The organism is Methylobacterium haplocladii (genome assembly GCF_007992175.1).
GTDB classification, from domain to species: domain Bacteria; phylum Pseudomonadota; class Alphaproteobacteria; order Rhizobiales; family Beijerinckiaceae; genus Methylobacterium; species Methylobacterium haplocladii.
This window is the reverse complement of the sequence record NZ_BJZT01000033.1, coordinates 1-47,521: the sequence shown is the minus strand read 5'-3', so window position 1 is coordinate 47,521 and position 47,521 is coordinate 1. Positions and strand designations below refer to the sequence as shown.

Annotated in this window: 32 protein-coding genes and 3 tRNA genes; 20 read left to right on the top strand and 15 right to left on the bottom strand. The window is 68.6% G+C overall.

The genetic code is table 11. The features are described 5' to 3' along the window. Positions 1 to 330: AlkA N-terminal domain-containing protein (locus tag MHA02_RS15420; RefSeq protein ID WP_280177998.1), on the bottom strand; the 330-nt coding region annotated here is incomplete at its 3' end. Positions 331 to 524: 194 nt separating this feature from the next. On the opposite strand from MHA02_RS15420, the gene MHA02_RS15415 reads away from it, so the two are divergent. Next, the gene (locus MHA02_RS15415; RefSeq protein WP_147080188.1) at positions 525 to 1,202 is read left to right on the top strand and encodes a xanthine dehydrogenase family protein molybdopterin-binding subunit; all 678 of its coding nucleotides are present in this window, start codon (positions 525 to 527) and stop codon (positions 1,200 to 1,202) included. A 144-nt stretch (positions 1,203 to 1,346) separates the two neighbouring features. Next, entirely contained in the window at positions 1,347 to 1,802 is a 456-nt protein-coding gene (locus MHA02_RS15410) for a DUF3617 domain-containing protein (RefSeq protein ID WP_238180120.1), read from the top strand. Positions 1,803 to 1,808: 6 nt separating this feature from the next. Here MHA02_RS15410 and MHA02_RS15405 read toward each other — a convergent pair whose 3' ends face one another. From MHA02_RS15405 to MHA02_RS15390, 4 genes are all read right to left on the bottom strand, one after another. Next, positions 1,809 to 2,759 (bottom strand): histone deacetylase family protein, encoded by a 951-nt coding sequence (locus MHA02_RS15405; protein ID WP_147080186.1) that lies wholly within the window; start codon positions 2,757 to 2,759, stop codon positions 1,809 to 1,811. Positions 2,760 to 2,823: 64 nt separating this feature from the next. Continuing rightward, entirely contained in the window at positions 2,824 to 4,014 is a 1,191-nt protein-coding gene (locus tag MHA02_RS15400; protein WP_147080184.1) for an FAD-dependent monooxygenase, read from the bottom strand. 13 nt (positions 4,015 to 4,027) lie between these two features. Next, a complete protein-coding gene (locus MHA02_RS15395; protein ID WP_147080181.1) occupies positions 4,028 to 4,294 on the bottom strand; it encodes a zinc-finger domain-containing protein in 267 nt (88 codons plus the stop codon). Positions 4,295 to 4,492: 198 nt separating this feature from the next. Further along, a complete protein-coding gene (locus tag MHA02_RS15390; protein ID WP_147080179.1) occupies positions 4,493 to 8,350 on the bottom strand; it encodes an autotransporter domain-containing protein in 3,858 nt (1,285 codons plus the stop codon). A gap of 651 nt (positions 8,351 to 9,001) precedes the next feature. On the opposite strand from MHA02_RS15390, the gene MHA02_RS15385 reads away from it, so the two are divergent. Both MHA02_RS15385 and MHA02_RS15380 read left to right on the top strand, forming a co-directional pair. Next, on the top strand, positions 9,002 to 9,229 hold the full coding sequence (locus tag MHA02_RS15385) for a hypothetical protein (RefSeq protein WP_147080198.1): 228 nt from the start codon (positions 9,002 to 9,004) through the stop codon (positions 9,227 to 9,229). A 172-nt stretch (positions 9,230 to 9,401) separates the two neighbouring features. Beyond that, positions 9,402 to 9,647, top strand: a complete 246-nt coding sequence (locus tag MHA02_RS15380; protein WP_147080177.1) for a hypothetical protein — start codon at positions 9,402 to 9,404, stop codon at positions 9,645 to 9,647. A 198-nt stretch (positions 9,648 to 9,845) separates the two neighbouring features. On the opposite strand, the gene MHA02_RS15375 is transcribed toward MHA02_RS15380, so the two are convergent. The 3 genes from MHA02_RS15375 to MHA02_RS15365 all read right to left on the bottom strand — a co-directional run bounded on the left by MHA02_RS15375 (position 9,846) and on the right by MHA02_RS15365 (position 10,913). Beyond that, positions 9,846 to 9,921, bottom strand: a tRNA-Phe gene (locus MHA02_RS15375). Between the two features lie 81 nt (positions 9,922 to 10,002). Further along, on the bottom strand, positions 10,003 to 10,206 hold the full coding sequence (locus tag MHA02_RS15370) for a DNA gyrase inhibitor YacG (RefSeq protein ID WP_147080175.1): 204 nt from the start codon (positions 10,204 to 10,206) through the stop codon (positions 10,003 to 10,005). Then, positions 10,203 to 10,913 carry a Maf-like protein gene (locus MHA02_RS15365; protein WP_147080173.1) on the bottom strand — a complete coding sequence of 237 codons (711 nt, stop codon included), beginning with the start codon at positions 10,911 to 10,913 and terminating at the stop codon, positions 10,203 to 10,205. Before MHA02_RS15365 ends, MHA02_RS15370 begins: the two co-directional genes overlap by 4 nt. A gap of 199 nt (positions 10,914 to 11,112) precedes the next feature. On the opposite strand from MHA02_RS15365, the gene MHA02_RS15360 reads away from it, so the two are divergent. From MHA02_RS15360 to MHA02_RS15305, 12 genes are all read left to right on the top strand, one after another. Further along, a tRNA-Gly gene (locus MHA02_RS15360) sits at positions 11,113 to 11,186 on the top strand. A 252-nt stretch (positions 11,187 to 11,438) separates the two neighbouring features. After that, positions 11,439 to 14,099 carry a pyruvate dehydrogenase (acetyl-transferring), homodimeric type gene (aceE, locus tag MHA02_RS15355; protein ID WP_147080171.1) on the top strand — a complete coding sequence of 887 codons (2,661 nt, stop codon included), beginning with the start codon at positions 11,439 to 11,441 and terminating at the stop codon, positions 14,097 to 14,099. Between the two features lie 36 nt (positions 14,100 to 14,135). Then, entirely contained in the window at positions 14,136 to 15,512 is a 1,377-nt protein-coding gene (gene aceF / locus MHA02_RS15350; RefSeq protein WP_147080169.1) for a dihydrolipoyllysine-residue acetyltransferase, read from the top strand. A gap of 53 nt (positions 15,513 to 15,565) precedes the next feature. Further along, the gene (gene lpdA / locus MHA02_RS15345) at positions 15,566 to 17,392 is read left to right on the top strand and encodes a dihydrolipoyl dehydrogenase (RefSeq protein WP_147080167.1); all 1,827 of its coding nucleotides are present in this window, start codon (positions 15,566 to 15,568) and stop codon (positions 17,390 to 17,392) included. 116 nt (positions 17,393 to 17,508) lie between these two features. Further along, positions 17,509 to 19,800 carry an NADP-dependent malic enzyme gene (locus MHA02_RS15340; RefSeq protein ID WP_147080165.1) on the top strand — a complete coding sequence of 764 codons (2,292 nt, stop codon included), beginning with the start codon at positions 17,509 to 17,511 and terminating at the stop codon, positions 19,798 to 19,800. A gap of 217 nt (positions 19,801 to 20,017) precedes the next feature. Next, complete coding sequence (locus MHA02_RS15335; protein ID WP_373318330.1) at positions 20,018 to 21,337, top strand: MFS transporter; 1,320 nt, start codon at positions 20,018 to 20,020, stop codon at positions 21,335 to 21,337. Positions 21,338 to 21,545: 208 nt separating this feature from the next. Next, complete coding sequence (gene cyoA, locus MHA02_RS15330; RefSeq protein ID WP_147080196.1) at positions 21,546 to 22,613, top strand: ubiquinol oxidase subunit II; 1,068 nt, start codon at positions 21,546 to 21,548, stop codon at positions 22,611 to 22,613. A gap of 55 nt (positions 22,614 to 22,668) precedes the next feature. Further along, positions 22,669 to 24,672: a cytochrome o ubiquinol oxidase subunit I gene (gene cyoB, locus MHA02_RS15325; RefSeq protein ID WP_147080162.1), complete on the top strand. Its 2,004-nt coding sequence runs from the start codon at positions 22,669 to 22,671 to the stop codon at positions 24,670 to 24,672. A gap of 5 nt (positions 24,673 to 24,677) precedes the next feature. Next, positions 24,678 to 25,304, top strand: coding sequence for a cytochrome o ubiquinol oxidase subunit III (gene cyoC, locus MHA02_RS15320; RefSeq protein WP_210245076.1), 627 nt, complete (start codon positions 24,678 to 24,680; stop codon positions 25,302 to 25,304). After that, on the top strand, positions 25,301 to 25,702 hold the full coding sequence (gene cyoD / locus MHA02_RS15315; protein WP_147080160.1) for a cytochrome o ubiquinol oxidase subunit IV: 402 nt from the start codon (positions 25,301 to 25,303) through the stop codon (positions 25,700 to 25,702). The genes cyoC and cyoD overlap by 4 nt, the downstream gene beginning before the upstream one ends. A gap of 13 nt (positions 25,703 to 25,715) precedes the next feature. After that, positions 25,716 to 26,474, top strand: coding sequence for an SURF1 family protein (locus tag MHA02_RS15310; protein ID WP_147080158.1), 759 nt, complete (start codon positions 25,716 to 25,718; stop codon positions 26,472 to 26,474). 470 nt (positions 26,475 to 26,944) lie between these two features. Then, entirely contained in the window at positions 26,945 to 27,700 is a 756-nt protein-coding gene (locus tag MHA02_RS15305; RefSeq protein WP_147080192.1) for an SGNH/GDSL hydrolase family protein, read from the top strand. 85 nt (positions 27,701 to 27,785) lie between these two features. Here MHA02_RS15305 and MHA02_RS15300 read toward each other — a convergent pair. Then, positions 27,786 to 27,860: transfer RNA gene (locus MHA02_RS15300), tRNA-Val, on the bottom strand. 308 nt (positions 27,861 to 28,168) lie between these two features. On the opposite strand from MHA02_RS15300, the gene MHA02_RS15295 reads away from it, so the two are divergent. From MHA02_RS15295 to MHA02_RS15280, 4 genes are all read left to right on the top strand, one after another. After that, positions 28,169 to 30,379: a glycosyltransferase family 2 protein gene (locus MHA02_RS15295; protein ID WP_147080156.1), complete on the top strand. Its 2,211-nt coding sequence runs from the start codon at positions 28,169 to 28,171 to the stop codon at positions 30,377 to 30,379. A gap of 115 nt (positions 30,380 to 30,494) precedes the next feature. Then, positions 30,495 to 31,799: a UDP-glucose dehydrogenase family protein gene (locus MHA02_RS15290; protein WP_147080154.1), complete on the top strand. Its 1,305-nt coding sequence runs from the start codon at positions 30,495 to 30,497 to the stop codon at positions 31,797 to 31,799. Between the two features lie 376 nt (positions 31,800 to 32,175). After that, on the top strand, positions 32,176 to 39,588 hold the full coding sequence (locus MHA02_RS15285; RefSeq protein ID WP_147080152.1) for a type I polyketide synthase: 7,413 nt from the start codon (positions 32,176 to 32,178) through the stop codon (positions 39,586 to 39,588). Further along, complete coding sequence (locus MHA02_RS15280; RefSeq protein ID WP_147080150.1) at positions 39,585 to 40,958, top strand: aminotransferase class I/II-fold pyridoxal phosphate-dependent enzyme; 1,374 nt, start codon at positions 39,585 to 39,587, stop codon at positions 40,956 to 40,958. Before MHA02_RS15285 ends, MHA02_RS15280 begins: the two co-directional genes overlap by 4 nt. 75 nt (positions 40,959 to 41,033) lie before the next feature. On the opposite strand, the gene shc is transcribed toward MHA02_RS15280, so the two are convergent. The 6 genes from shc to MHA02_RS15250 all read right to left on the bottom strand — a co-directional run. Next, complete coding sequence (gene shc, locus MHA02_RS15275) at positions 41,034 to 43,049, bottom strand: squalene--hopene cyclase (RefSeq protein ID WP_147080190.1); 2,016 nt, start codon at positions 43,047 to 43,049, stop codon at positions 41,034 to 41,036. 39 nt (positions 43,050 to 43,088) lie between these two features. Then, positions 43,089 to 44,408, bottom strand: coding sequence for a hydroxysqualene dehydroxylase HpnE (gene hpnE, locus MHA02_RS15270; RefSeq protein WP_147080148.1), 1,320 nt, complete (start codon positions 44,406 to 44,408; stop codon positions 43,089 to 43,091). Next, positions 44,408 to 45,247, bottom strand: a complete 840-nt coding sequence (hpnD, locus tag MHA02_RS15265; RefSeq protein WP_147080146.1) for a presqualene diphosphate synthase HpnD — start codon at positions 45,245 to 45,247, stop codon at positions 44,408 to 44,410. Before hpnD ends, hpnE begins: the two co-directional genes overlap by 1 nt. After that, positions 45,244 to 46,143 carry a squalene synthase HpnC gene (gene hpnC, locus MHA02_RS15260; protein WP_147080143.1) on the bottom strand — a complete coding sequence of 300 codons (900 nt, stop codon included), beginning with the start codon at positions 46,141 to 46,143 and terminating at the stop codon, positions 45,244 to 45,246. The genes hpnD and hpnC overlap by 4 nt, the downstream gene beginning before the upstream one ends. Then, positions 46,140 to 47,165, bottom strand: a complete 1,026-nt coding sequence (gene hpnA / locus MHA02_RS15255; RefSeq protein ID WP_147080141.1) for a hopanoid-associated sugar epimerase — start codon at positions 47,163 to 47,165, stop codon at positions 46,140 to 46,142. Before hpnA ends, hpnC begins: the two co-directional genes overlap by 4 nt. Positions 47,166 to 47,265: 100 nt before the next feature. After that, on the bottom strand, positions 47,266 to 47,521 hold a 256-nt coding region (locus MHA02_RS15250), incomplete at its 5' end, for a transketolase C-terminal domain-containing protein (RefSeq protein WP_280177994.1).

The window sequence follows — 47,521 nt, the reverse complement described above, 5'->3', positions numbered from 1 at the left end:
GGCTCGGAGTCGCCCGCCGATGCCCTGGGGATCGGCATCGCAATCGAACAGGCGCCTCAGCCGTTCGGCAATGCCGGGGATGGCGCGGGAATCCTCGATGCGGATCGTCGCCGTCAGTGCCCAGCCCTCCTCCGAGGCCCGCACGTCGAACGAGCCATGCCGTCCGTCGATCGCGATCGTGCGGGCATAGACGCCCGGCTCCGCCGTTTCGATGCCGGGAATCGCACGGGCGGCGAGGAAGCCGTGAAGAGCGGCCCAGTCATAGGGCGCCCGGTACGGGAGTGCGATGTCGGCACCCGTCGTGGTGCCGTCTGCGCGATGGCTGCTCATCGCCACGATTGTCCTGCCGCAAGGTTGCCCTGCGCAACCCGCCCGAAACGCGGCCAAGATCGCTGGGGGACGACAGGTCGACTCGGGTCGCACGCCGCGCGAGGATCGCCTCCGTCTGATGTGTGAGACGGATCCCGATGCCCGACGGCGATCGAAGCTTGAGGCGGCGCAGCGTTCTCGGGGGAGGCGCAGCCGTGCTGGTGTCGGGAGCCCTGCCCCTCGGGGCTGGCATGGGTGCGGTTAAGAGCACGCTGCCGACGTCCAGGACTGCCGCGTTCGTCACCGACATCCGATTGCCCGATCTACTCCACGCCGTCATCGCCCGGCCGCCCCTGCCCGGCTGGCGGCTCACCGGCCTCGACGATGCTGCGGCCCTACGCATGGGTCGCGTCGCAGGCGTGATCCGGCTGGAGCCCGCGAACGCGGCCGGCATCGCCCGGCTCGGCGGCGTGGCGGTGCTCGCCCGCGACACCTGGACGGCGCTTCGCGGTCGCGACGCGCTGCGGCCGATCTGGAAGGAGACAGTGGAAATCGGTGACGAGCCTGCGCGATCCTTCTTCATCCCCGAGACGGCCGAGCCGCTGATGGAGCCGCCCTCTGCGACCGTGCAAGCCGGCGCCGGACGCTGCGCGGCCTGGACCCATACGCACGAACCGGAGGCGCTCCGAAAGGCGCTTGCCGCGTGCCTCGATCTGGCGCCGGACGCCGTCACGCTTCACCCGCCGCCCTCGGTCTGCGGACAAGGGGCCTCGAACCCGGCCTATGCTGTCGAAGCGGCCCTGCTTTCGCGCGCGATGGCCGGGGCGCCGGTCTCGCTGACCTGGACGGTCGCGGACGATCTTCCGTTTCGCCGAGGCTCGCCTTGGGCCTGAGCCAATCGTCGCGACGGTGCGGGCGCTTGGTGGCCACCGGGCGCAAGAAACGGGACGCCGCCCGCCGCCGCTCATGCTGTCTTCGCACAAGCCGGCAGCCGGACAGGAGCGTCGGATAGCGATGAAGTCCGGGAGATTATTGCGATGGTCCGGGTCGCCGTGATGGCAGGTCTCACCCTCGTCCCGCTCTTCGCCGGGCCGGTTCCGGCCGATCCGGTCACGCTGCGCGACGGCGCCTATGCCGTCGAGGTGAAGCTCGAACTGCCGCATCTCGAAGACATGACGCAAAAGGCGGTGAGGCAGGTCTGCCTCAGGGCGGAGCCGGGAGCGAACACCCACGGGCTCGCGGTGCTGAGCGACAACAATCCGCTGGCCAGGTGTCCCCTCTCGGATATCCGCGAGGAAGCCGGGGTGCTCACCTTCGCCATCGCCTGCGACGGCAAGAACGCGGCGCGGGCCACGGCCCGCTACGTGCTGGCACCGGAGCGCTTCCAGGGCCGCATCACCATGCAGATGGGCGGCAAGAACATGACCATGACGGAGGTCCAGACCGGCCGCCGTATCGGCGTCTGCGAGGGGGCGAAGGCGCCGGGGCCGTAGCCCGATCTACTGCGCGCCTTCTATCAGACCCGACACATGCACCGCCGTGCAGGCGGCGAGGGAATCGAGCTTGTAGCCGCCCTCCAGCACCGAGACGACGCGGCCGCCGCAATGCGTGTGGGCGGCGTCGTTGATCACGCGCGTCGCCCAGGCGAAATCCGCCGCCTCAAGGCGCAGCCGGCCGAGAGGATCGTCGGCATGGGCGTCGAACCCGGCCGAGACCAGGATCAGCTCCGGCCGGAACGCATGCAGCGCCGGCAGGATGTTTTCGCCGAGCGCCGCACGAAACGCCGCACCGCCATCGCCGGCCTTGAGCGGTGCGTTGTGGATGTTGCCGACCCCGCGTTCCGAGACGGCCCCGGTTCCGGGAAACCACGGCATCTGATGGGTCGAGCCGTAGAACAGATTCTTGTCGGGCCAAAAGATCTGCTGCGTGCCGTTGCCGTGGTGAACGTCGAAATCGACCACCGCGATGCGCTCCAATCCATGGCGCTTGCGCGCATAGAGCGCCGCGATGGCGACGTTCGAGAAGAGACAGAACCCCATGGCGCGGTCATGCTCGGCATGGTGCCCGCATGGCCGCACCTGACAGAACGCGTTGCGCAGGCCGGAGCCCGGATCGAGCACGGCATCGACGGCGCGCAGTCCCGCTCCGACCCCTCGGAGCGCGGCCTCCCAGGTGCCGGCCGACATCACCGTGTCGGGGTTGAGATGCGTCGGCAGCGCAGCCGGGTCGGTGGCGAGCGCCTTGAGGCGATCGAGATAGGCGGGATCATGCGCGAGCCGGATCTGCGCCTCGACATCCTCCCGCAGCGGCGCTTCCTCCCGCCGCAGGTCCGAGAAGGCGGGGCCGGCCAGCGCCCGGCCGATCGCCTCCATCCGCGCCGGCCGCTCGGGATGGCCGAACCCGGTATCGTGCCGGGCGAAGGCGGGATGGGCGAGAAGCAGCGTCTGCATGGCAACCGTCGTGCTCCCTCCGGCCGCGCCGCTTTCGGCGCGGTGGCGTCCGAACGGCCCCGGCTCAGGCCCCGTCCGGGGTCCAGCCGTAGAGCCAGGCGTAGCGCCGGCTCATACCGGCCGGACCGAGGCGGCCGATCACCGCGTTGCGGGCGAAGCCGACGAGCGGGCCGGCGTGATAGGTGCGGCCGTTCGACTGTGCCGCCTTCCAGACCCGGCGCACGCGGGCCGAACGTGCCGTGCCGTAGGCGCGCAACGCCTCGGGCACGTCGCCGGCGGCGCCGAGGCAGCGTGTGAGCACGGCCGCATCCTCGATCGCCATGGCGGCGCCCTGCGCCAGGAACGGCAGCACCGGATGGGCGGCGTCGCCGAGCAGCGCAAGCCGGCCCAGGGCCATCGGGCGCGCCGCCGGACGGTCGACGAGGGACCAGACCATCCAGGTATCCGGCACGGTCAGCAACGCCAGGAGCGGCCCGGCCGCATCGCGAAAATGATCGCGCAGGACGGCGGGGTCGCCGAGGCGTCCCCAATCGTCGTCGCCCTCGCGCTCGGGCACGATCGCGACGACGTTGAGCCGCTGCCCCGCCCCGATCGGGTAGTGCACGACATGGCGCCCAGCCCCGAGCCAGAGCCCGGTCTCGTCGCCCTGAAATTCCGGGGGAGCCGTTTCGCGCAGGATCGTGGCGCGCCAGGCGGCTTGCCGGTGGGTCTGGAGCGGACGGGCGTCGAAGCGCTCGCGCAAGGTCGAGCGGACGCCGTCGGCACCGACGGCGAGATCCGCTTCGAGCGTATCGCTGCGTCCGCCGGCGACGCTCTCCAGGCTCAAGGTCAGGCCGCCGGCCGTCTCCGTCACCGCGACGACCTCCCGGCCGACGACGAGGCGGATGCCGGGGCGTCCGCGCACGGCGTCGAGCAGCAGCGTCTGCAGGTCGGCCCGATGGATAACGTAGTAGGGCGCGCCGTGGCGCTCGCGGATGGCCGCGCCGAGCTGGATGCCGCCGATCGCGCGCCCGCTGGCCAGCGCCCGGATCGCCACCCCCGGCGGCTCGTTGGCGGCCCGGCGCAGGGCGGCGCCGAGGCCGAGTTCGATCAGGATCCGGCTGGCGTTCGGCGAGATCTGCAGGCCGGCCCCGACCTCGGAAAAGCCGGTACGCCGTTCGACGAGGGTGACGGCGTGCCCCGCCCCGCTCAGCGCCAGGGCGGCGGTCAGGCCGCCGATGCCGGCTCCGACGATGGCGATCGAGAGAGGTTTCACGACGGAGACTAGCTCACTCGGCCGCGACCCTCGGCTGCGGGGCATCGTCGTGCCAGACGCAGGCAACCGGTTCGGCGCCGTCCGGCTTCAGCCGCGGATCATGGACGTAGAGCGTCGAGCAATACTGGCAGATGATCTCGTCGCCGCCGCCCATGTCGAGGAAGACATGCGGGTGATCGAAGGGCGGCAGCGCCCCGATGCACATGAACTCCCGCGCCCCGACCCGGACCCGCGCCATGCCGGCCTGGTTGTGGAAATGAGGGACCGCCTTGTCCGCCATCGCGTCGTCCTGCTCTTGGGGCGCGGGACCTCACGCGAACCGCGAGCCCCCCCGCGAACCGTCGGGATGAAGGTGCATGGGTCTAGCCCGTCGCCGGGCGCGCGCCTAGGGGCGGCGGACGCGCGCCCCGCATGAGAAAGCCCTCGGGTCGGCGAGCGACCCGGGGGCTTCCGGCAGAGATTTCGAGGGGGTCGGGGCTCAGAAGCTGTAGCGCAGTCCGGCCCGGCCCCCCTGGATCGTGTCGCTGGAAGCGAGTTCGGCGTCGTAGTTCACGAAACCGGTCCAGCCCGGAGCGAGCTGCGTACCGATACCGACGCCGACCAGCGCCCGGTCGCGGCTCAGGGCCCGTCCGCTGACGAGGAATGGAACCACCGGCGCGAGCGTGAAGCTCGACTGGATGGTCCGGCTCACGTCGGCGAAGTCGTGGACGTAGGCTGCCCGGATCGCCAGCGTCACCGCCCGTCCGCCGAGGTCCACCGTGGATTCAAGGCGACCCCCGACCAGGGTGCGAGCCGAGAGGAAGTCCTTGGCTGCGACGTTCAGGTTGAACAATCCGCCATTGCCCTCGGTCACCCGGTCCTGGCTGAAGGTCGAGACCTGGGCACCGACGAACGGCGTGAGGATCACGCTCGGGGTGTAGGCGTAGCGGTAGCCGGCCTCTGCGGAGGACAGGAACTGGTCGCCGCCGATGGAGCCGCTGGCTCCGCCCGGCTGCAGGACCTGCAATCCGGCGAGCGAGCGGTTGAGACGGCCGTCGGCATGGGCGTAGCCGACGGTAGCGATGGCGTAGGCCGGGCCGTTCGTGATGCCGCCGTAGACGGCGACCTGGGCGTTGTCGGTATGTGCCCGCTCACCGGTCCGGTTCACCGACACGTCGACCGAACCGTAGCCCGCCGAGATGCCGAGTACGGTGCCGGCGCCGGGGTGGAAGTCGATGCCGCCCGCGAAGCCGGCGATCGTCTCGTGGCGCCCGGCCGCGTTGGCGGTGGAGTCCACGCTGCCGACCTGGCCGTAGCCCGTTGCCCAGATCCCGTAGCCGCGGGTCGCCTCGATGAAGCGCGGCTCAGGCACCGGCCCGCGAGTCGGCAGGTCGGCGGCGTAGACCGCCGGCGGCAGGGTGAAGCCGGTCGGGCCGGCCTCGAAGATCGCCGCATAGGCCCGGCCCATCACCGCGTCGGTGAAGGCGCGGCCGGCCCGCAGTTGCGGATCGGCGACGGAGGCGTACCCCTGGCCAGCGACTCGGTCGAGGATACCCGCCAATGCCTGGTTGCTCTGGTTGTCGAGGAAGGTCAGCGCAGCCGGGTTGTTGGCGAGCAGCGCATCGACGCCGGAGGCCGCGTTCCGCTGGTTCTGGGTCTGTGCCACCCCGGTGAAGCTCTGCTGGGCGAGCGTCACGTAGGCATTGTTGGCGTCCGTCGAGGCGACCGGCCGCAGCAGGAACGGCAGGTTGGTGGCCGAAGCCGAGGTGAAGTTCCCGACCACGCCGGAATTGGCGGTCAGCACCGTATAGCGGCTGTTGGCCGTGTAGGTGCCGGGCGCGGCCGAGAGGCTGACCGCACCGGAGAGGTTGGCGAAACCGGTCACCTGCAGCTTCGAGGATGCGCCGGCCGGGTCCACGTTGACCGCGAGCGTCCCGGTCGACGATTGCGCGTAGTTCCCGGCGACAGTCAGCACGCCGTAGGGCGACGCCGTGCTGCCGGGGGCGACGATGCCGGCATTGCCGAGGTTGCCGTTGATGCGGCCGACACCGGCAAGCGTACCGGCGGCGCCGATGCCGGTTTTGGCGTTGAGCGTCGAATCCACTTCCAGCCGGCCACCGGTGATGTTCGCACCGCCCGAGAAGGTCTGTGTCGAGCCCGAAGCCAGCGTCCAGGAGCCGTCCGCCTGGGCCAAGGTCGCGAAGCCGACCACGTTGCTCGTCAGCGTGCCGGTGCCGGTCAGGACGAGCGCGTTGGCGCCGAGGCCGCGCGCGGCGATGTTGCCGCCGATCGACGAGCCGGTGCCGAGCGTCACCCGGTTCACGCTGCCCGCGACAGTGCCGACCGTGGCAATGTCGAGGAAGTTGAGGTCGCCTGAGATCCGCCCGGTATTGACGATGGTCTGGTTGCCGCCGCCGAAGAACAGGCTGCCGTTGATCGTTCCGGCATTGGTGAGCGAGCCTGAGCGTCGGTTCACCACCGTGCTCGCAGCCGTCTGGTTGTCGACGTCGGTATTGCGGACGTTGCCGTTGATGACGCCCGTCGCCGCATTCACGAGGACGGTGTTGTAGCTCCGTGTGCCGCCGGCGGCGAAGGTCGAGATGGCATCGCCCCCGGTCGGGCCGCTGATCGTGCCGGCGTTCGTGATCGTGTAGTTCTGGGCGCGGCCCTGGATGGCGCGCACGCCCGTGCCGGTACCGGTGATACGAGCGCCGGCCTGGTTCGTGACCGTGAGCGCGGCCACGTCGTCGTCCGAGTCGATGCCGGCGACGGCAGCGGCGCCGGTGCCGCTGCGGGTCGCCGAGATCGTGCCGGCATTGGTGACGAACATCGAGTTGATGTTCTCGCCCGCATAGATGCCGCGCGAGATGCCGATGCCGTTCTCGGTCACGGCGATGGTGCCGTTGTTGACGACGCGGATGTTGTCGAACTCGGCGGTCGTGTTCGAGTTGGCGAGGACGCCGTAGACGCGGGTCGCGGCGCTGTTCGCGCGGCCCGCGACGCCGGTGCCGCTGAGCGTGCCGTTGTTCACCAGCGTCGTGTTCGAGCCCGACAGGTTCACCGCCTTGTCGGTGATCGTGTTGTTGACGGTGAGCTGAGCGCCGGAACCCGTCACCTGGATCAGGCCGCCGACGTTCTGCGTCGTGCCGGCGGCGAGGGTCAGGTTGCCGCCTGCGACGGTGAGGTTGCCGGAGATCGTCTGGGTCGAATTGTTGCCGATCGTCCAGGCACCAGCGGTCTGGGTGAGGCTGGTGAAGCCGGTGACGTTGCTGGTGAGCGTGCCGGTGCCGCTCAGGTTCAGGTTGTTGGTGCCGAGGCCGCGCGCGGTGATGTTGCCGCCGATGCTGGAGCCGGTGCCGAGGTTCACCGTGTTCACGGTTCCCGCCACGGCGCCCGCGGTCGCAACGTCGAGGAAGGTGACGTTGCCGCTGATCCGGCCGGTATTGTTGACGACCTGATTGCCGTTGCCGAACTGCAGGTTGCCGTTGATCGTGCCGGCGTTGGTCACGGTACCCGAGCGGCGCAGGTTGACCACGGTGGTGGCCGTCTGCAGGTCCTGGTCGAAGTTGCGCACGTCGCCGTTGATGACGCCGGTGGCGGTGTTGGTGATCACCGTGTTGTAGGCGCGCACCGTCGTGGCATCGCCGGCATTGCCCGCGTTCAGCGCGAAGGTCGCGATGGCGGCTTCGCCGGCCGTCGTGTTGCTGATCGTGCCGCTGTTGTTGATCTCGTACTGCGCCGCGCGGCCGCTGAGGGCGCGGGTGTTGGCACCGGTGCCGGTGATGCGCCCGGCGGCCGCATTGTTGACCACGAGCCGGTCGGTGTCGTCGTCGGCATCGACGCCTGCGACGGCGCTGGTGGTCGCCGTGGCGGTCGTCCCGCGCGTCGCCGAGATCAGTCCGGTGTTGTTGATGGTGAACAGCGTCGTGTTCTCACCCGTATAGATGGCCTGGCCCCTGCCGTTGCCGTTCTGGATGACGCTGATCGTGCCGCTGTTGCTGACGGTGGTGCTGGCGTATTGCGATCCTCCCGGCGCGCTGGAATAGGCGCCGTAGACCCGCGTCGCCGTGTTGCCGGCCGGCGCCGTCAGGATAATCGTGCCGGTGTTGTTGAGCGTCGACAGGTCGCCAGCGAGATTGACACCGAAGTTGTCACGGTTCTGTGCCGCTGCGCTGCTGATCGTACCGGCGTTGTTGACGGTGCTCGTGCCGTTGACCCGCACATTGGTGAAGCTCGGGTTGGCGCCGGCGCTGGTCTGCTGCGATCCGACGGTCGCACCGGTCTGGATGTTGACGGTCAGCCCGGTGACACCCGCAGGCGCGACGAAGCCGGTCGGCGCCGTGTCCGTGCAGGTCACGGTCTGGCCATTCGTCGGAACGGCTGGTGCGCATGCGGCGTGAGCGCCCGCGACGGCAACGGCCCAGACGGGCACACTCAACAAGAGGGATCTGCGCAGAGATACTGCAAATCTCGGCTGGTTCACGACACTTCCCCCGACATCCTTTGATTATTCGAGTTGCACCCTGCGGCAATGCATACACGGGCGCCTCTCGCTGTCTGAACCTTAAGCATGCAGCCCGGCTTTATTCCAGATTTCCATTGAAACTTGCACAAGAAGAGTCATCGCGGTTGCAAAAATGAAACAAAATAAGTAGCAACTGCAAGCAAAACGCAAGTAAATAGGGTCTATAGGCAATCCATAAATTCAAATAGGCATTTCTATACGGGACGATTTGGCAATCCGAGGCCCCGGAGGCCGTGGGATACATCACAGCCGAGACGAGCTCGGACAGCGGCCGCGTCACCGCGTCGTCGAATCTGCGACGACAGACATCGGGCCGCCCGATTCTCGCCGCGACAAACCGCGGTTTCGCTCAGGATTCGTCAACCAAATGCCTTCTATGGATCGGCATAGTTGAGCGACTGCACAAACCACGTGGAGACGGCAACGCTTCCCGAACGGATCGGCCGATCGATCCCACGCCACTTCGTCGCTCAAGGTGTCTTCGTGAGTTTCATCATTACCGCGCGCCAGGCCGCCCGCGACGTCAGCTTCCAGCGCGGCTCGATGCTCGCGGCCCTCGAGCAGGCCCTGACCCTCGTCAGTTCCGGCATGGAGAGCGTCCTGATCCGCGACAGCCGCGGCCGCAGCCATACCCCGGCCGAGCTCAGCCGCGCCCTTCTCGACACCCGCACGGACATGGATGCGGTCAAGCCGGCGGCGCGCGCGGCCTGAGCCCGCAAGGGCCACGCCTATCGAAGGGCCGCTCGCCGGCGATCGATGCCGCAACGTCGGCACCCCGCCGAACCATGCGGGCGAAAGGTCTTGCCCGAAGATCTTGCCCTCAGATGAATGGCTTGTAGTCGGCCCGACCACGCACGGGGTCGGCATGCCTGAAGCAATCATCATGACTCGCGAGTACGACGGCACCTGTACCGTCCGCATCGGTCGAAGCCTGATCCTCTCGAGCCTGCGCCGCGCCGCCGCCGACCAGTTCGTCGCGACCTACCGGCGGCTGACGGTCCCGTCGCTTCAATCCGAGCCGGAATTCCCCGAAGCGAGCCCGTCGATCGGCTCTCGCCAGGGGCGGCCCTCAAATCGCTACCGGTCCTCGCCGAGGGACGTGACGGCGACCGGGAGAAAGCGCGCGTAGCGACGGAGTGCCCCCGGATCGGCCTCGCCATCCGCTGCGACGCCTTTCGTGACGGCCCACACCGGCACGCGATCGCAGTCAGGCAAAGCGGACGCCTGCTTACAATAGCCGAATAGGCTCGCTTCAGCGGCCACTCGGTCTGCAAATCGAACCAATCCGTCCGATAGATCTCTGAAAGTATTGGTCAGAAAAAGCGTATGGTGCCCAGGGACGGAATCGAACCGCCGACACTGCGATTTTCAGTCGCATGCTCTACCAACTGAGCTACCTGGGCGAGCGGCGGAGCGGCTAGGACCCCGCGGCTGGAGCGGCGGTATAGTCAAGCGTCGGAGCGGTGTCCAGCGCTCTCGGAGGCTCAATGTGCGCCGTCGTCGTCGTGCTCCTCGCCCGGCTCCGCTTCGGGGCCGGGAATGACGTAGCGCTCGCCGAGCCAGCGGCCGAGATCGACGTCGGCGCAGCGCTGCGAGCAGAACGGCGCGAAGGCCTCCTGCGCGGGCTTGCGGCAGATCGGGCACGGGGCGGAGGCCTTGCGCCGTTCGGGAGTGACCCTGGCCGTCATGCCGGCGCTCCCCAACCGCGACGGACCGGGAAGCCCTCCCCTTCGAGCAGGCTCATGGTCTCGTAAAGCGGCAGGCCGACCACGGCACTCTGCGAGCCGACGAGCTTGATCACGAAGGCACCCGCGAGTCCCTGGATGGCGTAGCCGCCGGCCTTCCCCCGCCATTCGCCAGAGCCGAGATAGCCCTCGATTTCCCGGGACGACAGCCGCTTGAAGCGCACCCGCGCCTCGACCAGGCGCTCGCGCTGGCGGTCCTTCGGCGAGAGGATACAGACGGCGGTGTACACGCGGTGGGGGCGCCCGGAGAGCAGACGGAGGCAGTCGGCAGCCTCGTCCAGGCGTTCGGCCTTGGGCAACACCCGGCGTCCGACGGCGACCACCGTGTCGGCGGAGATGAGGTAGGCGTCGCGAAGGGTGTCGTTCCGCCGCGCCGCATCGCGCGCGACCTCCAGCTTGGCCCGGGCAAGCCGCCGCGCGAGTTCGCGCGGCGATTCCGACTTTCGCGGCGTCTCGTCGATATCGGCCGGCAGCAGAGCATCCGGCTCGATGCCGATCTGCTGCAGGAGCGCGAGCCGCCGCGGCGAGGCGGAGGCGAGCACGAGCTTGGGCAGCGAGGCCGCGCCCGCAAGCCCCGGCCTCGCAGCGCCTTTCACGGCATCCGTGGCGGCGGTCGGCTCGGTGGCGGATTGCGTCGTCACGGCGCTCATTCGGGGGTTCGCACGAAGGGACTGAGGACCCGGCTTCGGAGGGCCAGGACGGCGCGGACGCTAGCGGAAACGGATCGGCATGGAAACGCCGCGAGATCGCCGCGACTGGCTTCCGATCCGTGGACAATCGGAACGGCTCTGTTATGGTCCGTACCCTGTATCGAAGAATGCAGCCGGCCTGCCCTCCAGGGCGACCGTCGCGGGCGTAGTTCAGTGGTAGAACGTCAGCTTCCCAAGCTGAATATACGGGTTCGATTCCCGTCGCCCGCTCCAAGGATCATGACGCGATTGGGTGCGCTTCGGGCCACCGCAAGGATTCGGGGCGACGTGTCGTTACCGGAGTCTTACTTATTCGCCGCGACATCGAGATGATGAGAATTCAATCGATCCTGGGTTGCGGATCTGTTCGGACGCACGCGTAAAATCTGAAAACTATCGTGTTGATGGGGCTCGCATTTCTCCAAGCGCTGCCCTAACCTTTCTCTCAAATCCGCTCGTTCGAAGCGGGTGCCAGGGAGAAAACCGATGGAGCGCAGTCGCGACCTTGATCCGGTCGAGACCCGGGAGTGGCTCGATTCGCTGGACGGCGTGCTGGATGTCGAAGGGCCCGACCGGGCGCACTTTCTCATCGGGCAGGTGGTCGAGGAGGCGCGCAAGCGCGGCGCCCCGGTTCCGTTCTCGGCGAATACCGCCTACCTGAACACGATTCCCGTCGACAAGCAGGACCCGCATCCCGGCGACCGGGCGATCGAGCATCGCATTCGCTCCGCGATCCGTTGGAACGCGATCGCGATCATCCTGCGGGCCAACAAGGACTCGTCCGAGCTCGGCGGCCACATCGCCAGCTTCCAGTCCTCGGCGACGCTCTACGACACCGGCTTCATGCATTTCTGGCACGGCGACTCGCCCGAGCGCGGCGGCGACCTGATCTACGTGCAGGGTCACTCGTCGCCGGGCATCTACGCCCGTGCCTTCCTTGAAGGGCGCCTGACCGAGGAGCAGCTTCTCAACTATCGCCAGGAGGTCGACGGCAAGGGCATCTCGTCCTACCCGCATCCCTGGCTGATGCCGGATTTCTGGCAGTTTCCCACGGTCTCGATGGGGCTCGGGCCGCTGATGGCGATCTATCAGGCGCGGTATCTCCGCTACCTGCACCATCGCGGTCACGCCAACACCGACGGCCGCAAGGTCTGGGCCTTCATGGGCGACGGCGAGATGGACGAGCCGGAGAGCCTCGGCGCCATCTCCATGGCTGCGCGCGAAAAGCTCGACAACCTCGTCTTCGTCATCAACTGCAACCTGCAGCGCCTCGATGGGCCGGTGCGCGGCAACGGCAAGATCGTCCAGGAGCTCGAGGCCGATTTCCGCGGCGCCGGCTGGAACGTCATCAAGTGCCTGTGGGGCTCGGGCTGGGACGCGCTCTTGGCGCGCGACACCACCGGCATGCTGGCGCGGCTCATGGAAGAGTGCGTTGACGGCGAGTACCAGGACTTCAAGTCGAAGAACGGCGCCTATATCCGCGAGCATTTCTTCGGGAGGTATCCGGAGACCGCGGCGCTGATCAAGGATTGGACCGACGACGACATCTTCCGCCTCACCCGCGGCGGCCACGACCCGTCGAAGGTGTTCGCGGCCTACTCGGCGGCCTCGAAGCACAAGGGCCAGCCGACGCTGATCCTCGCCAAGACCGTCAAGGGCTACGGCATGGGCGAGTCGGGCGAGGGCCAGAACATCACCCACCAGCAGAAGAAGATGGGCGAGGCGGTCCTCAAGCAGTTCCGCGACCGCTTCCAGATCGATCTCACCGACGACCAGATCAAGGAGATGCCGTTCATCCGCTTCCCCGAGGGAAGCCCGGAGATGCTGTATCTCAAGGCCCGGCGCGAGGCCCTCGGCGGGCCGTTGCCGGCGCGGCGGCGCAAGTCGATCGACCTTCAGATTCCGCCGCTCTCGGCCTTCGGGGCGCAGCTCAAGGAGACCGCGGGCCGCGAGATCTCCACGACCATGGCCTTCGTGCGGGTGCTCAACACGCTGTTGCGCGACAAGAACATCGGCAACCGCATCGTGCCGATCGTGCCTGACGAGAGCCGGACCTTCGGCATGGAGGGCATGTTCCGCCAGTTCGGCATCTTCTCACAGGTCGGCCAGCTCTACCGGCCGGAGGATGCCAACCAGCTGATGTATTACAAGGAGGACGAGAAGGGTCAGATGCTCCAGGAGGGCATCAACGAGCCCGGCGCCATGTCCTCGTGGATCGCGGCGGCGACGTCGTACTCGACCTCCAACGCGCCGACGATCCCGTTCTACATCTACTACTCGATGTTCGGCTTCCAGCGGGTCGGCGACCTCGCCTGGGCGGCGGGCGACATGCGGGCGCGCGGCTTCCTGATCGGCGGCACCGCCGGACGCACGACGCTGAACGGCGAGGGCCTCCAGCACGAGGATGGGCACAGCCATCTGTTCTCGGCGACGATCCCGAACTGCGTCTCCTACGATCCGACCTTCTCGTACGAAGTCGCGGTGATCGTGCAGGACGGCCTGCGGCGGATGTATGCCGAGCAGGAGGACGTCTTTTACTACATCACCGTCATGAACGAGAACTACGAGCACCCCGGCATGCCCGAGGGGGCCGAGGCCGGCATCCTGAAGGGGATGTACCTGTTCCGAGAGGGCAAGGGGAAGAAGGGCGGTCCGCGCGTGCAGTTGCTCGGCAGCGGCACCATCCTGCGCGAGGTGATCGCGGCGGCCGAGCAGCTGGAGGCTGATTTCGGCGTCGCCGCCGACATCTGGAGCTGCCCGAGTTTTACGGAATTGCGCCGCGATGCGATGGCCGTCGAGCGCTGGAACCTGCTCCATCCCACCGAGACGCCGAGGACGTCGCATGTGGAGACCTGCCTCGGGGGCCGCGGCGGCCCGGTGATCGCGGCGACCGATTACATGCGGCTCTTCGCCGACCAGATCCGTCCCTACGTCCCCGGACGCTACCGGGTCCTCGGCACCGACGGCTTCGGCCGCTCGGATTATCGGGTGAAGCTGCGCGACTTCTTCGAGGTCGACCGGCGCTGGGTCACCGTGGCGGCACTGCACAGCCTCGCCGCCGAGGGCGCGATCCCCATGAGCAAGGTGGCCGAGGCCATCGCCACGTATGGGATCGACCCGGAAAAGCCCGGTCCCTGGACCGTCTAAGTTCGTTCCGACGCCTCGGCAGGCTGCCGAGGCGGTATTCTCGATCGCGCTCAAACATCAGACCAGGGCCCGGCAGAGGCCCGTCGGCTAGGGAGATTGCAAGTGGGTATCGAGGTCAAGATTCCCGACATCGGTGATTTCGCGGACATCCCGGTCATCGAGATCTTCGTGAAGGAAGGCGATACGATCGGACCGGACGACCCGCTGGTGTCGCTCGAATCCGACAAGGCGACGATGGACGTGCCCTCCCCTCAGGGCGGCGTGGTCGAGAAAATCCTGATCAAGCTCGGCGACAAGGTCAGCGAAGGCGCGCCGATCCTGCTGCTCAAGGGCGAGGCGGCGGGCGACGCCGCCCCGGCCAAGAGCAACGGAGCGGCCTCCGCCGCGGCCGACACCGCAGCGGTCGTCGCCAAGCAGGAGGAGCCGGTGCCCACGGCGTCGCCCCCCCCCTCGGGTCCGGTCGCCCAGCCTTCGGCCTCGGGCGCACCCGACTTCGCGAACGTCCATGCCAGCCCCGCGGTGCGGCGCATCGCGCGCGAGTTGAGCGTCGACCTCAACGCCGTGAAGGGCACCGGCGAGAAGGGCCGCATCACCAAGGACGACGTGAAGGGTCACCTGACCCGCTCGGCCGCCCCCGCTGCAGCCGCCGGAGGCGCGGTCATGGCGTCGGGCGGCATGGGCATCCCCGAGATCCCGGCCGTCGACTTCTCGAAGTTCGGCCCGATCGAGACCCGGCCGCTGCCGCGGATCAAGAAGATCTCCGGGCCGCACCTGCACCGGGCCTGGCTCAACGTGCCGCTGGTCACGCATCAGGACGAGTCGGACATCACCGAGACCGACAAGTACCGCAAGGAGCTCGACACCGCCGGCAAGGACAAGGGCTACCGCGTCACGCTGCTGTCCTTCCTGATCAAGGCTGCGGTTTCGGCGCTCCGTCAGCACCCCGAGTTCAATTCCTCGCTGAACCTGGCCAAGGACGCGCTGATCCTCAAGAAATTCTACAATATCGGCGTGGCCGTGGACACGCCGGACGGCCTTGTCGTGCCGGTGGTCAAGGATGTCGACCGCAAAGGCATCGTCGAGATCAGCCGCGATCTTGGCGAGCTCTCGAAGAAGGCCCGCGACGGCAAGCTCGGCGCCTCCGACATGCAGGGGGCGACCTTCACCATCTCGAGCCTCGGCGGCATCGGCGGCACCGCCTTCACGCCGTTGGTCAACGCGCCCGAAGTCGCCATCCTCGGCGTCGTGCGCTCGAAGATGGCGCCGGTCTGGGACGGCAGCGAGTTCAAGCCGCGCCTGATGCTGCCGTTGTCGCTGTCCTACGACCATCGCGTCATCGACGGGGCGCTCGCCGCGCGCTTCTCCCGCCACCTCGCCCACACCCTGGAGGACGTCCGCCGCCTCGTCGTCTGACGGGAGGGTACGACCGACGACCGGATGTGGATGACAAGGCGTGAGGTGAGGCCATGAGCAACGACGTCAAACTGCCCGATATCGGCGACTTCAAGAACGTCCCCGTGATCGAGGTGAGCGTCAGCCCCGGCGACCAGATTTCGGTCGACGACGTGCTGATCGTTCTGGAATCCGACAAGGCGACCATGGACATCCCGTCCCCGGTCGCCGGCACGGTGGCCGAGGTCAAGGTGAAGCCCGGCGATACGGTCACCCAGGGCGACCTGATCCTGGTGATGGCCGAGACCGCGGGAAGCGGGGCCACGAAACCTGCAGCCGCCGCCCCCCCGACGGCGGGCGGCGGTCACGGCGCAGGCGAGGGCCAGGCCGGCTACGGCTCGTCGGCCGCAGGCGCCACCAACGGCGGTGCTCCCGCGAAGCCGGCTCCGCAGGCGGCAGCCGCCGTGTCGGGCGAGGACAGCCGGGCCGAAGTGCTGGTGATCGGCGCCGGTCCGGGCGGCTACACCGCCGCCTTCCGCGCGGCCGATCTCGGCAAGAAGGTCGTGCTGGTCGAGCGCTGGCCGACGCTCGGCGGCGTCTGTCTCAACGTCGGCTGCATTCCGTCGAAGGCGCTGCTGCACGCGGCCAAGGTCATCGACGAGACACACGCCATGGCCTCGCACGGCATCAGCTTCACCGCGCCGCAGATCGACATCGACAAGCTGCGCGAGTGGAAGGACGGCGTGGTCAAGCGCCTGACCGGCGGCCTCGTCGGCCTCGCCAAGCAGCGCAAGGTCACGGTGGTGAACGGCACCGCCCGCTTCGTCAGTCCGCATCAGGTCGAGGTCGAGCATGAAGGCCAGAAGACGGTGATCGGCTTCGATCAGGCGATCATTGCGGCCGGCTCCGAGCCGATCCAGATGCCGTTCATCCCGCACGACGATCCGCGGGTCATCGACTCGACGGGAGCGCTCGAGCTCGACGGCATCCCCGGCCGCATGCTGGTGATCGGCGGCGGCATCATCGGGCTGGAGATGGCCACCGTCTATCACGCGCTCGGTGCCAAGGTGACGATCGTCGAGCTGATGGACCAGATCATCCCCGGCGCCGACAAGGACATGGTCACGCCGCTGATGAAGCGGATCCAGAAACAGTACGAGGCGATCCACCTCAAGGCCAAGGTGACGAACGTCGAGGCGACGCCCGAGGGTCTCAAGGTGACCTTCGAGGGCGGCACCGCGCCGCCCACCGACACCTTCGACAAGATCCTCGTTTCTGTCGGGCGTCGTCCCAACGGGAAACTGATCGCGGCGGAGGCGGCCGGCGTCGTCGTCGACGAGCGCGGCTTCGTGCCCGTCGACAAGCAGATGCGCACCAACGTGCCGCACATCTTCGCCATCGGCGACATCGTCGGGCAGCCGATGCTGGCCCACAAGGCGACGCACGAGGGCAAGGTCGCGGCCGAGACGGCGTCGGGCAAGAACAGCTTCTTCGATGCGAAGGTGATCCCGTCGGTGGCCTATACCGATCCGGAAGTCGCCTGGGTCGGGCTCACCGAGAACGAGGCCAAGGCCAAGGGCATCAAGGTCGGTAAGGGCGTCTTTCCCTGGGCCGCCTCCGGGCGCTCCCTGTCGCTCGGACGCGACGAGGGCCTGACCAAGGTGCTGTTCGACGTGGACACCGACCGCATCCTCGGCTGCGGCATCGTCGGCCCATCGGCGGGCGACCTGATCGCGGAGGCCGCGCTCGCCATCGAGATGGGGGCGGATGCCGAGGATATCGGCCTGACCATCCATCCGCACCCGACCCTGTCGGAGACGGTGGGGCTCGCGGCGGAGGCGTTCGAGGGGACGATCACCGACCTCTACATGCCGAAGAAGCCGCACCCGCGACCGGCCTGAGCCGGCAGGGGACAACGACAACGCGACGAAGACGGAGACCGGGACAACCCAACGTCCCGGTCTCCGCGGGACGGGATCGACACGGTAAAACAACACGAAAAATCAGGAGGTTGCCCGTGGACGAACAGCTCGAGAAGGCTGCGCTCGACTATCACCGCCTTCCCAAGCCCGGGAAGATCTCGGTGCTGCCGACCAAGGCCATGGCCACGCAGCGCGACCTCGCCCTCGCCTACTCCCCCGGCGTCGCCGCCGCCTGCCTCCTGATCAAGAACGACCCGCTGCAGGCCGCCGAGATGACCTCGCGGTCGAACCTCGTCGGCGTCATCACCAACGGCACTGCGGTGCTCGGCCTCGGCAATATCGGGGCGCTCGCCGGCAAGCCGGTGATGGAGGGCAAGGGCTGCCTCTTCCAGAAGTTCGCCGGCATCGACGTGTTCGACATCGAGATCGACGAGACCGATCCGGACAAGCTGATCGAGATCATCGCCAGCCTGGAGCCGACCTTCGGCGGCATCAACCTGGAGGACATCAAGGCGCCGGAATGCTTCGAGATCGAGGCACGCCTGCGCGAGCGGATGAAGATCCCGGTCTTCCACGACGACCAGCACGGCACCGCGATCATCGTCGCCGCGGCGATCCTCAACGGGCTCAAGGTCGCCGGCAAGCGCATCGAGGATGTCGAGCTCGTGTGCTCGGGCGCCGGCTCGGCGGCCATCGCCTGCCTCAACCTGCTGGTCTTCCTCGGCCTGCCGCGGGAGCACATCACGGTCAGCGACATCGAGGGCGTGGTCTATCGGGGCCGCACCAGCCTGATGGACCCGCAGAAGGCGCAATACGCCCGCGAGACCTCGGCCCGCACGCTCGGCGAGGTCATCGCCGGCGCCGACATCTTCCTCGGCGTCTCGGCCGCCAACGTGCTGACCCAGGACATGGTCCGCGGCATGGCCGATCGCCCGCTGATCCTGGCGCTGGCCAATCCCGACCCGGAGATCAGCCCCGATCTCGCCCGGGCCGTGCGTCCCGACGCGATCATCGCCACCGGCCGGTCGGATTACCCGAATCAGGTCAACAACGTCCTCTGCTTCCCCTTCATCTTCCGCGGGGCGCTCGACGTCGGCGCCACGGCGATCAACGAGGAGATGAAGCTCGCCGCCGTGCGCGCCATCGCCGAACTCGCCCAGGCCGAGCAGTCGGACGTGGTCACCGCCGCCTACGGCACGCAGGAGGTCAGCTTCGGCCCCGACTACCTGATCCCCCGGCCCTTCGACCCGCGGCTGATCACCAAGATCGCCCCCGCCGTGGCGCTGGCCGCCATGGCGAGCGGCGTCGCCACGCGGCCGATTGCCGACATCGACGCCTATCGGCGCTCGCTGGAGCGGGTGGTCTACACTTCGGGCACGGTGATGCAGCCGGTCTTCGCCGCCGCTGCCGAGGCGGCGCTGCGCCGGATCGCCTTCTCCGAGGGCGAGAACGACCGCGTGCTGCGCGCCGCGCAGGTGATCGTCGACGAGCGGCTCGCGCGCCCGGTGCTGATCGGGCGGCCGGACACCATCGCGCACAAGATGCGCGATCTCGGCCTGCGCATCGAGGTCGGCCGTGACGTCGAGGTCGTCGACGTCGGCGACGAGCGGTTCCAGGCCGAGGCGGCGGAAGGCTACTACACCCTGCGCAAGCGCGATGGCCTCTCCCGCGAGATGGCGCGGGCGGAAGCGCGCCGCAATCCGACGCTGGCCGGTACGATGCTTCTGCGCTTCGGCCGGGTCGACGGGCTGCTCTGCGGCGGGTTCGGCTCGTATCACAGCCACCTGCGCCACGTGCGCGAGGTGATCGGCCACGGACCGGGCGTCGATGCCCTCGCCGCCATGAGCCTGCTGCAGCTGCCGCAGCACACGCTGTTCATCTGCGACCCCTACATCCACCTCGATCCGACCGCGGCCGAGATCGCCGGGATGACGCTGCTCGCGGCCGACGAGATGCGCCGCTTCGGCCAGACGCCGCGGGTGGCCCTGGTGTCGCATTCGAGCTTCGGCACGGCCAAGAACGCCTCGGCCGCGAAGATGCGCCACGCCCTCGACCTGATCCTGCAGCGGGCACCGGACCTCGAAGTCGACGGCGAGATGCAGGCCGACGCCGCCCTGAGCCATTCCCTGCTCGACGGTGTCTTTCCCGAATCACGGCTCAAGGGCGAGGCGAACCTGCTCGTCATGCCGAATCTGGACGCAGCCAACATCACCCTCAACGCGCTCAAGGTGGTGGCCGGCCACGGGATCAGCGTCGGCCCGATGCTGCTCGGCTCGGCCCAGCCGGTTCACATCCTCAGCCACACCACGACGGTGCGCGGCATCGTGAACATGACGGCGCTGACCGCGACCACGGCCGCATCGCGGTTGAAGCCCGCCGCGGGCTAGAAGCTTCAGGACGCTCTCGGGGAGGGTCGGATCGTGCGGGACCGATTGCCTACTGATCGTGTCGCACGGTGCGGATGGTCGCTGTGGCACTGCGGTCGGCGCATCCCCCTTTTGCCGAACCTGCCCATTGCGCTAGTCATGGCGATGCCGCACGAGGCGGTGCGTTCGCACGTCCCATCGAGCCAATCGGTCGCCCGCGATGTCCCTTGAGCCGTCCATGGCCCACTCTGCCGCGCTCGAGCGCGACGCCCAGCGTGCCTACACCGATCACAAGGTGGCGCCCGCCGAGATCGCCATCGGCGTCGTCATCGGACGGGCATCCGAGTACTTCGACTTCTTCGTCTTCGGCATCGCCTCGGTTCTGGTGTTTCCGAAGGTGTTCTTCTCGTTCGAGCCCGACCAGCTCACCGCGACGCTCTATTCCTTCGCGATCTTCGCGCTGGCCTTCGTCGCGCGCCCGATCGGCACCGTGATCTTCATGGCGGTCGACCGTAAGCACGGACGCAGCGTCAAGCTCACCACCGCCCTGTTCCTGCTGGGCGGCTCGACGGCGGCGATCAGCTTCCTGCCGAGCTATGCCAGCATCGGCTATGCCTCGATCTGGCTGCTCGCAGGCCTTCGCATCGCGCAAGGGCTGGCGCTCGCCGGCGCCTGGGACGGCCTCGCCTCGCTGCTTGCGCTCAACGCGCCGCCGGAGCGCCGCGGCTGGTACGCGATGATCCCGCAGCTCGGTGCCCCGCTCGGCTTCATGGTCGCGAGCGCGCTGTTCGCGTTCTTCCTCGTCAACCTGTCGAGCGAGGACTTCCTCGACTGGGGCTGGCGCTTCCCGTTCTACTGCGCCTTCACCATCAACGTCGTCGCCCTGTTCGCCCGGCTGAGCCTCGTCGCCTCCGACGAGTTCAAGGCTCTGATGGACCAGCGGTCGCTCGAGCCGGTGCCGATCCTCGAACTGCTGCGCCGCCATGCTCTCGACGTCTGGATCGGCGCCTTCGTACCCCTGGCCGCCTTCGCGCTGTTCCACCTCGTCACGATCTTCCCGATCAGCTGGATCACGCTCTACACGGACCGCTCGGCCGGCGAGTTCCTGATCGTGCAGTTCTCGGGCGCCATCGTCGGCGCCGGCGCCATCTGTGCCTCGGGGCTGATCGCCGACCAGATCGGGCGCCGCAACACGCTGCTGCTCAGCGCCGGCCTGATCGCGCTGTTCGCAATCGGCAGCACGATCGCACCGCTGATCTTCGGCGAGAGCGCCATCGGCCAGACCATGTACGTCACCGTCGGCTTCATGATCCTCGGCCTCGCCTACGGCCAGACCGCGGGCGCTGTCACCGCCCGGCTCGGCTCGCGCTACCGCTATACCGGCGCGGCGCTGACCTCCGATCTCGCCTGGATGTTCGGCGCGGGCTTCGCGCCGCTGGTGGTGCTGTTCCTGGCGAGCCGTTACGGGCTCGCCATGGTCGGCCTCTACCTGCTGTCGGGTGCCGCCTCGACGCTGCTGGCGCTGTTCCTCGACCGCTCCGAGATGCGTCAGATGTGACCGGACGCGTCAACCGGACGGCGCGATCGCGCCGTCCTCGTCGCCGATAGGAAGCGCCGCTTCGGCAAGCGGCAGAGAATGGGTCTCAAGTCCCGTGGCCATCCCCGCCCCCAGTCCATCCCAGACACAGACCGGCCCCCGGCATCGCCGTGCTCCGGCGGCATCGGTGCGAACGCTGCTGCAGGGGCTCGTCCTGCCGCCGCTGTTCATGCTGCTGTCGGGCTGCAATCTCGTCGTGATGCATCCGTCCGGCGATGTGGCGCTGCAGCAGCGCAATCTCGTGCTGGCCTCCACCGGGTTGATGCTGCTGATCATCGTGCCGGTGATCGCGCTGACGTTGTGGTTCGCCTGGCGCTACCGGGCCGCGAACGAAACCGCGACCTACAAGCCGGACTGGTATCACTCGACGGCGCTCGAGGTGGTGATCTGGACCGCCCCGCTCATGATCATCATCGCGCTCGGCGCGCTGACCTGGATCAGCACGCACACGCTCGATCCGTTCCGGCCGCTCGGCCGTCTGGCGGCCGGCCGTCCGATCCCCGCCGACGCCAAGCCCCTCGTCGTCGAGGTGGTGGCGCTCGATTGGAAGTGGATGTTCGTCTACCCCGAATACGGCATCGCCACCGTCAACGAGCTCGCCGCCCCGGTCGACCGGCCGATCACCTTCAAAATCACCGCGAGCTCGGTAATGAACGCCTTCTACGTGCCGGCGCTGGCCGGCATGATCTACGCGATGCCGGGCATGGAGACGAAGCTCCACGCCGTCATCAACAAGGAGGGCGTCTATGACGGCCTCGCATCGCATTACAGCGGCAGCGGCTTCTCGCGGATGACCTTCAAGTTCCATGGGCTGAAGCCGGACGGCTTCGACGCCTGGGTCGCCAAGGCCAAGGAGCAGGGCACCGACCTCAGCCGCGAGGCCTATCTCGCCCTGGAGAAGCCGAGCGAGGGCGTGGCGCCGCGCTTCTACAGGAGCGTCGCCGACGGCCTCTACACCGCGATCCTCAACATGTGCGCGATGCCCGGCAAGATGTGCATGAGCGAGATGATGCACATCGACGCCAGCGGCGGCGCGGGCAAGGAGAGCCACGAGAACCGCGAGCGGCTCCAATACGACAACCGCCGCCTCGAACAGGGCGACGAGCCGAACGGCGCGACGGCCCCGGCCGCCGGCCGGGCGCCGCGCTCCGAGGGGTCTCCGAACGATCAGGGGTCTCCGGAGAACAAGAAGGCCCCGCCGACGAAATCCGACGACCTACAGATCCACCATCACTAGACCTGCGCAGGCCAGACCGCGCCCCCGTCACCGAATTTCCTGAGCAGCCGATCCCATGTTGTCAGACCCGGATCTCCAGAAGCTGATCTTCGGACGCTTCAGTCTCGAAGACATCCCGTTCCACGAGCCGATCCTGCAGGTCACCTTCGCGGGCGTGGCGGTCGTCGGCCTCGCGGTGCTGGGCGTCATCACCTATTACCGGTTCTGGGGTCCCATGTGGCGGGACTGGATCACGAGTGTCGATCACAAGAAGATCGGCATCATGTACATCATCCTCGCCATGGTCATGCTGCTGCGCGGCTTCGCCGACGCGCTCCTGATGCGCGCGCAGCAATCCATGGCCTTCGGCGAGAATCAGGGCTTCCTGCCGCCGCACCACTACGACCAGATCTTCTCCGCACACGGCGTGATCATGATCTTCTTCGTGGCGATGCCGTTCGTCACGGGGATGATGAACTACGTCGTGCCGCTGCAGATCGGCGCGCGCGACGTGGCCTTTCCGTTCCTGAACAACTTCTCGTTCTGGATGACGGTGTCCGGCGCGATCACGATCATGATCTCGCTGTTCGTCGGCGAGTTCTCGCGTGCCACCTGGCTCGCCTATCCGCCGCTCTCGGGCTCGGACATGAGTCCCGGGGTGGGCGTCGACTACTACATCTGGGGCCTGCAGGTCGCGGGCATCGGCACGACCTTGTCGGGCATCAACCTGATCGCGACCATCGTGAAGATGCGCGCACCCGGCATGACGATGATGAAGCTGCCGATCTTCGTGTGGACCTCGCTCTGCACGAACGTGCTGATCACCGCCGCCTTTCCGATCCTCACCGCCGTTCTCGCGCTGCTGACCCTCGACCGCTACGTCGGCACGCACTTCTTCACGAACGACCTCGGCGGCAACCCGATGATGTACTTCAACCTCATCTGGATCTGGGGTCATCCGGAGGTCTACATCCTCATCCTGCCGGCCTTCGGCATCTTCTCGGAGGTGACCTCGACCTTTTCGGGCAAGCGGCTCTTCGGCTACGTGTCGATGGTCTACGCCACGGTCGTCATCACGATCCTGTCCTACCTCGTCTGGCTGCACCACTTCTTCACGATGGGCTCCGGCGCCTCCGTGAACTCGTTCTTCGGCATCACGACGATGATCATCTCGATCCCGACGGGCGCCAAGATCTTCAACTGGCTGTTCACGATGTTCCGCGGCCGGATCCGGTTCGAGGTGCCGATGCTGTGGACCATCTCGTTCATGGTCACCTTCACCATCGGCGGCATGACCGGCGTGCTACTCGCCGTGCCCCCCGCCGACTTCGTGCTGCACAACTCGCTGTTCCTGATCGCACATTTCCACAACGTGATCATCGGCGGCGTGCTGTTCGGGATGTTCGCCGGCGTGAACTACTGGTTCCCCAAGGCCTTCGGGTTCAAGCTCGATCCGTTCTGGGGCAAGGTCTCGTTCTGGTTCTGGACGATCGGCTTCTACGTCGCCTTCATGCCGCTCTACGTGCTCGGCTTGATGGGCGTGACCCGCCGCGCACAGCACTTCGACGATCCTTCGCTGCAGATCTGGTTCGTGCTCGCGGCCTTCGGCGCCGTGCTGATCGCCGTCGGTATCGGCGCGATGATCATGCAGTTCACGGTCTCGATCCGGAACCGCGAGGCCCTGCGCGACACGACCGGCGATCCGTGGGGCGGGCGTACGCTCGAATGGTCGACCTCCTCGCCGCCGCCCGACTACAACTTCGCCTTCACGCCGCGCATTCACGATCTCGACGCGTGGTCCGACATGAAGCAGCGCGGCTACGAGCGTCCGCGTGAGGGCTTCCGGGCGATCCATATGCCCCGGAACACCGGAACCGGTGCCGTCATCGCGGGCCTCAGCGTCGCGTTCTCGTTCGGCATGATCTGGTACATCTGGTGGCTGGCGGCGCTGACCTTCGTCGCCATGATCGCCGCCGCGATCTTCCACACCTTCAACTACAACCGCGATTTCGACATCCCGGCCGACACCGTCGTGCGGACCGAGAGTGAGCGGAATTCGATGCTCGCGGCGCAGGCCTGACAGCGATGATGCACGGCGACACCGCCCCTCCCGGCACCGAGGCACCGGTCTTCCACGAGAGCGAGGAGCACCCCCACGAAGCCAGCACCCTGCTCGGCTTCTGGATCTACCTGATGAGCGATTGTCTCATCTTCACGGTCCTGTTCGCCACCTACGCCGTGCTCGGCCGCAACTACGCGGCCGGCCCCTCCCCCAACGACTTGTTCGACCTCAAGCTCGTCGCGGTGAACACCGCGATGCTGCTGTTCTCCTCCATCACCTACGGCTTCGCGATGCTGGAGATGGAAAACGGGCAGCTGAAGGCGATGCAGCTCTGGCTGATCGTCACCGGCCTGTTCGGCGCGGCCTTCATCGGCATCGAACTCTACGAGTTCTCGCACCTGATCCACGAGGGCGCGACGCCCCAGCGCAGCGCCTTCCTGTCGTCGTTCTTCGCCCTCGTCGGCACGCACGGCCTGCACGTCACCTTCGGCATCGTCTGGCTGATCGTGCTCCTGATTCAGACCGCACAGCGCGGCCTGATCCCCGAGAACAAGCGCCGGCTACTCTGCCTGTCGATGTTCTGGCACTTCCTCGACGTCGTCTGGATCGGCGTGTTCACCTTCGTCTACCTGATGGGAGTCCTGCGATGAGCGCCGCCGGCCAAGCCGAGCATCAGGACCACGCGCACGGCCATGCGGACCATCACGGCGGCGGGGCGCACGGCAGCTTCAAGGGCTACGTCACCGGTTTCGTGCTGTCGGTCATCCTGACGGCGATCCCGTTCGCGCTCGTCATGGGCGATGTGCTGGGGAACGTCGTCTGGACCACGATCATCGTCCTGGCGCTCGCCGTGGTGCAGATCGTCGTCCACATGGTCTACTTCCTCCACATGAACACCAAGTCGGAGGGCGGCTGGAGCATCCTGGCGCTGATCTTCACGGTGACGCTGGTGGTGATCACCCTGACCGGTTCGATCTGGGTCATGCATCATCTCAACACCAACATGATGCCGATGTCTCCGCACGACCTGCTGCATCATCAGCCCTGAGGCAGGCGGCGCCATGAGCGGGCCGGGAACAGCCGCCGGTCCGCTGCCCCGCCGCTCGCTCGGCCTGCTCTTCGCGCTCAACGCGATCGGGCTGCTCGTCGTCGCGAGCCTCCTCGGGCTCGGAATCTGGCAGGTCCAGCGCCGGACCTGGAAGCTCGACCTGATCGCCCGCGTGGAGGCGCGGATCCATGCCGAGCCCGGCCCGGCTCCCGGACCGCCGGATTGGCCTGCCATCACGGCAGAGGCCGACGCCTACCGACATCTGCGCCTGACCGGTGTGTTTGCCTACGACCGCACCACCCTGGTCCAGGCCGTGACCGCCTATGGCGGCGGCTTCTGGGTACTGACGCCCTTGCACTCAGAAGCCGGCTTCACCGTGCTGGTGAACCGCGGCTTCGTCCCGTCGGACCGGCGCGCTCCGGCCGGCTGGGCGCAGCCGCCGGGCCCGGTCACGCTGACCGGCCTGCTCCGCGTGACCGAGCCCGGCGGCGCCTTCCTGCGCACGAACGATCCCGCTGGCGACCGCTGGTATTCTCGCGACGTGGCAGCCATCGCCCGAGCCCGAGGCCTGTTCGACGTCGCCCCATACTTCGTCGACGCGGATGCCGGCTCCGACGCGGGCCGGTTGCCCGTCGGCGGGCTGACGGTCGTCAGCTTCCGCAACGACCACCTCGTCTACGCGCTCACCTGGTTCGTGCTGGCGGCGATGGCGGCCGGAGCGCTGGTCTATCTCGACCGCGAGGCGCTCCGGGATCGTCGCAAGGGCGCGTGACCTGTTCCGACGGAGGCTTCGGCAACCACATCCGCCCTGTCGCACGGAGGCCGATGTCTTCGCATTTCCTAGAAGGGAACGAAGCAATCTCCGTATTTCTGCTTAGCGCACATTATTCTTAATGCATTTTTATTGCTCTCGTTCGGGGTTTCGCGTATTTCCACGCCATACGGGCCGCCGAATCGGTCAAGCTTCCGTCAAGACTCGCTTCTAAAGTGGTGTTCGTGACGAAGTGGAAGAGCGGCGCGCCGGAATCGTCTCGAAGACGACAGGCGACAGACCGCAGCGGAGCCTGAGAAGGCTCTGCAAAAGTCCCGCTCGCCGCAGGCATCAGCATCCGCCGGGGGAGACCCGAGGCCGGATGGGCGACGGGGGTGGACGTGGCGCACGGTTTTTCCGCGAAGGGGTTCGGTCCGGCCGCCGGCTGGGGACGCGTCGCCCGCGGGGCGTTTCTGTTTCTCGGGCTCACCATGTCCTCGACGGCGGTGCTGGCCTATGCCGACCTCCTGCCCGAGAGCTTCGAGCTCGGCGTCTTCGACCTCGATTCCTCCCATGACGACGGCCTGCCGCACGTGGCTCGGCAGCTCGCCCTCGGCGAGCCCTTGCGCATCGTGGCGTTCGGATCGTCCTCGACGCAGGGCATCGGTGCCAGCACGCCGGCGGCCGCCTACCCCGCCCGCCTCGAAGCCGCGCTGAAGCGCGCCCTGCCCCGGCTCGCCGGTGGCGTCACCGTGCTCAATCGCGGCATCGGTGGAGAGGCCATCGACGAGATGCTGGCCCGGCTCGACCGCGACGTGATCGGCGAGCACCCGGACCTCGTCATCTGGCAGACAGGCAGCAACGACGCACTTCGCGGCATCGCGCTCGACCATTTTCGCGACGAGACGCTCACGGCCGTGCGCCGCATCCGGGAAGCCGGCATCGACGTGGTGCTGATGGAGCCGCAATGGTGCCCGCGCTTCGACGCGACCCCGGGCGCCTACCGCTTTCGCGATGCGGTGCGCGAGATCGGCGAGACGCTCGACGTGCCGGTGATCCGCCGTTCGACCCTGATGCGCGACTGGATCGGCCAAGCCAAGCTCACCCATTCCGAGCTGTTTTCCGCCGACGGCCTCCACATGGCCGACCGCGGCTACGACCTGCTGGCCCAGGCCGCCGCCGCCGACGTGCTGCGCGAAGCCGGCGCTACGACCGCCGTTGCCGAGGCGATTCCCACCGCCGAGTGACGTCCGGCCGCCGATCGCTGGGCAGGATACGAAAAAGGGCCCCGCGAGGGACCCTGTATCGTCATCCGCTGCGGTGAAAGCGGAATGGTGGGCGCGACAGGGATCGAACCTGTGACCCCTTCCATGTCAAGGAAGTGCTCTCCCGCTGAGCTACGCACCCGACCTGGGTCGAAGACCCCGGCGAGGCCGCGGCTATAACCTCTGCCGAACGGCCGTGCAAGCGATGGATCGCCGGGATTTTCGCGGAATCGCGATGCCGCGCAGTCCGGTTGCCCGGCGGCGCTGCACCGCTCGCCGAAATCGTCTATCTCCCGCCGTTCGCGTCTCTCGGCGCAATCGCACGGTGGGACATGCGGATCCTCCTCACGGACCACGGCACCCTCGGCCACGGCAGGACCGCCGCCGATGACCGAGGGGTCGGCGCACGCGCCGGGACGCCCTCCCCGGCGAGGCGGGCGCGCTAGGCCGATGGCGGACTCCGAGATCACGCCGGCGACGGCATCCCACCTTCGCCTGCCACAGGCGCGGCTGCATCGCGGCCTCGGCGGCGGTGTCGATCTTCCGGTCGAGCCCAATGACGCGGGCGCGGCCGGCCTCAGGCTCGACCTGTCCGGCTTCGGCCTCGGCGGCGCCTGGGTCACGGTGTCGTGGCGCGACGTCGGCAGCGGTGGGGTCGCGCGGATCCTGGCGAGCGCCCTGTCGGACGCGGACGGCCGTGTCGCAGTCGCGAACCTCGCCGAGGAGCCGATCGGTGCCGACCGCTTCGCCTGGACCGGCCGGCTGCCCGAGCGCACCGGAGCCCTGCGCTTCACGGCCCTTTCGCGCGACGCCCAGTTCGCGCTGGACGCCATCACGATCCATCGCCGCGGCCGCCCTGGCCTCCTCCTGCGCGCGGCCCTGCGCCAGCCGGATCTCGCCGGAAAGGCCCTATTCTGGAGGCTGCTGCGCAAGCGGATGCGGGCGCGGGGGATGCTCGCCCGTGCGCTGGGCACCCGCAGCGAGACCTCGTACGCCGCCTGGATCAAGCGGTTCGACACGCGCGCCGAGGCCGATCGCAGCCGCATTCGCGCCGAGGTCGAGACCTGGGGGGCAGGGCCGCTGATCTCGGTGCTGATGCCGGTGCATGATCCGGCGCCGAAGGTGCTGGAGGCGGCGCTCCGCTCGATGCAGACGCAGCTCTATCCGCACTGGGAACTCTGCGCCGTCGACGACGCCTCGACGGACGCGGCGATCCCGCGGCTGCTGGCGCAGGCCGCCGAACGCGACCCGCGCATCACGTTTCTGCGGCGGGACGAGAACGGCCATATCGCGCGGGCGACCAACGATGCGCTGGCGCTCGCCCGCGGCAGCTATGCCGCCTTCCTCGATCACGACGACATGCTCGCCGAGACCGCGCTCTACGAAGTCGCCCGCGCGATCCGCTCCGAACCCGGCCTCGACCTGATCTACAGCGACGAGGACAAGATCGATGGGCGCGGGCGGCGCTTCGAGCCGCATTTCAAGTCGAGCTTCAACCGCGAGTTGCTCTACGGGCAGAACTACGTGAACCACCTCACGGTGGTTCGGACCGAGCGTCTCAGGGCGCTGGGAGGCCTGCGGCCGGGCTTCGAGGGCAGCCAGGACCACGACCTGCTCCTGCGGCTGACGGCCGGCCTGCCGTCGGAACGGGTGCACCACATCCCGAAGGTTCTGTACCACTGGCGGGCGGCCGGCGGGTCAGGCACCTTTTCGGACAGGGCGCTCGCCACCGCCGAGGCGGCGCGCCTCCAGGCGCTGGCCGAGATCGCAGCGCCGATGGGCGCGACCGCGACCCGAGGCCCGCGCGGCTTCAACCGTCTGGTGCGCCCCCTGCCCGTCTCGCCCCTCGTCTCCGTGATCATACCGACGCGGGACCGCGCCGAGCTCGTCGCCACCGTGCTCGACGGCCTGTTCGCAGGGACCGACTATCCCAGCCTCGAGGTGATCGTCGTTGACAACGACAGCCGCGAGCCGGAGACGGCCGCCCTGTTCGCGCGCCATGCGCAGGATGCCCGGTTCCGCGTGCTGCCGGTGCCGGGTGCCTTCAACTTTTCGGACCTGTGCAACCGCGGCGTCGCGGCGGCACGCGGCGCGGTGCTGCTCTTCCTCAACAACGACGTCGAGGTGATCGAGCCCGGCTGGCTGAAGGAGCTGGTCTCGATCGCGCTCGACGCCAGCATCGGCGCGGTCGGCGCCAAGCTGCTCTATCCGGACGGGACGCTGCAGCATGGTGGCATCGTCCTCGGCATCGGCGGCGTCGCCGGCCACAGCCATCTCGGGCTGCCGGCGGACGAATCCGGCTATTTCGAGCGCATGGTGCTGGCACAGGAGGTCTCGGCCGTGACCGGAGCCTGCCTCGCCATGCGCCGCTCGGTGTTTGCCGAAGTGGGCGGCTTCGACGCCGAGCACCTGAAGGTCGCCTTCAACGACGTCGACCTCTGCCTGCGGGTGCGCGCGGCCGGCTACCGTATCGTCTGGACGCCGCATGCGCGCTTGATCCACCACGAATCGAAGAGCCGCGGCCCCGAGGACAGCCCGGAGAAGCGCGCCCGCTTCGAATCCGAGTCGCGGGTGATGCGCGAGCGCTGGGAGCCGCAGTTGCGCGCCGATCCCTATTACAATCCGAACCTGTCCCGCGTCGCCGCGCATTTCCGTCTCTGATCCCCGGAGGCCGGCCGCTTTGCGCCCGGCGCTTTGCCAGACGGACGTTCTTCGCTAGAGGTTGCACCGCAACACGGAGCCGGCTCCCCGGCACCGGCGTCGAGGAGTCCGCCACTTGCGCATAGCGATGATCGGCTCGGGCTATGTCGGCCTGGTCTCCGGGGCGTGCTTCGCCGATTTCGGTCACGACGTGATCTGCGTCGATAAGGACCCGGCGAAGATCGAGGCACTGCAGGCGGGTCGCATCCCGATCTTCGAGCCGGGCCTCGACGCGCTCGTCGGCGACAACGTCCGGCAGGGGCGGCTGTCCTTCGCCACCGAACTGGCGCCGGCAGTGGCGGGCGCCGATGCGGTCTTCATCGCGGTCGGCACGCCCTCGCGTCGCGGCGACGGCTTCGCCGACCTGTCCTACGTCTACGCCGCGGCCCGCGAGATCGCCGGCGCGATCGCGGGCTACACCGTGGTCGTCACCAAATCGACCGTGCCCGTGGGCACCGGCGACGAGGTCGAGCGCATCGTCCGCGAGAGCGCGCCGGAGGCGGATTTCGCGGTGGTCTCGAATCCGGAATTCCTGCGCGAGGGCGCGGCGATCGACGACTTCAAGCGGCCCGACCGCATCGTCATCGGCACCGAGGACGCCCGCGCCGTGGCGGTGATGAACGAGGTCTACCGCCCGCTCTACCTCAACGCCGCGCCGATCCTGGTGACGGGCCGGCGGACCGCCGAGCTGACGAAATACGCGGCCAACGCCTTCCTCGCCACCAAGATCACCTTCATCAACGAGATCGCGGATCTCTGCGAGCAGGTCGGCGCCAACGTGCAGGAGGTCGCCCGCGGCATCGGCCTCGACAACCGCATCGGCAAGAAGTTCCTCCATGCCGGCCCCGGCTATGGCGGCTCCTGCTTCCCGAAGGACACCCTGGCGCTGGTCAAGACCGCGCAGGACCACGGCGCGCCGATGCGGATCGTCGAGACGGTGGTGGCGGTCAACGATCAGCGAAAGCGCGCCATGGCGCGCAAGGTGATCACGGCCTGCGGCGGCTCGGTGCGCGGCAAGACGATCGCGCTCCTCGGCCTGACCTTCAAGCCGAACACCGACGACATGCGCGACGCGCCCTCGCTCTCGATCGTGGCCGGCCTGCAGGATGCGGGTGCGCGGGTGCGGGCCTACGATCCCGAGGGCATGGATCAGGCCCGGCCGCTCCTGAACGACGTCGCCTATGCGCAGGATGCCTACGACTGTGCCGAGGGCGCCGATGCCCTGGTGATCGTCACCGAGTGGAATGCCTTCCGGGCGCTCGATTTCGCGCGGCTGCGCAAGGTCATGTCCGAGCCCGTGCTGGTCGACCTGCGCAACGTCTACAGTCGCAGCGTCGGCGAACGGCACGGCTTTCGCTACACGAGTATCGGCACGGCATGATCGATCCGAACCGACAGGCGATCGAAGAGATCCTATTGCCTTGCGGCGTCGCTTCGATCTCGCCCGATCGGTCGAAGGGAACTCTTTATCGATCGATCGCGCCTATAAAACTCTCCAAATGCCGCGACGATTTTCAGAATTCTGCGACGATACTGGCATTGTCCGGTCTTGAACTCGGCTCGATTGACGAGTCCGAAAAGTGTAACCTGATGAAAGCGGGACACACGGCGCGACAATCGCACCCGAAGCCCGCCCTCTGCCACAGCCTGCGTTGGCGACCACATCGATGCCATACTAAGGGGCGATGGACCTCAGACGGACAGGCTCCCCCCCATTCGCCTGGCGTACCCCCTTCACGAGCGTGTGCGAATCGAACGTGACCAAGCGTACTGACATCGCGATCATCGGTCGTGCCTGCCGCCTTCCCGGCGCGTCGAGCGTCGACGGCCTCTGGCAGCTCCTCAGCGAGGGCCGCTGCGCCGTCTCCACGATTCCGGCGGATCGCTGGCCTCTCGAGCGCTTCGGCCACCCGCGGGCGCAGGAGCGGGGCAAGAGCTACACCTGGGCCGCGGGGGTCGTCGACGACGTCTGGTCGTTCGACCCCGGCGTGTTCGGCGTCTCGCCGCGCGAGGCCGAGCAGATGGACCCGCAGCAGCGGATCCTGCTCGAACTCACCTGGGAAGCCTTGGAGGATGCGGGCCTGCGCCCCTCCAGCGTGGCCGGGAGCGGGATCGGCGTGTTCGTCGGCGCGTCGTCGCTCGATTATGGCAACCTGCGCATCCTCGACACCTCGTCGGGCGACGCCTACGCGGCGACCGGCAACGTCCTGTCGATCATCTCGAACCGCATTTCCTACATCTACGACCTCAAGGGACCGAGCTTCACCCTCGACACCGCCTGCTCCTCGTCCCTCGTCGCCCTCGATACCGCGATCGTCGCGCTGAACAGCGGGCAGGTCGACACGGCCATCGTCGCCGGCGTGAACGTGCTCGCGAGCCCGTTCAACTTCATCTCGTTCTCGAACGCGCAGATGCTCTCGCGCACCGGCCTCTGCCAAGCCTTCTCGGCCAATGCCGACGGCTATGTGCGGGCCGAGGGCGGCGTCGTGCTCGTGCTGCAGACCGCCAAGGCGGCGGCACGTGACGGCAGCCTCGTACGCGGCGTCATCGCCGCCAGCGGCGTGAACTCGGACGGGCGCACCTCCGGCATCTCGCTGCCTTCGAGCACGGCCCAGGGCGCGCTGCTGGAGCAGGTCTATCGCGAGGCCGGCATCGCGCTCGATTCCATCGCCTTCGTCGAGGCGCACGGCACCGGAACGCCGGTGGGCGATCCGATCGAGGCCAACGCCATCGGGTCGCGGCTCGGCAAGGGCCGCAAGAGCCCGCTGCCGATCGGCTCGATCAAGACCAATATCGGCCATACCGAGCCGGTCTCGGGCCTCGCCGGCGTACTCAAGGCGAGCCTCGCCCTCGAACACGACCTGCTGCCGCCCTCGCTGCATTCGGCCGAACTCAACCCCGAGATCCCGTTCGAGGCGTTGAACCTCTCGGTGAACCGGGCGCCGCTCACGCTGGTGCGCGGCAAGGCGGAGCGCTTCGCCGGCGTGAACTCCTTCGGATTCGGGGGCACCAACGCCCACGTCGTCCTGACCGACCCGGCACCCGTCGCTGCGCCGGCCGCCGGTACCCATGAGCCGGAGGTGCTGCTGCTCTCGGCTCAGAGCCGCGCGGCCCTCAACGAACTCGCCCTCGATTATGCCGACCGGCTGGAGGCCGCCGATCCGCTCGAGGCCGGCCGCATCGCCGCCGCCGCCGCCCATCGCCGCGAGCGCCTGCCCGCGCGCCTTGCCGTGCCGCTCGGCGCCAAGGCGGACGTCGTCCAGGCCCTGCGCGCCGTCGCCGAGGGCGAGGACACGGATGCGGCCCTCGTCGGCATGGCAGCCGAGCGTTCGGCCGAGACCGCCTTCGTCTATTCCGGCAACGGCAGCCAGTGGGGCGGCATGGGCCGCGAGGCCTACGAGGAGAACCCGGTCTTTGCCGAGACCTTCGACCGGGTCGACGCCCTGTTCACGCCGCTCGCCGGCTGGTCGCTGAAGGAGGCGATGTTCGCCGACGACATCGAAGAGCGGCTCGGGCTCACGCGGATCTCGCAGCCCCTGATCTTCGCGATCCAGGCGGCGTCCACGGCGGCGCTCCGTGCCCAGGGCCTGACGCCCTCCTACGTGCTCGGCCACAGCGTCGGCGAGATCGGCGCCGCCCATGCCGCAGGAATCCTGAGCCTCGAGCAGGCGGTGAAGGTGATCTTCCACCGCAGCCACCATCAGGAATCGACCCGCGGCCTCGGATCGATGGCCGTGCTGCTCGGCCCCGTCGAGGAGATGGAGGCCTTCCTCGACGACTACCCGGCCCTCGACATCGCCGCCTACAACAGCCCGAAGGCGATCACCGTTGCCGGCCCGGTCGAGACGATCGAGGCGGCGATGAAGGCGCTCGCGCGCAAGCGCCGGCGCGGACGCAAGCTCGATCTCGACTACCCCTTCCACGGCCGGCTCATGGATCCGACCGAGAAGCCGCTGCTGCGCGACCTCGCCGGCCTCAAGGCCTCGGCCGGCCACACGGCCATGATCTCCACCGTCACCGGCAAGGTCGAGCCGGGCTCGGCCTACGGCGCCGGATATTGGTGGCGCAACATCCGCGAGCCGGTGCAGTTCTGCGCAGGCCTGCAGGAGGCGGCGCGCCAGGGCGCCCGCGTCTTCATCGAGGTCGGACCGCGCGCGACGCTGCTCTCCCATGCCGGCGACGCCATCGAGCCCCTCGGCATCGAGATCGCCACCGTCGGCGTGATGCACCGCAAGCCCGCGGGCGGCGATCCGATCGCCAAGGCGCTGGCCGCCGCGCTCGTTGCCGGCGCCAAGGTCGACGAGGCCCGTGTGTTCGGCGCCAACCCGGCCGGCGCCGTGTCGCTGCCGTCCTATCCCTGGCAGCGCCGCAGTTTCCGTCTGCCCGAGACGATCGAGGGCTTCGGCCCGATGACGGCGCACCATTACCATCCGCTCGTCGGCGTCCGCCTCGCGGCGGACGGCCTCGAATGGCGCGCCTCGCTCGATGCCAAGATCGTGCCCGAACTCGACGACCACCGCATCGAGGATCAGGTGATCCTGCCGGGTGCGGCCTTCGTCGAGATGGCGCTGCAGATCGCCCGCGAGACGCACCGCTCCGAGAGCGTCGTGCTCGCCGATCTCGAGATCCTGTCGCCGATGGTGTTCGCCGACGACGCCCTGCGCGAAGTCTCGGTCCGAATCGCCGGCAGCGGCAACATCGTCCAGATCCTCAGCCGCCAGCGCCTGACGCAGGCGCCGTGGCAGCTTCACGCCTCGGCCAAGATCGTCGACGGGACCTATTCCCCGGCAGGACGGCTCGACATCGAGATGCCGGCCGGCCACGCCGTCGCCGGCGAGGACCTCTACCGCCGGGCAGCGGCCTCGGGCCTCGGCTTCGGCCCGAGCTTCCGTCAGGTCGCGCTCTCGGCCCGCATCGACGAGACCACGATCGTTTCCGAGCTGAAGCCGGCCGAAGCGGATCTGCGCTACGGCCTCTCGCCCGCGCGCCTCGATTCCTGCTTTCACGGCCTGATCCTGCTATTCGCCGAACTGCTCGGCGCGGATTCGACCAAGGCCTACGTGCCGGTGCGGTTCGGCGAGATCCGCCTGAACCGTCCGGGCGCGGTGATCCACCGCGCGATGATCCACGTACGCCGCTGCAACGAGCGCTCGATCCTCGCCGACTTCACCCTCGTCGACGCCGATGGCGAGATCGTCGCGACGCTCCGCGAGGGCCGCTTCCAGGCCTTGCGCGTCAAGGGCGGCAGCGAGCTCGCGGCCTACGCCATCGCGCAGACCACCGAACTCGCCACCGAGCCGACTGCGATTCCGCTGGAGCGCCAACCGAAGATCGCCGAGATCGTGCGACCCGGCGCCGCCAAGGCGGTGCTGTCCGACGAGGCGCCGCTCGGACCGGGCCATCTGCTCCTCGAAGGCTGGGCCACCGCAGTCGCCTACCGCCTCGCGGACGGGCTCTCGCGCGCCGGCAAGGTCGAGCTGGGAAAGCTGCCCGAAGGCCTGCGCCCCTGGGCGCTGAACGCCCTCTACGCCCTGGAGAGCAGCGGGCTCGCCACGCATGACGGCCGCGTCTGGAAGGTGCGGGGCGACGTGACGCTGCCGCGCCCCGAAGAGATCATGCGCTGGATCGCGGCGGACCATCCCGAACTCTCCGCCGAACTCGTGCTGATCGCCGACGTGACGGCGCTGGTCGCGCGCCTGCTCGATGGCACGCTGACGAGCGCGCCGAGCCTGCCCCAAGCGGCGCTCGACGCCTTCGTGATGCGCAGCGCCACGGCCCGCGCCTCGGCCGACGTCGTCGCCCGGATCGCCTCGGCCACCCGCAAGGCCCTGCCCCAGGACCGGGCCTTGCGGATCCTGCAGGTCGGCTTCGGCCCGCTGTCGAGCAAGGCTGCCGCCTTCGCCGACGCGATCCAGGCGCAGATCACGATCTTCGACGCCGACCGGAGGCTCGCCGAGCGGGCCCGGCTCGCCCTGCCGCGCCGCGTCGCGGTGGTGGAGGCGGTGGAAGACCTCATCCCGGCCTCGTTCGACATGATCCTGGCGAGCGACGCCCTGCACCGCGCCGAGACGACCCTGCTCGATGCCCTCGCGACCGCCCTCGCCACCGGCGGCGTGCTCGTCGCCGTCGAGCCCACCGACGCCCTGTTCCGCGACATGGTCTTCGGGCTCGATGCCGGATGGTTCGCCGGCACCGCCGAGATGCCGCACAGCCGGCTGGAGGACGTCGCCGGCTGGCAGCGCGTGCTCAGCGCTGCCGGGCTCGTGCGCGTCACGGCAGACCGTGCCGCCTCCGCCAACGGCAACGATCTGCTGCTCGTCGCCGAGGCGCCCGTGCGCCCGGTACCGGCTCACGGGCAGAGCTTCGCCTTCGTCATCGGCTCCGAGGACGCCTTCGCCGCCGAGACGGCCTCGTCGCTCGCGACGCTGCTCGTGGCCGCCGGCGTCCACGTCTCGATCATCCTCGATTCCGAGCAGTCGCTGCTGGAGCTGGAACGCGAGAGCCCGGACACCGTGGTGTTCCTGGCCGGCGCCTTCACCCATGGCGGGGAGGCGGCCGAGCGTCTGCGCGACCGCTGCCTCAGCCTGAAGCGCTGCGCCGAGCATCTCGGCAGCCGCCAGACCCGCCTCTGGGTCGTCGCACCCGGCGCCACCCGCGACCGCGGCGGCCATATCGGCGCGATCGAGGCCGGCCTCTGGGCCTTCAGCCGGTCGCTGGCCAACGAGACCGCGACCCTCGACGTGCGCCGCGTCGACCTCTCTCCCGCCATGTCCTCGAAGCGCTCGGCCGAGCGCCTGCGCGACCTGATCCTCTCCGGCACATCGGAGACCGAGATCGTCCTCGACGACGACAGCACCCGCGTCGTCCGCTTCCATCCGGGCCTCGCCGCCCGCCGCATCGGCACCGACGCCGAGGCGGCCTCGGCCGCGCGGCTGGAGCGCAGCAATGCCGGCGGCCTCAACGAGATGGCTTGGGGACCGGCCGAGCGGGTCAAGGCCGGCCCTGGCGAGATCGAGATCGCGGTCGAAGCCACCGGCCTGAATTTCCGCGACGTGCTCTGGGCGTTGTCGATGCTCCCGGAGGATATCCTCGAGGACGGCTTCGCCGGTCCCCGGCTCGGCCTCGAAGTCGCCGGCCGCGTCGTCTCGCGGGGGGCGGGTGTCACCGATTTCAACGTCGGCGATCCCGTCGTCGCCTTCGCCCAATCGGGCTTTGCCACCCATGTCGTGGTGCCGGAGGCCGTGGCCGCCCCGATGCCCTCGGGCATGGATCCGTCCGCGGCCGCGACCGTGCCGGTCGCCTTCCTCACCGCCTATTACAGCCTCGTCAGCTGCGCCCGGCTGCGCAAGGGCGAGTGGGTGCTCGTACATGGCGGCGCCGGCGGTGTCGGGCTCGCCGCGCTGCAGGTCGCCAAGTGGAAGGGCGCCCGCGTGATCGCCACCGCCGGATCGCGCGAAAAGCGGGCGCTGGTGGAGGCGCTCGGCGCCGAGCACGTTCTCGATTCCCGCTCCCTCGCCTTCGTCGACGACGTCCGCCGCATCACGGGCGACGGCGTCGACGTGGTGCTCAACTCGCTGTTCGGCGAGATGATGGAGCGCTCCCTCAACGTGCTGAAGCCGTTCGGCCGCTTCGTCGAGCTGGGCAAGCGCGACTACGTCGCCAACACCCATATCGGCCTGCGCCCGTTCCGGCGGAACCTGTCGTATTTCGGCGTCGATCTCGATCAGGTGCTCCAGCACCAGGGCGAGGACGGCGCGCGGATGTTCCGCGAGGTGATCGCGCTGTTCTCCGACGGCGGCCTGAAGCCCCTGCCCTACCAGCCGTTCACCGCCGACGAGGTCTCCGACGCCTTCCGGCTGATGCAGCAATCCGGGCATGTCGGTAAGATCGTCATCACGCCGCCGAAGGCCGGCAGCGTGGCGCGCGAGCGCAAGGCGCCCTTCGCCGTCTCGACGAACGGCGTCCACCTCATCACCGGCGGCCTCGGCGGCTTCGGCATCGAGGCGGCCCGCTGGCTGGCCGACCGGGGCGCCAAGCGCCTGCTCCTCGTCGGACGCTCGGCCACGCCGAGCGACGAGGGTCTGGCGGCGATCGCCGAACTGGAAGCCAAGGGCGTCACCGTCGAGGTGAAGTCCTGCGACATCACCAGCCGCAAGGCCGTGGATGCGCTGATCGCCGGCATCGAGAAGACCGGCAAGAAGCTCGCCGGCGTCATCCACGGCGCCATGGTGTTGCAGGACGGCTTGATCGCGAACCTCGAGGTCGAAGCGCTGGAGGCGGTGATCCGGCCCAAGGTGATCGGCGCGCAGGCGCTCGATGCGGCCACCCGCCACCGCCAGCTCGACTATTTCGTGCTGTTCTCCTCGGCCACCACGTTCATCGGCAATCCCGGGCAGGGCGCCTACGTCGCCGCCAACGGCTTCATGGAAGGTCTCGCCCGCCAGCGCCGTCGCCTCGGCCTGCCCGGGCTCGCGGTCGCCTGGGGCGCCATCGGCGATGTCGGGGTGCTCGCCCGCAACCGCGCCGTGATGGAGACGCTAGCCGGCCGCGTCGGCGTCACGCCGATGGATGCCCGACACAGTCTCGACCTGATGGCCGAGGCGCTGGCCGCCCAAGGTCCGGCACCGGACGAGGCGGTCGTGGCGATCGCCTCGATGCATTGGGGCAAGGCGCGCGAGCGCCTCGCCACCCTGCGCTCGCCGAGCTACGGCGACCTCGGTTCCGACCAGCAGGCCGAGCCCGGCACGGTCGCCGCCATCAACATCGCGGCGCTCCTCAAGGGCAACGACATCGATGCGGTCCGCAAAACCGTCGCCGACGCCATCGTCGAGGACATCGCCCGCATCCTGCGGCTGCCCAAGGACGACATCAGCCGCACCCGGCAGCTCTCGGAGATCGGCCTCGATTCGCTCATGGGTGTCGAGCTCGGCGCGAGCCTGCAGGAGCGCTTCGCCCTCGATGCGCCGCCGGCCGGCATCTCGTCGGGCCTGACGGTGAACGAGCTCTCCGACACGCTGATCCAGGCCGTGGCGACGCCCGTCGACGAAGCGGCCGGGATGGCGATGGGGCTCGCACAGAAGCATCTCGGCGACGTCGATGCCGGGTCGCTCGCGCCCTTCCAGGACCTGGTCGAGCAGAATACGGCCGACCTCAAAGAGATCCTTTCATGACACAATCGACACGGCCCGACGCGGGCCGCGCGGCGCTGGCGAGCTTCGTCACGAACCGCCTCGGGCGCGCCTCGACGCGCCCGGCGCCGTCGCAGGGGGAGGCTAAGAGCGATGTGCCGAGTTCGGCCCAGGATTTCGAGAAGCTGGCAGGCTATCGCGAGCTGAAGCTGCAGCGCTCGGCGGCCGACCTGATCGGCGTGGCCAATCCCTTCTTCCGGGTGCACGAAATCCGGGCCGGCGCGACGACGCGCATGGAAGGCAAGACCTGCACGAATTTCTCGTCCTACGACTACCTCGGCCTCAACGGGCATCCCGCCGTCAGCGGCGCGGCGCGCAAGGCGATCGACGCCTTCGGCACTTCGGCTTCGGCCAGCCGGATCGTGGCGGGCGAGCGGCCCGGTCATCTCAAGCTGGAGAAGGCGCTCGCCGCCCATTACGGCACCGAGGCCTGCGTGGTGATGGTGAGCGGCCACGCCACCAACGTCACCGCCATCGGCGCGATCCTCGAATCGGCCGACGTGATCTTTCACGACGCGCTGATCCACAACAGCGTGGTCACCGGGGCGCAGCTTTCCGGCGCCCAGCGCCGCTCCTTCGCGCACAACGACGTCGCCTCCCTGGAGAAGCTGCTCGAGGCGACCCGGCACGAGCATCGCCGCGCGCTGATCGTGATCGAGGGCCTCTACAGCATGGACGGCGACGCGCCGGACCTCGCCGCCTTCGTCGAGCTGAAGCGCCGCTACGATTGCTGGTTGATGGTGGACGATGCCCACGGGCTCGGCGTGCTCGGCCGCACCGGGGCCGGCCTGCACGAGCATTGCGGCGTCGCCCCCTCCGACGTCGACATCTGGATGGGAACGCTCTCGAAGACGCTCTCGGCCTGCGGCGGCTACATCTGCGGTCCGTCGGTGCTGGTGGAGTATCTCAAGTGCACCGCCGGCGGCTTCGTCTACAGCGTCGGCCTCTCTCCGCCCCTGGCCTCGGCGGCCGATGCGGCCCTGACCGTGATGCTCGCCGAACCCGAGCGCGTCGAACGCCTGCGCCGCAACGGCAACCTGTTCCTCGCGATCGCGAAGAAGAACGGGCTCAACGTCGGCACCAGCCTCGGCCTCGCGGTGATCCCGGTGATCGTCGGCGATTCCCTGAAGGCGGTGACGCTGTCGAACCGGCTCTATGCCCGCGGCATCAACGTCCAGCCGATCATCCATCCGGCCGTACCCGAGCGCGCCTCGCGGCTTCGCTTCTTCATCACCTCGGAGCACACGACCGACCAGATCAAGGAGACGGTCGCCGCGATCACCGAGGAACTGGCGGCGCTGGAGACCGGCAGCACGCTGATCGAGCAGTTGATGGCGCGCCGCGGAAGCTGACCGGCTTCCGCATAGCCCAAACGAAAACGGCCCCGATCTCGCGATCGGGGCCGTTTTCGTGTGCAGGGGTCCCGCTCACATCCCGTAGGCGACCTGTCGGCTGTTGCCGAGCTTGAGGTTGCGGAAACGCGCCATCGCCCAGAGTGGGAAGAACTTCGGGTAGCCGTGGTAGCGCAGGTAGAACACCCGCGGAAACCCGGTGGCGGTGTAGCGCTCCTCCGACCAGAAGCCGTCCGCCCCCTGCGTGCGCGTCAGGTAGTTCACGCCGCGGGCGACGGCCGGATCGTCGACCTCGCCGGCCGCCATCAGGGCGAGCAGTGCCCAGGCCGTCTGCGAAGCCGTCGAGTAGCCTGCCTCGAATTCCGGGTCGACCTTGTAGGACGAGGCGTCCTCGCCCCAGCCGCCATCCGGGTTCTGGATGCGGATCAGCCACTCGACCGACTTGCGGATCTGCGGATGACTGCCCGCGACGCCGGCGGCGTTGAGCGCGCACAGCACCGACCAGGTGCCGTAGATGAAGTTCATGCCCCAGCGGCCGTACCAGCTCCCGTCCGTCTCCTGGTCGTTGAGCAGATAGGTGACGCCGCGGTCGAGGGCACGGCTGGATTGGCGGGTCTCGCCGAGCTGCGACAGCATCGAGACGACGCGGGCGGTCACGTCCGCGGTCGGCGGATCGAGCAGCGCACCGTGGTCCGAGAACGGGATGTGGTTGAGGTAATGGTGGTTGTTGTCGGCGTCGAACGCCGCCCAGCCGCCATCGGCGCTCTGCAGGCCCTCGACCCATTCGCGCGCGCGGGCGATCGGTGTCGCGTAGTCCGGCATGTCGGAGACGAGGCCGTGCTGGCGCATGGCGCGGTCCATCGCCATCACCACGACGGCGGTGTCGTCGAGATCGGGATAATGCGGGTTGGCATACTGGAAGGCCCAACCGCCGGGACGCACGTCGGGCTTGGTCGCCGCCCAGTCGCCCTTGATGTCGAGCACCTGCAGCGGGGTCAGCCAGTCGAGGCCGTCGCGCGCCGCGCCTTCGGCCTGACCGCCGCCCGCCTCGAGCAGGGCATGCGCCGATAGCGCCGTGTCCCAGACCGGCGACAGGCAGGGCTGCACGTAGGCCTCGTGCTCCTTCTCGGCGACGAGCTTCTCGATCGCCTCGCAGGCGATCCGCACCTGCGGGTGGTCGGTGGCGTAGCCGAGCACGTCGTACATCAGCACGGAGTTGACCATGGCCGGGAAGATCGCGCCGAGGCCGTCCTCACCGTTGAGCCGCTCGCTGACCCAGGCCACGGCCTTATCGATGGCGCGCTTGCGCGGGGTCTTGGGAAAGTAGCGTTCCGTCTTCTGCAGCACCCGGTCGATGCCGCCGAAGATCGGGGTCCAGGGCCAGGTGGCGTGCGGGCTGCCGGGCCAGGAGCGCACCGAATCCGGTGGCGTCGTGAACAACTCCTGGATACGGATGCCGCGCGGGTTGCGGGCCACGGGCTTCTTCGCTTGCAGCACGAAGAGCGGCACCATGGTGCAGCGCGCCCAGTAGGAGACCTTGTCGAGGTGGAACGGGAACCACGTCGGCAGGTGCATCACCTCGACGGGCATGGCCGGCACGGCGCGCCACGGCACCTCGCCGTAGAGCGCGAGAAGGAAGCGCGTGAAGACGTTGGCGTTGCGTGCGCCGCCGCGGCTCAGGATCGCCGCACGCGCCTTGCGCATGTGGGCCGACTCGATGTCGTCGCCGATCATCTTGAGCGCGAAATACGCCTTGACGGTGCAGCTCATGTCGAAGGCGCCGTCATGGACGAGCGACCAGCCGTGATGCTTCCCGCTCTGCGTCCGGCGCAGGTAATTGCCGATCTTCTGTTCCAGGCCCGGCCGCGGGTTCGTTGCCCGGAACTGGTGGAACAGGATGTATTCGGAGGGGATGGTCGCATCCGCTTCGAGTTCGAAGCAGATATGGCCGTCGGGCTGGACCAGATCCGACAGGGCGCGGGTGGCGGCGTGAATGCCGCGCTCGACCGAATCGAGCGAGATGTCGCGCGTCTTCGCGCGCTGCAGCGACTCGACCTTGGAGTCGGGCTTGGGAGCAGCAGCCTCTCGCATCTTGTCCGCCTCGAAGATCCTCGTTCCTGCCGTCATGCGTCAAGCCGCTCCGCGTGCCTGTGTCCGCACGCACGCGTCGGAACGGGCAGTTTTGCCCGAACCGAAGAGCGCGAACGCGGCGTTCGTTCCCGACCGGATGGCGCCCTCGATGGTGGAGGGCAGTCCGGTCGCCGTCCAGTCGCCAGCGAGGACGAGATTGTCGTAAGCGGTTGGCGCCGATGGTCGACGCGCGGCTTCCGCGGGCGTCGCTGCGAACGTCGCCCGCTTCTCCTTCACGATCTGCCAGCTAGGCAATTCCCGTGCAAGTCCGTGGAGATCCGCGATCTCCCGCCAGATCTGCCGGGCGAGTTCGTCACGCGGCACGTCGAGCAGGCGATCCGCCCCGCTGATCGTCACCGAGAAGCGGTCAGGATAGGCGAACAGCCATTCGGTCAGGCCACCGACGACGCCGAGGAGCAGCGGCGTGCCGGGCGGCGGCACGCCGACGAAATGCGCGTTGACGATCGAGCGGAATTCCCGCGGCGCAGGCAGACCCGGCATCAGGTCGGAGGCGACCCAGGGTGGGACGGCGAGGACGACGCCGTCGCCGGGCCCGATTACGGTCGGCGCGTCGGTGAAGTCGAGGCGGGTGATGGTCTCGCCCCGGGTCTCGATCGCGCGCAGGCGCCGACCGAATCGGATCTCCGCGCCGCGCCGCATGAGAAACGCGATCGCCGGGTCGACGAAGGCCGTCGAGAGCCCCTCCACCGCTATCAACGGCCGGCAGGCGTTGCCTCCGGCGCCGAGCGTCTCGCGCAGGATCGTCGCGGCAAGGCCGACATCGCTCTCGCGTGGGTCGGTGTTGAGGGCAGCGAGCAGCACCGGCTGCCAGAGACGGTCGTAGAGCGCCCCCTCGCAGGCGATGGTGTCGCCGATGGTCCCGGCCTTGCCCGGCTTCTTTCCGGAGGCGGCTAGCATCAGGGTCAGGGGCGCGAGATAATCGCGGGCCCGGCTTCCCGGCACACGGCGCGAGGCGGCCAGCACCCACCAGGGCAGTCGACCGGCATTCGGCCGCAGCGTCCAGCGCTCGCCCGTGCCGAGATCCGCGAAGTCGAACGCGGCCTCGGCCGGCCCCTGCAGCGCGTCGGCGGGCGCGCCGACGGTCTTGAGGAAATCGAGGGCCGAGCGGTTGCCCGACAAGAGCAGGTGGTTGCCGTTGTCGATGGTCAGGCCCAGCGTCGGGTCGAAATACGAGCGGCAGCGCCCACCGGCCTGCTTCGCCGCCTCGTGCAGCACGACACGGTGGCCGGACTCCGCCAGGGAGACCGCGGCCGAGAGCCCGGCGAGCCCGGCGCCGACGACGTGGACGACGCCCGCCATCACACGATCCCGTGCCGCAGGGCGACGGCGACGAGTGCGAGCTTGCCCGGCTTGACCCGCGCCCGCGGGGCCTGCCAGCCGCGCTTCACCACCGCGTCGAGGTAGAGCGAGTAGGCGCCGGCCATCAGGCGCGCGGCCTTGGTGGCGCTGCGCGGATTGCGGCCGATGATCTCCCAGGTCGCGCGGTAATGCGCCTGTGCTTCGGCCGCGACGCCGGCGCAGACCTCGGCGAGACGCGGATGCGCCAGCGCGCTCTGCGGCGTCGGATGAGCGAGGCCGACCGCCTGGAATTTCTCCATCGGCAGGTAGAGGCGGCCGCGTTCGGCATCCTCATCAATGTCGCGCAGGATGTTGGTGAGTTGCAGCGCCCGGCCCTGGTGCCAGGCGAGCTTGATGCCGTCCTCTTCCGGCATGCCGAAGATGCGCACCGAGAGACGGCCGACGGCGCTGGCGACGCGGTCGCAATACAGGTCGAGCTTGTCTTCGCTCGGCGCGACGATGTCCTCGACGGCGTCCATCGCCATGCCGTCGATGACGTCCTGGAAGTCCTGGCGCTTGAGGCCGAACTGCTTCACCGGCCCAGCCAGCGGCTGAACCCGCGGCGGCGGGTTTCCAGCATAGAGCGCATCGATGTCGGCGCGCCAGCGGTCGAGCTCGGCCGCGCGGATCTCACGCGCGCCGCCGTCGTCGGCGACGTCGTCGACCGAGCGGCAAAAGGCGTAGACGGCGTACATCGCCTCGCGGCGCTCGGGCGGCAGAAGCCGCATCGCCGTGTAGAACGACGAGCCGACGGCCGGCAGCGCGGGGGCCTCCGGGGCGGGAATGGCGGTGGCGCTCATCGGCCGGCCTCGGCTGTGACCTGGCGAATGGTGCGGCCCCGGAACGGCCGACGCGCCAGCGTTTTCGCAATGCCGCCGAGGGCCGTCAGCGCGAAGCCGACCTTGCCGTGATGCACCTTCTCGCTGAGGGGATCGCGGGTCAGCAGGCCCTTGGTCAGCACGACGGCGAGGCGGTGGATGGCGGCGATCTCCAGGCTGAGGCGCAGGTCGTTGATCAGGTCGGGCAGGACGGCGCCCTCTTCGAGCAGCACCAGGGTGCAGCGGGCCAGTTCGCGGATCACGCCGAGCAGTTCCGGCGAGGCCTTGTCCGCGCCGAGCATGGCGACGTCTGCGCCGTACTTCGCCAGTGTGTCGGCCGGGATGTAGACGCGGTCGAGGTTGCGAAAGTCCTTCCCGCAATCCTGAAGATGGTTGAGGATCTGGAGGGCGGCGCAGATGGCGTCGGAGGCGGCCCAGACCCGGGCCGGATCCTCGCCGTGCAGGTCGAGCACGTAGCGGCCCACCGGCATCGCCGAGTAGCGGCAATAGTGGATCAGCTCGTCCCAGTCGGCATAGCGGTTCTTGCGCGCGTCCATGCGGAAAGCATCGAGCAGTTCGAGCGCGTGGGTCGGCGGCTCGGAATGCTCGGCGAGCTCGCGCTTCAGCGGCGCGGCCTCCGGATCGGGCGGCCCCTTGCCGGTGAGCGCGTCGGCGAGGCCGTCGAGCATCGCGATCTTGCGCTCAGGCGAGAGGTTGGCGTGGTCGGCGATGTCGTCGCCGGCCCGCACGAAGTCGTAGAACGCCAGGATCGCCCCGCGGTAGCGCGGGTGGATCAGGTGCGAGGCGACGGGAAAGTTCTCGTCCTTGTGGCCCTTGCCCGAGCGCGTCTCGGTGGCCGTCTGCACGCCGGCACTCATTTCAGAGCCCCCGATTGCCGAAACCAGGCGATGGCGTCGGCCAGTCCCTCGCGATACGGCCGCGACGTGTAGCCGAGTTCGGCTCGCGCCTTGGCGTCGGAGAAGAACATCCGGTACTTCGACATGCGCACGCCGTCGATGGTGGCGAGCGGCGCCTTGCCCGTCACCCGCGCGATCTGCTCGGAGAGGAAGGCGATCGGGTAGATCACGGCATAGGGCAACTTCGTGGTCGGCGCCTTGCGCCCGACCATCTTTGCGATGTCGGCCAGCATCTGCGCCAGCATCACGTCCTGGCCACCCAGGATGTAGCGCTCGCCGATGCGGCCCTTGCGCAGCGCCAGCAGGTGTCCGGCGGCGATGTCGTCGACATGGGCGAGGTTGAGCCCGGTATCGACGAAGGCCGGGATTTTTCCTTGGGCCGCCTCCAAGATGATGCGGCCCGTCGGCGTCGGCTTGACGTCGCGGGGGCCGATCGGCGTCGACGGATTCACGATCACCGCAGGCAGATTGTCGCGAGCGATCATCTCCTCGACGACGCGCTCGGCGACGACCTTGCTGCGCTTGTAGGCGCCGATGGCGGTCTCCGGGGTCAGCGGCCGGGTCTCGTCCGCGGGCGTGCCGTCGTCGTGCGGTTTGATGGTGGCGACGCTCGACGTGTAGACGATCCGCTCGACGCCGGCCCTCGAGGCCTCCTCCATCAGGATGCGCGTGCCGTCGCGGTTGGTGCGGACGATCTCTTCCATGTCCGGCGCCCACAGCCGGTAATCGGCCGCGGCGTGGATCAGGTAGCGTTGGCCGCGCATCGCCGCGGTGACGGCGGCGCGGTCGCGCATGTCCGCCTCGACGATCTCGACGTCGGTCCAGGTCAGGTTGGTGCGGGGCGAGGAGGACCGCACGCTGATGCGCACGCGAAAGCCGGCCGCGCGAAACACATCGACGAGGGCGGCGCCGAGAAAGCCGCTCGCGCCGGTGATGAGCACGGGCCCCGGTTCGAATGGGCCGCTGGACGTCGGCTCTGTCATGTCTCTCGCGTCGAGAATGAGGAAAACGCCCGGGCCGAACCGGCCCGAGCGTTCACGAAGCGCCGGGCGCTTGTCTCACCGATACTGCAGCGCAGCAAGCTCAGGCGAGGCGCAGGCGGCTGGCCTTGGTGTCCTGCTGCGGCAACGCGGCCTTGACGGTCCTGACGATGGCATCTGCGTCGAGGCCGGCCTCGACGTACATCTTCTCGGGCTTGTCGTGGTCCTGGAAGCTGTCGGGCAGCGTCATGGTGCGGACCCGGACCTTGCCCGCATCGAGCGCGCCGCGGCCTGCGAGCAGGTGCAGCACCATCGCCCCGAAGCCGCCGACCGAGCCCTCCTCCATCGTCACCAGAAGC

Excerpts from the sequence above, each read along its gene's own strand:
- MHA02_RS15410 (WP_238180120.1), top strand. The coding sequence starts at position 1,347 with ATGGTCCGGGTCGCCGTGATGGCAGGTCTCACCCTCGTCCCGCTCTTC.
- MHA02_RS15405 (WP_147080186.1), bottom strand. The coding sequence starts at position 2,759 with ATGCAGACGCTGCTTCTCGCCCATCCCGCCTTCGCCCGGCACGATACC.
- MHA02_RS15395 (WP_147080181.1), bottom strand. The coding sequence starts at position 4,294 with ATGGCGGACAAGGCGGTCCCTCATTTCCACAACCAGGCCGGCATGGCG.
- MHA02_RS15380 (WP_147080177.1), top strand. The coding sequence starts at position 9,402 with ATGACTCGCGAGTACGACGGCACCTGTACCGTCCGCATCGGTCGAAGC.
- MHA02_RS15370 (WP_147080175.1), bottom strand. The coding sequence starts at position 10,206 with ATGACGGCCAGGGTCACTCCCGAACGGCGCAAGGCCTCCGCCCCGTGC.
- MHA02_RS15365 (WP_147080173.1), bottom strand. The coding sequence starts at position 10,913 with ATGAGCGCCGTGACGACGCAATCCGCCACCGAGCCGACCGCCGCCACG.
- aceE (WP_147080171.1), top strand. The coding sequence starts at position 11,439 with ATGGAGCGCAGTCGCGACCTTGATCCGGTCGAGACCCGGGAGTGGCTC.
- lpdA (WP_147080167.1), top strand. The coding sequence starts at position 15,566 with ATGAGCAACGACGTCAAACTGCCCGATATCGGCGACTTCAAGAACGTC.
- MHA02_RS15335 (WP_373318330.1), top strand. The coding sequence starts at position 20,018 with ATGGCCCACTCTGCCGCGCTCGAGCGCGACGCCCAGCGTGCCTACACC.
- cyoA (WP_147080196.1), top strand. The coding sequence starts at position 21,546 with ATGCTGCTGTCGGGCTGCAATCTCGTCGTGATGCATCCGTCCGGCGAT.
- cyoB (WP_147080162.1), top strand. The coding sequence starts at position 22,669 with ATGTTGTCAGACCCGGATCTCCAGAAGCTGATCTTCGGACGCTTCAGT.
- cyoC (WP_210245076.1), top strand. The coding sequence starts at position 24,678 with ATGATGCACGGCGACACCGCCCCTCCCGGCACCGAGGCACCGGTCTTC.
- cyoD (WP_147080160.1), top strand. The coding sequence starts at position 25,301 with ATGAGCGCCGCCGGCCAAGCCGAGCATCAGGACCACGCGCACGGCCAT.
- MHA02_RS15310 (WP_147080158.1), top strand. The coding sequence starts at position 25,716 with ATGAGCGGGCCGGGAACAGCCGCCGGTCCGCTGCCCCGCCGCTCGCTC.
- MHA02_RS15305 (WP_147080192.1), top strand. The coding sequence starts at position 26,945 with ATGTCCTCGACGGCGGTGCTGGCCTATGCCGACCTCCTGCCCGAGAGC.
- MHA02_RS15295 (WP_147080156.1), top strand. The coding sequence starts at position 28,169 with ATGGCGGACTCCGAGATCACGCCGGCGACGGCATCCCACCTTCGCCTG.
- MHA02_RS15280 (WP_147080150.1), top strand. The coding sequence starts at position 39,585 with ATGACACAATCGACACGGCCCGACGCGGGCCGCGCGGCGCTGGCGAGC.
- shc (WP_147080190.1), bottom strand. The coding sequence starts at position 43,049 with ATGCGAGAGGCTGCTGCTCCCAAGCCCGACTCCAAGGTCGAGTCGCTG.
- hpnE (WP_147080148.1), bottom strand. The coding sequence starts at position 44,408 with ATGGCGGGCGTCGTCCACGTCGTCGGCGCCGGGCTCGCCGGGCTCTCG.
- hpnD (WP_147080146.1), bottom strand. The coding sequence starts at position 45,247 with ATGAGCGCCACCGCCATTCCCGCCCCGGAGGCCCCCGCGCTGCCGGCC.
- hpnC (WP_147080143.1), bottom strand. The coding sequence starts at position 46,143 with ATGAGTGCCGGCGTGCAGACGGCCACCGAGACGCGCTCGGGCAAGGGC.
- hpnA (WP_147080141.1), bottom strand. The coding sequence starts at position 47,165 with ATGACAGAGCCGACGTCCAGCGGCCCATTCGAACCGGGGCCCGTGCTC.